The 57,671-nt window shown below is 71.2% G+C and carries 44 protein-coding genes, 5 pseudogenes and 1 riboswitch (1 of these 50 running past the window's edge); of the genes and pseudogenes, 29 read left to right on the plus strand and 20 right to left on the minus strand.

Annotated elements, in window-relative coordinates; genetic code table 11:
• The 8 genes and pseudogenes from G6R25_RS24880 to G6R25_RS01770 form a co-directional block, all read left to right on the plus strand.
• A pseudogene (locus G6R25_RS24880) lies at window positions 1-307 on the plus strand (hypothetical protein); the annotation flags it as partial.
• Window positions 308-773: 466 nt separating this feature from the next.
• On the plus strand, window positions 774-1,427 hold the full coding sequence (locus G6R25_RS01740) for an alpha/beta hydrolase (protein ID WP_163551395.1): 654 nt from the start codon (window positions 774-776) through the stop codon (window positions 1,425-1,427).
• A gap of 315 nt (window positions 1,428-1,742) precedes the next feature.
• A riboswitch (cyclic di-AMP (ydaO/yuaA leader) is annotated at window positions 1,743-1,933 on the plus strand.
• A 467-nt stretch (window positions 1,934-2,400) separates the two neighbouring features.
• Complete coding sequence (locus G6R25_RS01745) at window positions 2,401-3,153, plus strand: peptidoglycan-binding protein (RefSeq protein WP_163551396.1); 753 nt, start codon at window positions 2,401-2,403, stop codon at window positions 3,151-3,153.
• Window positions 3,154-3,424: 271 nt separating this feature from the next.
• Complete coding sequence (locus G6R25_RS01750) at window positions 3,425-4,414, plus strand: AfsR/SARP family transcriptional regulator (RefSeq protein ID WP_163551397.1); 990 nt, start codon at window positions 3,425-3,427, stop codon at window positions 4,412-4,414.
• A gap of 215 nt (window positions 4,415-4,629) precedes the next feature.
• Window positions 4,630-6,495: an asparagine synthase-related protein gene (locus tag G6R25_RS01755; RefSeq protein ID WP_163551398.1), complete on the plus strand. Its 1,866-nt coding sequence runs from the start codon at window positions 4,630-4,632 to the stop codon at window positions 6,493-6,495.
• Between the two features lie 94 nt (window positions 6,496-6,589).
• Window positions 6,590-6,922 carry a lasso peptide biosynthesis PqqD family chaperone gene (locus G6R25_RS01760; protein ID WP_163551399.1) on the plus strand — a complete coding sequence of 111 codons (333 nt, stop codon included), beginning with the start codon at window positions 6,590-6,592 and terminating at the stop codon, window positions 6,920-6,922.
• Window positions 6,916-7,353, plus strand: coding sequence for a lasso peptide biosynthesis B2 protein (locus G6R25_RS01765; protein ID WP_336500321.1), 438 nt, complete (start codon window positions 6,916-6,918; stop codon window positions 7,351-7,353). Before G6R25_RS01760 ends, G6R25_RS01765 begins: the two co-directional genes overlap by 7 nt.
• 50 nt (window positions 7,354-7,403) lie before the next feature.
• The gene (locus G6R25_RS01770) at window positions 7,404-9,269 is read left to right on the plus strand and encodes an ABC transporter ATP-binding protein (RefSeq protein ID WP_235947085.1); all 1,866 of its coding nucleotides are present in this window, start codon (window positions 7,404-7,406) and stop codon (window positions 9,267-9,269) included.
• 30 nt (window positions 9,270-9,299) lie between these two features.
• Here G6R25_RS01770 and G6R25_RS01775 read toward each other — a convergent pair whose 3' ends face one another.
• The 3 genes from G6R25_RS01775 to G6R25_RS25910 all read right to left on the minus strand — a co-directional run bounded on the left by G6R25_RS01775 (window position 9,300) and on the right by G6R25_RS25910 (window position 12,707).
• The gene (locus G6R25_RS01775) at window positions 9,300-10,733 is read right to left on the minus strand and encodes an acyl-CoA synthetase (protein WP_163551401.1); all 1,434 of its coding nucleotides are present in this window, start codon (window positions 10,731-10,733) and stop codon (window positions 9,300-9,302) included.
• Between the two features lie 732 nt (window positions 10,734-11,465).
• Complete coding sequence (locus G6R25_RS25905) at window positions 11,466-11,966, minus strand: hypothetical protein (protein ID WP_235825704.1); 501 nt, start codon at window positions 11,964-11,966, stop codon at window positions 11,466-11,468.
• 48 nt (window positions 11,967-12,014) lie between these two features.
• The gene (locus G6R25_RS25910) at window positions 12,015-12,707 is read right to left on the minus strand and encodes a helix-turn-helix domain-containing protein (protein WP_235947086.1); all 693 of its coding nucleotides are present in this window, start codon (window positions 12,705-12,707) and stop codon (window positions 12,015-12,017) included.
• A gap of 53 nt (window positions 12,708-12,760) precedes the next feature.
• Between G6R25_RS25910 and G6R25_RS25915 the strand changes: the two genes are divergently transcribed.
• The 3 genes from G6R25_RS25915 (at window position 12,761) to cbiE (ending at window position 15,438) form a co-directional block, all read left to right on the plus strand.
• Window positions 12,761-13,669 carry a hypothetical protein gene (locus G6R25_RS25915; RefSeq protein ID WP_235947088.1) on the plus strand — a complete coding sequence of 303 codons (909 nt, stop codon included), beginning with the start codon at window positions 12,761-12,763 and terminating at the stop codon, window positions 13,667-13,669.
• A complete protein-coding gene (locus G6R25_RS25920) occupies window positions 13,666-13,908 on the plus strand; it encodes a hypothetical protein (protein WP_235826206.1) in 243 nt (80 codons plus the stop codon). The genes G6R25_RS25915 and G6R25_RS25920 overlap by 4 nt, the downstream gene beginning before the upstream one ends.
• Before the next feature lie 144 nt (window positions 13,909-14,052).
• Window positions 14,053-15,438 (plus strand): precorrin-6y C5,15-methyltransferase (decarboxylating) subunit CbiE, encoded by a 1,386-nt coding sequence (gene cbiE / locus G6R25_RS01795; protein ID WP_163551402.1) that lies wholly within the window; start codon window positions 14,053-14,055, stop codon window positions 15,436-15,438.
• 24 nt (window positions 15,439-15,462) lie between these two features.
• Here cbiE and G6R25_RS01800 read toward each other — a convergent pair whose 3' ends face one another.
• Entirely contained in the window at window positions 15,463-16,287 is an 825-nt protein-coding gene (locus tag G6R25_RS01800; RefSeq protein ID WP_235947090.1) for a FadR/GntR family transcriptional regulator, read from the minus strand.
• A 318-nt stretch (window positions 16,288-16,605) separates the two neighbouring features.
• On the opposite strand from G6R25_RS01800, the gene G6R25_RS01805 reads away from it, so the two are divergent.
• The 5 genes from G6R25_RS01805 (at window position 16,606) to G6R25_RS01825 (ending at window position 20,769) form a co-directional block, all read left to right on the plus strand.
• Window positions 16,606-17,205, plus strand: a complete 600-nt coding sequence (locus tag G6R25_RS01805; RefSeq protein WP_163551403.1) for a sulfite oxidase-like oxidoreductase — start codon at window positions 16,606-16,608, stop codon at window positions 17,203-17,205.
• A gap of 48 nt (window positions 17,206-17,253) precedes the next feature.
• Entirely contained in the window at window positions 17,254-18,030 is a 777-nt protein-coding gene (locus G6R25_RS01810; RefSeq protein WP_163551404.1) for a ferredoxin reductase, read from the plus strand.
• Between the two features lie 329 nt (window positions 18,031-18,359).
• Window positions 18,360-19,235: a polysaccharide deacetylase family protein gene (locus G6R25_RS01815; protein WP_235947094.1), complete on the plus strand. Its 876-nt coding sequence runs from the start codon at window positions 18,360-18,362 to the stop codon at window positions 19,233-19,235.
• A gap of 68 nt (window positions 19,236-19,303) precedes the next feature.
• Window positions 19,304-20,020, plus strand: coding sequence for a hypothetical protein (locus G6R25_RS01820; RefSeq protein WP_163551405.1), 717 nt, complete (start codon window positions 19,304-19,306; stop codon window positions 20,018-20,020).
• Window positions 20,021-20,196: 176 nt separating this feature from the next.
• Window positions 20,197-20,769: an NUDIX hydrolase gene (locus G6R25_RS01825; protein ID WP_235947096.1), complete on the plus strand. Its 573-nt coding sequence runs from the start codon at window positions 20,197-20,199 to the stop codon at window positions 20,767-20,769.
• Between the two features lie 85 nt (window positions 20,770-20,854).
• On the opposite strand, the gene G6R25_RS01830 is transcribed toward G6R25_RS01825, so the two are convergent.
• The 3 genes from G6R25_RS01830 to G6R25_RS01840 are packed head-to-tail and all read right to left on the minus strand — an operon-like array spanning window position 20,855 to window position 23,233.
• Complete coding sequence (locus G6R25_RS01830; protein WP_163551407.1) at window positions 20,855-21,760, minus strand: 5-oxoprolinase subunit C family protein; 906 nt, start codon at window positions 21,758-21,760, stop codon at window positions 20,855-20,857.
• A complete protein-coding gene (locus G6R25_RS01835; RefSeq protein ID WP_163551408.1) occupies window positions 21,757-22,410 on the minus strand; it encodes a 5-oxoprolinase subunit B family protein in 654 nt (217 codons plus the stop codon). The genes G6R25_RS01830 and G6R25_RS01835 overlap by 4 nt, the downstream gene beginning before the upstream one ends.
• Window positions 22,411-22,420: 10 nt before the next feature.
• Window positions 22,421-23,233 (minus strand): LamB/YcsF family protein, encoded by an 813-nt coding sequence (locus tag G6R25_RS01840; RefSeq protein WP_235947098.1) that lies wholly within the window; start codon window positions 23,231-23,233, stop codon window positions 22,421-22,423.
• Between the two features lie 237 nt (window positions 23,234-23,470).
• On the opposite strand from G6R25_RS01840, the gene G6R25_RS01845 reads away from it, so the two are divergent.
• Entirely contained in the window at window positions 23,471-24,007 is a 537-nt protein-coding gene (locus G6R25_RS01845; RefSeq protein WP_163551409.1) for a DsbA family protein, read from the plus strand.
• Here the strand turns inward: G6R25_RS01845 and nhaA are convergent.
• From nhaA to G6R25_RS01870, 5 genes are all read right to left on the minus strand, one after another.
• Window positions 23,966-25,348, minus strand: coding sequence for a Na+/H+ antiporter NhaA (nhaA, locus tag G6R25_RS01850; protein WP_163551410.1), 1,383 nt, complete (start codon window positions 25,346-25,348; stop codon window positions 23,966-23,968). The two genes, G6R25_RS01845 and nhaA, sit on opposite strands and share 42 nt — an antisense overlap.
• A 55-nt stretch (window positions 25,349-25,403) precedes the next feature.
• Entirely contained in the window at window positions 25,404-27,296 is a 1,893-nt protein-coding gene (gene ftsH / locus G6R25_RS01855) for an ATP-dependent zinc metalloprotease FtsH (RefSeq protein WP_163551411.1), read from the minus strand.
• A 19-nt stretch (window positions 27,297-27,315) separates the two neighbouring features.
• Window positions 27,316-28,182, minus strand: coding sequence for a prephenate dehydratase (locus G6R25_RS01860; RefSeq protein ID WP_163551412.1), 867 nt, complete (start codon window positions 28,180-28,182; stop codon window positions 27,316-27,318).
• A gap of 21 nt (window positions 28,183-28,203) precedes the next feature.
• The gene (locus G6R25_RS01865) at window positions 28,204-30,816 is read right to left on the minus strand and encodes a bifunctional acetate--CoA ligase family protein/GNAT family N-acetyltransferase (protein WP_235947102.1); all 2,613 of its coding nucleotides are present in this window, start codon (window positions 30,814-30,816) and stop codon (window positions 28,204-28,206) included.
• Between the two features lie 698 nt (window positions 30,817-31,514).
• The gene (locus tag G6R25_RS01870; protein WP_163551394.1) at window positions 31,515-31,703 is read right to left on the minus strand and encodes a hypothetical protein; all 189 of its coding nucleotides are present in this window, start codon (window positions 31,701-31,703) and stop codon (window positions 31,515-31,517) included.
• 161 nt (window positions 31,704-31,864) lie between these two features.
• Here G6R25_RS01870 and G6R25_RS01875 point away from each other — a divergent pair, with 161 nt between their 5' ends.
• Window positions 31,865-35,533, plus strand: a complete 3,669-nt coding sequence (locus tag G6R25_RS01875; protein WP_235947104.1) for a TM0106 family RecB-like putative nuclease — start codon at window positions 31,865-31,867, stop codon at window positions 35,531-35,533.
• 296 nt (window positions 35,534-35,829) lie between these two features.
• Window positions 35,830-36,489: a GAF domain-containing protein gene (locus G6R25_RS01880; protein WP_336500335.1), complete on the plus strand. Its 660-nt coding sequence runs from the start codon at window positions 35,830-35,832 to the stop codon at window positions 36,487-36,489.
• Between the two features lie 539 nt (window positions 36,490-37,028).
• Here G6R25_RS01880 and G6R25_RS01885 read toward each other — a convergent pair.
• Complete coding sequence (locus G6R25_RS01885; RefSeq protein ID WP_235947107.1) at window positions 37,029-37,970, minus strand: lysophospholipid acyltransferase family protein; 942 nt, start codon at window positions 37,968-37,970, stop codon at window positions 37,029-37,031.
• A 382-nt stretch (window positions 37,971-38,352) separates the two neighbouring features.
• On the opposite strand from G6R25_RS01885, the gene G6R25_RS01890 reads away from it, so the two are divergent.
• The gene (locus G6R25_RS01890; protein WP_235947111.1) at window positions 38,353-41,202 is read left to right on the plus strand and encodes an MMPL family transporter; all 2,850 of its coding nucleotides are present in this window, start codon (window positions 38,353-38,355) and stop codon (window positions 41,200-41,202) included.
• Window positions 41,203-41,643: 441 nt separating this feature from the next.
• Here G6R25_RS01890 and G6R25_RS01895 read toward each other — a convergent pair whose 3' ends face one another.
• From G6R25_RS01895 to G6R25_RS31165, 3 genes and pseudogenes are all read right to left on the minus strand, one after another.
• Window positions 41,644-42,333, minus strand: coding sequence for a class I SAM-dependent methyltransferase (locus G6R25_RS01895; protein ID WP_163551414.1), 690 nt, complete (start codon window positions 42,331-42,333; stop codon window positions 41,644-41,646).
• A gap of 891 nt (window positions 42,334-43,224) precedes the next feature.
• Window positions 43,225-43,548, minus strand: a complete 324-nt coding sequence (locus G6R25_RS31160; protein WP_268903832.1) for a dienelactone hydrolase family protein — start codon at window positions 43,546-43,548, stop codon at window positions 43,225-43,227.
• A gap of 20 nt (window positions 43,549-43,568) precedes the next feature.
• Window positions 43,569-43,898, minus strand: a pseudogene (locus G6R25_RS31165) (dienelactone hydrolase family protein); the annotation flags it as partial.
• Window positions 43,899-44,448: 550 nt separating this feature from the next.
• Between G6R25_RS31165 and G6R25_RS01905 the strand changes: the two are divergent.
• A pseudogene (locus G6R25_RS01905) lies at window positions 44,449-45,672 on the plus strand (LLM class flavin-dependent oxidoreductase).
• A gap of 41 nt (window positions 45,673-45,713) precedes the next feature.
• A pseudogene (locus tag G6R25_RS01910) lies at window positions 45,714-47,059 on the plus strand (NtaA/DmoA family FMN-dependent monooxygenase).
• Window positions 47,060-47,110: 51 nt separating this feature from the next.
• On the opposite strand, the gene G6R25_RS01915 reads toward G6R25_RS01910, so the two are convergent.
• Window positions 47,111-48,001 carry a phosphotransferase family protein gene (locus G6R25_RS01915; RefSeq protein WP_235947114.1) on the minus strand — a complete coding sequence of 297 codons (891 nt, stop codon included), beginning with the start codon at window positions 47,999-48,001 and terminating at the stop codon, window positions 47,111-47,113.
• 159 nt (window positions 48,002-48,160) lie between these two features.
• Window positions 48,161-49,373, minus strand: a pseudogene (locus tag G6R25_RS01920) (acyl-CoA dehydrogenase family protein).
• 210 nt (window positions 49,374-49,583) lie between these two features.
• On the opposite strand from G6R25_RS01920, the gene G6R25_RS01925 reads away from it, so the two are divergent.
• Window positions 49,584-50,222 carry a TetR/AcrR family transcriptional regulator gene (locus tag G6R25_RS01925; protein ID WP_163551415.1) on the plus strand — a complete coding sequence of 213 codons (639 nt, stop codon included), beginning with the start codon at window positions 49,584-49,586 and terminating at the stop codon, window positions 50,220-50,222.
• Window positions 50,223-50,257: 35 nt separating this feature from the next.
• On the opposite strand, the gene G6R25_RS01930 is transcribed toward G6R25_RS01925, so the two are convergent.
• Window positions 50,258-51,976, minus strand: coding sequence for a class I adenylate-forming enzyme family protein (locus G6R25_RS01930; protein ID WP_163551416.1), 1,719 nt, complete (start codon window positions 51,974-51,976; stop codon window positions 50,258-50,260).
• 252 nt (window positions 51,977-52,228) lie between these two features.
• On the opposite strand from G6R25_RS01930, the gene G6R25_RS01935 reads away from it, so the two are divergent.
• The 5 genes from G6R25_RS01935 to G6R25_RS01950 all read left to right on the plus strand — a co-directional run bounded on the left by G6R25_RS01935 (window position 52,229) and on the right by G6R25_RS01950 (window position 55,719).
• The gene (locus G6R25_RS01935) at window positions 52,229-53,356 is read left to right on the plus strand and encodes an amidohydrolase family protein (RefSeq protein ID WP_163551424.1); all 1,128 of its coding nucleotides are present in this window, start codon (window positions 52,229-52,231) and stop codon (window positions 53,354-53,356) included.
• Window positions 53,353-54,216, plus strand: a complete 864-nt coding sequence (locus tag G6R25_RS01940; protein WP_235947115.1) for a thiolase family protein — start codon at window positions 53,353-53,355, stop codon at window positions 54,214-54,216. Before G6R25_RS01935 ends, G6R25_RS01940 begins: the two co-directional genes overlap by 4 nt.
• The gene (locus G6R25_RS31170; RefSeq protein WP_235947117.1) at window positions 54,207-54,521 is read left to right on the plus strand and encodes a thiolase C-terminal domain-containing protein; all 315 of its coding nucleotides are present in this window, start codon (window positions 54,207-54,209) and stop codon (window positions 54,519-54,521) included. Before G6R25_RS01940 ends, G6R25_RS31170 begins: the two co-directional genes overlap by 10 nt.
• Window positions 54,518-54,946, plus strand: a complete 429-nt coding sequence (locus G6R25_RS01945; protein ID WP_163551417.1) for a Zn-ribbon domain-containing OB-fold protein — start codon at window positions 54,518-54,520, stop codon at window positions 54,944-54,946. Before G6R25_RS31170 ends, G6R25_RS01945 begins: the two co-directional genes overlap by 4 nt.
• 86 nt (window positions 54,947-55,032) lie before the next feature.
• Window positions 55,033-55,719, plus strand: coding sequence for a FadR/GntR family transcriptional regulator (locus G6R25_RS01950; protein WP_235947119.1), 687 nt, complete (start codon window positions 55,033-55,035; stop codon window positions 55,717-55,719).
• 76 nt (window positions 55,720-55,795) lie between these two features.
• Here G6R25_RS01950 and G6R25_RS01955 read toward each other — a convergent pair whose 3' ends face one another.
• On the minus strand, window positions 55,796-56,797 hold the full coding sequence (locus tag G6R25_RS01955; protein WP_163551419.1) for an LLM class flavin-dependent oxidoreductase: 1,002 nt from the start codon (window positions 56,795-56,797) through the stop codon (window positions 55,796-55,798).
• Window positions 56,798-56,997: 200 nt separating this feature from the next.
• Here G6R25_RS01955 and G6R25_RS01960 point away from each other — a divergent pair, with 200 nt between their 5' ends.
• Window positions 56,998-57,671: the 5' portion of an acyl-CoA dehydrogenase family protein gene (locus G6R25_RS01960; protein WP_235947121.1), read on the plus strand. 511 nt of this gene lie beyond the right edge of the window; 674 of the gene's 1,185 nt are visible here — the first part of the coding sequence; its start codon is at window positions 56,998-57,000; its stop codon lies beyond the right edge, outside the window.

The raw sequence follows: 57,671 nt of genomic DNA on the forward strand, positions 1-57,671 counted from the left end.
GAACCTGCGGCTCATGATGAACCTGCGGCTCATGATGGACTGCGCGGCGGTCACCAGGACCTGCGCCGATCTGATGTGCCGGATGTCGCCGTTCCGCGGCGACAATGTGTACCATGTGCGCACGGGTCTGCGGCGCCTGCGCGGAGAATGTGCGAGAAGATGCCGCGCGACGACCAGCCTGCCCGTGCCTGCCGGGCCTGCATGGACAGCTGCAACGCGATGGCGGGCGCCGCTGCCTGAGCTGCATGTGGGCCCGCCGCCGGTCTGTGGTGTCCGCGCTCCGCGGCTGCCTGGCCGCTCCCGCTAGCGCCGCGTGACGTCCATGTACCTGCATCTCCGTGGCGCTCTGTCCGCCACGGAGACCGGAGTCCGCCTCGAGCACGCAACGTGGCGGACTCCGGCGACCGGCGGAAATATCCACGAAACTAGGGTTAATCGTGTTGACATGCGTTCGGGGCGCGGCCAGAATTTCGACCATGCCTCGTCCGGCTCGACGGCCGTCCGCTCTGGTCATCCGTGGCCACATCGACTTTCTGCGTGTCGCCTCCGCGGTCTGTCCGGTCCGGGTGCCTCGCTAGTCCTTCCCCGCCGAAGCGTCGTCGTCGTCCCAGGCATCTCGCACGTGCTCTGCCGCTGCACCCCATCGCTGTCGCACCCATCACCATTCGGCCGGGCTGCGCCGATCGGGCTTCCCATCGCTGGCACGTGTCCCTTTTTCTTCGTGCTGGCGCGCGTTGTCATCCGCGTCCGGACGGCTCTGATCGGAGCATGCCGTGTCCATTCCACTCTCCCCGCTCCCCTCCCATCCGCGCCCACGCGGCTACGTCGGCGGTCCCGGTTCCCGCTACTGGCCGAGCGGCGATACCACCCGGCGCGCGGGGGCCAATGTGGTCCTCCTTCCCGGCCGCGGGGAATCCGCTGAGATTTTCGAGAACCTGGCTTTCAGGCTGGCGCTCGATGGCTATCAGGTGACCTTTCTCGACCATGGTCAGGACTCGGTCCTGGCCCTTGGCGAGGCGCGCGAGCCGGGACTGCCGTTCGTTCTGCTCGGTTCGGACAGCGGCGCCCTGCGCGCACTCGTCGGCGCCGCGTCGCCCGCCGTCCGCCCGGATGCGCTCATCCTGGTGGATCTGCCGCTGCTGCACCGCCCGGTCGCCGACGAGTATCCCGGCGAGCCGATCCCGCGATCGCTCCCGGACCTCCCCATCCTGCTGCTGCACGGCGAGGACGATCCGGTGACTCCGTTTCCGCTCGTTCGGATGGCGACGCGGACCGCCCGGCGGGCGAGGCTCGCGGCCCTTCCCGGTGGCCGGGGCGTGCTGTCCGGCTCGGGGCGCCGTGCGGCCGGCGCGCACATCCTGCTCTTCCTGGAAGGCCTTCGGATGCCACGGCTGGCCTCCGCTCCACGGTTCGCCTCGCCAGCCTGACCAAGCCGCCCCCCTCAGATCGACCCCCGGCTCGCCGGGCTGCGCATGGTCCTGTCCGCGGGCTCGGTCTCTCCACCGCCGTCGACACCGGCCGTACCGGCCGTACCGGCCGTCTCCTGCCCTCGGCCGTACGAATTGGGTCGCACGGTCGATAATCGGTGATCCTTCTCGAGATTTGAAGATTCGGTCGATCTCTGAGAGTTGCGGTGTCGCAGCGCTATGCACGCAAAGTGATGGGCGTGCGCCAAAATTCGTACAGAACTAGTACTTGTCACTACGGTACGTAGTTCGCTACGGTTGCCGGGCACCAGTTACCCCGGGCCGACGCCGAATTCTGCCCACGGTCCGGGGTCCCTCCGAGACAGCTTGGGCAGAAGCGGGGGAACCATGTTCCGCCGGGCGGCCCCGTCACGGCCGCCCTCGGGGTTAAGTCGCCTCCACGGAGACGACCGGGCTTCCCGGCCCGAACCCGACAGCTAACCTCGCAGGCGTACGGGAAGGATTCTTACGTTGCCTGTGCACCGGGAACGCGCGGCCAGGGTCTCGCTGACCACCCTGCCGACCTGTGCTTTCTGCGACGCGCCCTCGCCATGACGGGCGCCGTTCTCGCCCTGACGCAGCCGCGAGAACGTGCCACCGGCCGGCGCCTGCCGGCCGACCATGTGCACGCATGACATCACCGACCCACCTGGCGGACCGCACGGGTCGCCGCCGGCGGTCGACCGCGATCCCCGGACCGTCTGCATCGGGCGGCCAGGCGTGATGCGGTCATCTCGCTGATCGGGCCGGAACTCTCACCCAATCTCGAAGCTCCTTTCGTCGATCGTCCGCGCGACCCGGACGGATGCTTTTTCGAAATCAGATAGTCTGTGCTGCCCATATCTGGCGAATGAGAACCGCTCCCCTCCGTTGAGCGGTAGCCATAACCGATTCCAAACCTGTGTTCGACGACACCGAAATGAGATGTCAAAGAATGTCTAATGGAAAGCATCGGAAGCGATCCACCCGGCACCGCGGCGCCGTCATCGCCGCCGCCGGCGTGATCGGTGCCGGAGCCAGCATGCTTGCCACCGCGAGCCCGGCGAGTGCCGCCACCGCCACCGGCACCGGCACCGTCTCGGACGTGACGATCGCCAGCGCGGCGGCGAACGCGGGTCTCGCCGGCTGCCGTGGCGTCCCGCTGTCCACCTGGGTTGCGGTCGCTCTCGGGGAGTCAGGCGGCAATACCTTCGCCCACGCCACGGTCGGTGAGGACTCGCGCGGGCTCTGGCAGATCAACATGCGTGCGCACGCCGGCTGGGTGGGCAGCCGCAACCTCTACGACCCCGCCACCAACGCCTGGGCGGCGAAGCAGGTCTGCGACAGTCAGGGCGTCACGGCCTGGAGCGCATACACCTACGGCAGGTACAGCCGGTTCCTGGGGCGAGGCCAGGCCGCGGCGGCCGCCGTCGCCGGCGGCGGCATCAGCGTCCGTAGCATCTCCTACGCCGCGCCCGCTCCGGCGCCCGCGCCCGCGCCCGCGTATCCGTCACTTGCCAGCGGTCTGGGCTACCGGCAGGACGTACGGCAGATTCAGCAGAAGCTGGCCGACCTCGGTTACCCGATCAGCGTCGACGGCCAGTTCGGTTACCAGACGAACCACATGGTCAAGGACTGCCAGCTCAAGCATGGTCTGCTGGTGGACGGCGTGGTCGGGCCCCAGACACGGGCCAGCCTCGGCATCTGACAGATCCCGAGCGGTGCGCCGCCGCCGGGTGGAGTTCCGGTCCACCCGGCGGCGGCGCCGTCTCGGGGCGCCAGACGGCCGTCGCATCGTCACAATCCATCGCATCCCGCAGGACGCCATCTCCTGAGCGACCGTCACACTCCGGCGGAGTGAGAGGACTATCGCCGGTCGAGCGGGGTATTTCCTGCACCGGCCCAGGCGGGCCGTCGGCCCCTGGGCAAAGGTGCAACGGGGCCCGATCAACGAGGACCTCCAACCGACGAGGATCATCATGATCGACGAGCTCGGAATCGTTTCGGGCCCGATCGTCCGTCCCGGCACCCGGACTCCCGGCGAAGCAGATCACGCCTTCCGGTGGCCCGGTGCGGCGGCGGCCGGGCCCGGGCCGGGTGTGGTGTTTGCCGTACTCGGCCCGCTGGAGGTCTGGCGCGGGCCGGGGGAGCGCGTCCGCATCGACCAGCGCAAGAAGCGGGCGCTTCTGCTCACACTGCTGCTGCACGCCGGGCGGTGGACCTCGGTGGAGGAGATGCGTCTGGCGCTCTGGCAGGACGACGCACCCAGGTCGGCGTTCGGCAACATCAAGACCTATCTGTCCGAGCTGCGGCACACGCTGCCCACGGCAGCAGGGGATCCGGCGGTGCCGGCATCGATCAGGGCGGTGGGCCCGCGGGCTACGGTCCTTCGCCGCCCGGCCGGCCCAGGTCGCATCGAAAGCCGTTCGGGGGAGTACAGACTGGTCGTCGCGCCCGATGAGATCGACGTGGTCCGCTTCGAGCAGGCAGCCGAACGCGGCCGCGTCGCGGCCCGCGCAGGGACGCCTACCCAGGCCGCGGAGCTGTTCGAGCAGGCGCTCGGCTGGTGGCGCGGAAACGCGTTCGACCAGCTGCCGGCCGAGGTCGGTGGCGCCGAGAGTCTCCGTCTGGAGGAGGCCCGGTGGACGGTCCGGGAGGCGCTGATCGACGCGCGAATCGCACTCGGTGAGCATGATCAGGTGCTACCGGCGCTGCGTGCGCTCACGGTGGAGTACCCGACCCGGGAGCGCCTCTGGGCGCAACTGCTGGTCGCGTTGGAGCGCAGCGGTCGCCGGGCCGAGGCGCTGTGCGAGTACCGCGACCTCTATCAGCGGTTGGTGACGGAGCTTGGGATCGAGCCCGGCGCGGAACTGCGCCGCGTGCATCAGCAGGTCCTGGACCCGGATCGCGGCTGGTCGCGGTCGTCCTCGGAGCAGACGGGCACGCCGGCACCGCTGAACCGGCAGTGAACCATCCGCGGGAATCCCCACCGAGGGACCGTGCCTCCACCTGCCCGTAAGGCGGAGCAATGCGAACTTAGGGAGCATCCATGACGGCGAGCTGTGGATCCCAGCACCTGGCGCCCGGCGGCCGGTTCGGCGGGGCGACCCGGGGCCGGCAAGGCCGTCACGGCGGTGGGGGATCCGTCCCCGGCGGGTTCCTCCGCTGAGCGGCTGGGGTCGCGGTGACAACGCCCATCACTGCCCGTCGGCTGGGCCGCGGCGACGCCCGGCGGGCGCCGTCCCGGCCGAGCTGCTGGTTCGTCGCCTTCGCGGACCGGGAACCGGTGACGCTGCCCGCCGGGATCCGCAGAGTGCTCAGACACGCCTCGGGGCGGCCGTGGATCGTCGGCGACTGGCCCGATGAAGCGGTGGTCAGCGCGGCGACCGGTCGGGCCCGGATAGCGCTGGTCGGTTGTGCCGCGACGAATCCCACTCAGCTCCTGCGGTTGCTCCTGGCGGCGCGGGACGTGCACGCTCTCGACATCGCGCGCGCCGTGGCCGGCGACTATCACGTCATCGCCGAGATCAACGGGCAGCGCAGGCTCCAGGGCAGCCCGACCGGCACACGGCGGATCTTCACCGCGGTTTCGGGGGGGCAGAACGTCGCCGCGGATCGCGCCGACGTTCTTGCTGAACTGACCGGCGGCGGACTGAACCGGACGGCGCTGGCGCTGGCGCTGCTTGCCCCCTGCCCGCCGCACCCGCTCGACGACCTCGTTGCGTGGGAGTCGGTTGAGGCCGTGCCACCCGACCACTACCTGTTCGCGGACCGTGATGGACGGGTCGAGCTGATGCGCTGGTGGCGGCAGCCGGCAGCGGCGCGTTCGCAGGCCGAGGGCGCACCGATCCTGCGCGCGGCCCTCACCGAGGCGGTGGCCGTGCGGGTGGCGGCGGGGCGCACGGTCAGTGCGGACCTGTCCGGTGGGCTGGATTCGATCTCGGTGTGCTGCCTGGCGGCCCGCGGTCCGGCAGACATCGTCGCCGTCACCGGGATCGCCCGGGGCGCCGATGGCGACGATCCGCGCCGGGTGGCCCGGGCGGTCGCCTCGCTGCCCGGCGTCGCCCGGGAAATCGTGCCCGCACGCGAGCTCCCGCTTGTCTTCGACGGCCTCGCCTGCGCCGGTGAGCCGCTCGATCATCCCTTCGCCGGCGTCGTCGACCGGGCGAGGCTGCGCGCGGGGCTCGAGCGGGTCGCCCTTTACGGTCCGCGCCTGCACCTGACGGGTTCCGGCGGCGAGGAAATCGCCGGGGGTACGCCGAACTACCTGCCTCGGCTGGCCCGCCGGCACCCCTGGACCGCGATGCGGCACCTGAGCGGCTACCACGCCCGCCAGGGCTGGCCGTGGGTCGCGAGCCTGCGGATGATGCGCCGTCGGGACTATTCCGACTGCCTGGGCGACATGGCCCGCACCCTCCATCAGGCTGCGCGTGGGGGGAACCCGACGCGGCACGGGCCACCCGATGTGACGGCTCTGGACTGGACGCTGCCGCCGATCGTCCCGGTCTGGCTGACCCGCGTCGCCCTGGGGCTCATCGCGGAAGCCCTCGGCGACGCGGCTCGCCGAGCCAGCCCCCTGGCCCCGACGCGCGACGGACACGCCGACCTGTTCGCGATCCGCACCGCCGCGTCCGCCTTCCGGCTGCTCGACCAGGTCGCGGCCCCGGTCGGCCCGCCGCTGAGCGCGCCGTTCCTCGACGACCGGGTCGTCCGCGCCGCACTCGCCGTTCGGCCGCAGGAGCGCACCTTCCCGTGGCAGGACAAGTCGCTGCTCAAGGAGGCGATGCGGCAGGTGGTGCCGGCGAACTGCGGGTGCCGGGAGACCAGCGCGGACGCCGACGCCGAGCAGGACCGGGGGCTGGCGGCGAACCGTGGCGTCCTGATGGGGCTGTGCGACGATTCGCCGCTGGCCGAGCTCGGGCTCATCGAACCGGACGCGCTGCGGGAGGCGTGTCGGCGAGGCACCGACGCGGACCGCCGGCCCGAGACCCTCCAGGCGACCTTCGCGGCCGACGCATGGCTGCGTACCCTCGCCGGTCGCCTCGACTGAGCGCGGGCGGGCCGCGGGAGGCCGGCGGGAGGCCGGCGACGGCACCCATGGCGTGGGAGATCTGCTGACGATCGACGGACCAGCAGGAGTGGACATGGTGATGTTGCGATCCGACGTGGTGCGGGCGCCGACCGAATACGGCGCCGTGCTGTTGCACACCGACGATGGGCGGTACTGGACGCTCAACCCCTCGGGTGATCTGGTGCTCCGCGTGATGCTGGACGGGGGAGACGTCGCGGCCGCCGTGCGGGAGTTGTGCGCGACGAGAGAAGTCGATCCGCAGGTCGCGCGCCGCGACGTCGAGGGCCTGCTGGCCCAGCTCGCCGATGTCGGCCTGATCGAGCCGCCGTCTGAGGCCAGCCGGTCGTCTGAGGTCGAGGCCGGGTGCCCCGGCCACCACGTCAACAGGTCGGAGGCACGGTGGTGACGGCGCTGATGGTCGTCGAACCGTCGGAGGTCCTGCTGCGCCCCGGTCGCCGGTTGGGGGCGATGGCCGCGGTCGGGGCCGCGCGGCTGCTCGCGACCCAGCCGCCTGCGCGCATCCGTCGCGTGCTCGCCCGGCTGGGCTCCGGCGCCCGGCCGGCGGAATACACCAGCGCACTCGCCGCCCGCCGGGCGGTGATGGCCGTGAGCCCCACATGTCGGGGGGAGCGGGGTTGCGTGCCCCGCTCGATCGCCACCACCCTGCTGTGCCGGATGACAGGCAGCGTGCCGACCTGGTGCGTCGGGGTGCGCACTGTCGCGCCGTTTGCCGCGCATGCGTGGGTCGAGGCCGACGGTGTGATCGTCGGGGAGTCGATGCCGCCCGGCTACCTGCGGGCGCTGCTCGTCGTCGGGCCGGGGGCCGCGCCGTGGTGAGGGGGCTGGCTGAGCTCTGGGCGTTGCTGCGTGGGTACCGACGACCCGTGATGATCGCCACGGTGCTGACCGTGATCGGCACCGGTGTCGGGGTGCTCCAGCCACTTCTCGTGATGAGAGTGATCGACACCGCGCAGGCGGGTGGCATCCCGTTGTGGCTGGTTGGGGCGCTTCTGGGCCTGTTTGTGGGCCAGGCGATCATCGACACCATCGGGCATTACCTACTGGAACGAGCCGGTCAGGGGATCCTGCTCAGCCTGCGCCGGCGGCTGATCGGCCATCTGCTTGCGCTGCGGGTGCAGATCTTCGACACCCGCCGGATCGGGGATCTCATCTCGCGGGCGAACACGGACACCACCGTGGTGCGGGAAGCGGTGGCCTACAGCTTCACCTCGGTGATCACCAACCTGATCGGGGTGGTCGGTGCCATCGCCCTGATGGTCTGGCTCAACGTCTGGCTGTTCCTGCTCGTCCTCGCGGTGGTCGCCGTGGCCGGGGTGATCGTCCTCAGCGCGCTGTCCCGCATCCGCGCGGTGTCCGAGCAGGGGCAGGCCAGCGTCGGGGGCATGACCGCGGACCTGGAACGAGCCCTGGTCGCCATCCGCACCGTGCGGGCGAACCGGGCCGAGCTCCGCGAGACCGAGCGGATCGGCGATCACGCCGCCGGCGCCTACCAGGCGGGCCTGCGGATGGCGAAGCTGGACTCGGTCATCGCTCCTGCCATGCAGCTGGCCGTGCAGGGCAGCGTCCTGGTCGTCCTGCTGGCCGGGGGTGTGCTGGTGGCCCGGGGTTCGGTCTCGCTCGGCAGCCTCGTCGCCTTCCTCCTCTATGCGACCTACCTGGTCATGCCGTTGTCTGCGCTCATCGAGTCCGCGGCGACGATCCAGCGCGGTCTCGGCGCGCTCTCGCGGGTCAACGCCGTGTTCGCGCTGCCGCGGGAGGACGACGACAGCGTGCCCCCGGCCGAACGAGCAGGCGGGGGAGAACGGCTCGCTGCGGCCGCAGCGCCGACGCCGACGGGTGACGGCGACCGATCGGCGGCGATCGAGCTGCGAGACGTGCGATTCGCCTACACCGCGACGCCTGTGCTGCGTGGAGTGTCGTTCCAGGTGCCGAGGCGGGGCCACATCGCGCTGGTCGGCGCCTCGGGAGCAGGCAAGTCGACCGTCCTCGAACTTGTCGAGCGGTTCTACGATCCGGATGAGGGCCTGATCCTCTTCGCCGGCCGCGATGTCCGTTCCCTCTCCCGCAGTAGCGCCCGGACCTGGGTGAACCTGGTCGAACAGAACACACCGGTGCTGCACGGCACGCTGCGGGACAACATCGTCTATGCGATGCCGGACGCGGGCGAGGACGAGATCGCGCAGGTGGTGGCGACGGCGGGGCTGCGGGATCTTGTCGACCGGCTGCCGGACGGGCTGCACACCCCGGTCGGCGATCACGGCGTGCTGCTCTCTGGTGGGGAGCGACAGCGGGTGGCGATCGCCCGGGCGCTGCTGCCGCGCCCCGCCGTGCTGCTGCTGGACGAGCCGACGTCCCAGCTCGACGCGGTCAACGAGCGCGCGCTCACCCTGGCGATGCGTCGGATCGCCGCCGAGCGCGCCCTGCTCGTCATCGCCCACCGCATCTCCACGGTCCGCGCCGCCGACCGCATCGTCGTGCTGGACGAGGGACGGGTGATCGCGGAGGGCACCCACGACGAGTTGATGGCGACCAGCGCGTTCTACCGGGGGCTCGCCACAGCCCCACCGACGCGGCCCCGGGCAGCGGCGCAGGAGCGACCTGCGCGAGACGAGCATCCGCCGGCGGGTCCGTTCGGACCGCCGCCGGGGGGCGGCGACGGCCCGGTGGGCCCCCTCAGCCCGTCAGGGCGCCGTCGAGGGGGACGTGCGGGGCGTCGCGCCGCCGTGGGGTGAGCTACCCCCATCGCCGGGGGAGTCAGGGAGTCAGGGGGTCAGGGCGGACTTGCGGACCTTGCCCATGGGATTGCGGGGTAGCTCGGAGACGAAGTGGATCTCCCGCGGTCGTTTGTGGACGGACAGCTCCCGGGCCACGAAGTCGGTGAGGTCGACCGCGGCCGATCGGCTGCTCCTTCCACCGCCGATTAGGTCGGGGGCGACGACGAAGGCCGCGATCCGCTGCCCGAGGTCGTCGTCGGGAAGGCCGACGACGGCCGCCTCCCGTACCTGCGGATGTGCCAGCAACGCGGCCTCCACCTCGCCCGCGCCGATGCGGTAGCCCCCGGACTTGATCAGATCTGTCGACCGTCGTCCGACGATGCGGTGGTGCCCATCCGGCGCGATCACCGCCGCGTCTCCGGTCCGGAACCAGCCGTCGGCGGTGAAGGAGGCGTCGGTGACGTCCGGGCGGCCCAGGTAGCCCCCGAACAAGGTCGGTCCCTGGATCTGCAACTCGCCGATGCTCTGCCCGTCGGCCGGCAGTGCAGCACCGGTCTCGTCGTCGACGAGCCTGGTCCGCACGCCCTTCAGCGCCGCGCCGACCCAGCCGGCGCGGCGCTCGCCGTCGGCGCGGCTGCTCGTCGTGATCAGCGTCTCGGTCATCCCGTAGCGCTCGATGGGCGCCGAGCCGGTGAGCGTGGCGAGCCGGGCAAGGATCGGCGTGGGCAGGGCCGCGCTTCCGGAGACAAGCAACCGGGCCGCGGCCAGGGCCCGCGCGCTGTCCGGATCGTCGCAGACCCGGGACCAGACCGTCGGCACGCCGAAGTACAGGCTTCCACCGGCGGCCGCATACGCGGTCGGAGTCGGCCGGACGGTGTGGACCAGTCGGCTGCCGACCCGCAGCGCGCCGAGGACACCCAGGACGAGGCCGTGCACGTGGAACAGCGGCAGCCCGTGCACGAGGGTGTCGTCCGGGGTCCAGGCCCAGGCCTCGGCGAGGGCGTCGAGGTCGGCGGCGATGGCCGCGGCCGGCACCATGACGCCCTTCGGCGCCCCGGTCGTGCCGGAGGTGTAAAGGATGAGTGCCGCCTGGTCCGAACGTCGCTGGCCGCCCGTCATCGCCTCCGGCGACGCGGTGCGGGCGGCGGGATCGACGGGCACCACCGGAACCGGAAGATCCTCCCAGTCCGGGGAGCCGAGCAGCAGCTCGGCGCGCGAGTCCCGCAGGATATGGCCGCGTTCGCGCGGACCGGAATCCGGTGGCACCGGGACCGCCGGCACCCCGGCGAGCAGGCAGCCGACGACGGAGACGACGGGGGCCATGGAGGCCTCGGCGTGCACCGCGACCGCCCCGGCCCCCGCGACGCGCCCGGCCACGGTCGCCGCGGCTCCCATCAGCTCGGCCCGGGACAGAACCACTTCGCCGACCTGCACGGCCGGAGCGTCGTAATCGACGTCCAGGGATGGGAAGAGCAGCGTCACGTCCGGATCCTCTCGCCGCATCAGCCTGCCCCCACGACGGTACGGGCTACCGCGGGTGCCGAGCCCGCGGAACCCCCGTCAACCGCCGGATCAGACCGGGCCCTGGCGGCGCTCCTCCCGCGGCGACGGATCCGGCGGCCGCTCGGCTCCCGGCCCTTCGCCCTCGGCCCATACTGTCCGGTCCACGATGCCATGCGGGCAGCGGCCGGACCCATCACGGGCAACCGGCTGCGGGCCTCGGGCTCCGGCGATGGCGGCCCCGCGAGCCCGGCGGCATTGTTTGCATCCAGTTACGCTGATCAGCGGCACCATCCGCTCCGGTTCCGGCTGGTCGGTCACTTGTTCCCGCCGATTTTGCCGGTGCCGTTGCATGAGGTGCATCTGGTCATCTGCGCGCCGGGGTACGCGCCGTCCTCGTCCCTCTCCGCGTTCGGCGCGACAGTCTCGCCTTTCCCTTGGCAGGTCGGGCAGTCCGCGGCGGTGGTGCCGGCATCGACTGGGTTGCTACCGGACCCGCCGCGCTTCGTCCCCCCGCTGCCGGACGATGCTCCACCCCGGGTGTTCCCGCGCTTGTTCCATGCCACGCTTGCTCTCGTACCGCGTCGACGGTAACCCCGGAACCGGCAGGGGAGGCAGGGGAACAGCCGGATCTGTTACCGGCCGACGTGGGTCAGACCGCGGCGGCCCGGCGGCCGAGCTCCTGCATCAGCGGCTCCTGCGAGGGCGAGCGCGTCAGACGTCCGCTCCGGCCGGAAGTGCGGGCCGCTGCGCCGCCGCCACGAGCTCGCCAAGGTCCCGTACTGCCGGCAGTGATCGCCAGCGGGTATCCAGCCGCTGCCATGTCTGGGCGGCCGGCCCGACAACCCATGATGTGCGCTGGTCACCGACCGCCTCCGACGCGCTGCGCGTCGCCGCTGCGGCCCGCTCTGGATCCGGCTCAGCGCGGCACAGGTAGCTGCGCGCAAGGGCGTTGTAGGAGCCGCCCAAGTTTGTCGTATGGCCCGCGGCGCGATGGGCATCCACCGCCCGACGCGCGAACTCCTCCGACGCCGGATCCTCCAGCGTCGCGAGGATCGCGGCCGTCTGAGCCAGCGCTTGGTCCTCATCCACTTGCACCTCGCCAGGCAACACCGGGCCCGCCCACACGTGGCTCCACATGTCGTCGAGCGCGGCTCGGGCGCCGATCTCGTCACCGCCGCTGGCCGCAGCCCGGGATTCGCACGCGGCGAGCATGGGCCTCGCATACGGGTGTGCGTTACGACGCCGCTCGGCGGCGACGGCCTACGCGCGATGAGGATTGTTCCGGAAGTACTCGAAGCTGCTGTCTACGGCGGCGACACAGCCGGACAGCAGCCGGTCTCCTGCCTCTTGAGCGTGCTGGCCGGCTAGGTCGAGATATGTGTCGCTGGCCGCCTGCTCGCCCAAGTCGTTGGCGGTCAATGCCAGATAGATCGAATACTGGCCGGCCCGCAGATCCAAGACCGTGCGCGTCCGCCCGCGTACCCGGCCATCCAGCATCTGCTCCGTCGACCGCCACCTGCGTTCCGCGCGCTCGGCCAGGACCATGGCCGGGGTGGTCGTGTATGCCACGGCGATCTCATTGATGTCAGCCTCGATCTCGCGCAGGGTCGGAGGTGCGATCGCGGCGGCTGCGGCAATGCGTCCCGAGATCTGGGCGGCAGCGGCGGCGGCCCCGAGCAGGCCGAATTCGCGGCGGTCCGTCGGACCCACCTCCTCGTCCGTGGGGGGCACCGGTAGACCGGTACGCATGGCGTGGATCCGTCGTCTCCAGCGTGAGAGCTCGCCCGCGGTGGCGCAATAGCTATCGAGGCGAGCTGCCATACGTTCAGATGGCAGCAGCTCGCCCTGCTCGACCCGGGTCAGGTCGGCCCGGTCAACGCGCGCCTCCTTGGCAAAGCCGCGTACGGATCGGCTACCGCGTAGATCCGTGATCCGCCGCGCGAACTCGGCCATCTCCAGCTTCCACGACTCCACGGCATCCCCCTGCTCGCGGGGTGTGGTGTGGCGTGTACACCAACCTGGTGCACGTGTCCGACTCGATGTGGGGCGTCTTCGCGCGGCCCGGCGTGGGCCTGGCGACCAGCTCCTACAGCAGCGTCCCGGCCGAGCATGAGCAGGTCACCGGCCGGCGCGGCTCCCACGCCCGGACCCGGGAGAACATCATCAGGACGCTGCAGCAAAACATCCCGCTGAGTGTCGGCCTCATCGACACCGGGACTGGCGACGTCAGCCGGGCGCGCGCCGAGCTGCTCGGCCTCGGCGTCACCAACATCCGCGTCGACAAGGTTCGCGCGTTCGGCCGCGCGGCCGGCGGCGATGCCAAGGAGGGGGGCTGCGAGAACTGCGGGCTCGGTCGTGCGGCGGTCCAGCCTGACGGCAGGCGCACTCCGTGCGTGATGGTCAGTGACTGCGACGGCGGCAACATCCTGGACGCCCCGTTGGCCGACCTCCTGACCGGGCAGCGGTGGCTGGACGCGGTGGGCTCAGTGCCGCGGCCCCAGGGGGTCGTGGAGGGGTGTGTGCCGAACGACGGCAGCGACTTGCCCCCCCGCGGGCGAGACGACGTGCCAGCCGGACTACGACTCGTGACTGAAGGTTGGCAGCTCCACGCCCGCGCCTTGGCCGATACGGTCACCCATCCCGGCTCCCGCTGGTACCCGGTCGTCGCCGGCACCCCGCGGCACGAACTCGTGCCCGCCTGGTGGGCGCGCGGCGGCGGGGAGTGGGTTGTGCGCCGCGGGCCGCTTGCGGACGCCTACGCCGACCGGTCGCTGGTCACCCGCGTGGGCATTGCCCACGCCGATCATGCGGCCGAGGACGATCGGCCCACGGGCCGGGTGACCTCGTCGTCCACCCTGCCCTCCCTGGTCACCGCTACCAGCGCGGGCCCGACGGCCGGCACACCGCGATCATGACCCACCCGGATGGATCGTGGGCTCGGGCCACCGCGGTCGGCACCGAACTCCCGATCGTCCACCAGGGCGGGCCGCGCCGCCTGTGGGACGTGGCCGACGCCGTGCGCGACGAGTGGCCCCGGCAGGGTTGGACCCCGTGGCTCGGCGCCCGCGCGAAGATCGAAGACGACGGTTCGATCCGGCTCGCCCGCGGTGACTGGAAGGCCACCATCCCCGCCCGTCGCCCTGACGGCGGCTGAGCCACGACAGCGGTTTCGGGCGCCGCTCGGCCCATCGTCCGCTGATCCGAGGTTGGACTACGCTGGCGCGCTGTGCCAGGTCCAGCGTCCCCTCCAGAACCCCCGTCGGTGCCACCGTCCGATCCGGCGGTCGCGGACCCGCGTGTGACACCGCGGGTGACCGTCGTCGGGGTGGGCGCGGACGGCTGGATCAGCCTGTCTTCGGCAGCGCGCGACGCCATTCGCGCGGCCGACGTGCTCTTCGGGGCACGGCGACAGCTTGATCTCATCCCGGAACGCGCCGACGGACACAGGATCGGCGCACGCAGGATGACCTGGCCTTCGCCGCTTCTGCCGGGCCTCGCCGGCCTGCTGGCCGAGCATGGCGTCACGGTGGCCGGGACGGGCGGCGCCGATGCCGCCAGCGACGCGAAGTCCGCCGGGGACGCGAAGTCCGGCAGCGACGTCTGCGTCCTCGCCAGCGGCGATCCGATGTTCCACGGGATCGGCACCACGCTCGTCCGCCTGCTGGGATCGGATCGGGTGCGGGTGCTGCCCCATCCCTCGTCGGTGTCCCTGGCCTGCGTACGGCTGGGGTGGGCCGTGGACGGGGTCGACGTCGTGAGCGCGGTGGGCCGCCCGTTGGCTCAGGTGCACGCCGCGCTCGCGCCGCATCGCCGCCTGCTGGTGCTCAGCGCCGACGGGACCACGCCCCTCGAGCTCGCCGATCTGCTGGTCGACCGCGGTTACGGCAGGAGTCCGCTGACGGTGTTGGAGCGGCTCGGCGCGGCCGACGAGGCTCGACAGCAGGCCCCGGCCCGAGACTGGGCGGCCGCGTCCGCCGTCTGGCGGGCCACTGGCACGGTGGGGCCGAGCAGCGCCCGGATCGTCTCCTCGCTTCGCCCACCGGCGGACCTGAACGTGGTCGCCGTCGAGCCGCTGCCCGCGCAGGGGGCCGCGCACCGGCCGCGCACGCCCGGGTTGCCCGACGACGCCTTCGAACACGACGGCCAGATCACCAAACGCGAGATCCGGGCGGTAACCCTGGCCAGCCTCGGCCCTGTCCCCGGCGAGCTGCTCTGGGACGTGGGGGCGGGTTCCGGCAGCATCGCCATCGAGTGGATGCGTGTCCATGCCAGCTGTCGAGCGATCGCCATCGAACCCCGGGCCGATCGAGCGGAGCGCATCCAGCGCAACGCGACGGCGTTGGGGGTACCGGCGCTACGCGTCGTCACGGGCCACGCCCCGCAGGCCCTGACGGGCCTGCCTGCGCCCGACGCGGTTTTCGTCGGCGGCGGTGCCACGGCCGTCGGGCTGCTCGAAGCCTGCTGGGCGGCGTTGGCGGGGCGCGGCCGGCTCGTTGTCAACGCGGTGACGCTCGAGTCCGAGGCGGTGCTCGCGGCCTGGTACGCGCGGCGAGGTGGGGAGCTGACCCGTCTGTCGGTCAGCCGGGCGTCACCCGTCGGCGGCTTTACCGGATGGCGTGCGGCGATGCCGGTGACCCAGTGGACGGTCTGGCCGGGTGACCACGCCGCTGACGGCGACCGTTGATCGGTTGATCAGCTGATCAACCGATCAACCGAGCAGGTCCAGGACGCAGCGGTCGGCCGGACCCCCGGGTATCGCATGGTCGGGGGCGGCCAGATGCTGCCGCCAGTGCCGGTCGGCGCCCGCCGCATCACCGATCTCGACGAGGTCGACGAGGGCGGCGTGGAGCTGGCGGGTGGCACCGGCGCTCAGCCGGTTGTCCACCGCCCGGTCGACGGCCGCCGCCGACGCGGGCGAGGCGTCGGGGCCCGCGCCGGCGATGGCATGACCATGCTGGGCGCTGGTCAGCTCGACGAGATGTTGCAGCATGCCGGTGACCACCGACAGGGACTTGTTGCCGGTGAGCTCGACGACGGCCAGGTGGAACGCCGCCTGCGCCGCCGCGAGTGCCGTGGGGTCGTCGACGACCTCGTCGGCCTCGGCAAGGATGCCGCGCAGGACCGACACGTCCACCGCATCGTGCCGTTCGGCTAGCAGCGCCGCGCACGGTGGCTCGATGATGGCGCTGGCCTGATGGACGTCGCCCAGGGTGGCACCGCGATGTTCGAGGACGAGGCCGGCGTAGCGGGCGGCGACCGTTGGACTCGGGAGGTGGACCCGTGCGCCGCCGTGAGCTCCGCGGCGCACCGAGATCAGCGCCTCCGCCTCGAGGACGCGAAAGGCTTCGCGCAGAGTGGGCCGGGAGACGCCGAACTGCGTCATCAGGGTGGGTTCGGGAGGGAGAGCATCGCCCTCGGTGAGCTCGCCGCGAATGATTCTCCGCCGCAGTTGGCTGGCGACGAGTTCGGCGGTCTTGGGGACGCGGACCCGGCGGCCCACCGGCACCGCGCTTACCGGAAGCGGAGGGGACACCCGCGAGATCCGATCGTCGATGGGCGGGGGGGACCCCGGTGGCTCGGCCGACGCCCGGCTGCCGGCCGGTGCGGACGGTGCCTGCGATGTGCCTGGGCGGGATGCCGCCGGAGCGGCTGGCCGGGCCATGAGCGGTCCTCCTGCAAAGGCGCGCGTCGGTTGCCGATCGATGATCGTTAAACATCGGTGGACTGTGCGGGCTATTTATGTTAACAGACATCTTTCGCCCGGATTGCCGGCTGGCGGGCCGCCGTGCTGGTGGTCGGCAGGAATGCGCCGGGCGGACTCGTGAGCCCGGCTGTGGTATGTCTGGTTGCTATGGGCATCGTCTCGCCGGGCTTTCACGGCCGCCGGCGGTCGGCACGTACCTACCTTCCGCCAGGTCAGTACCTGGAAAAAGGGTTCCCGGTCCTCTCCGCGGGGCCAACTCCACGGGTGACGCGCGACCAGTGGGAGTTCGTGATCACGAATGAGGACGGGCGCAGATACCGCTGGAGCTGGCAGGAGTTCATGGCTCTGCCGAGCGAGACACCTACCGTCGACATCCACTGTGTCACCCAGTGGTCCAAGCTTGGCACTGCGTGGCAGGGCGTCTCGCTGGATGTGTTGCTCGCCGAGGTCGAGACCTCCGCGGACTTTGCTCTCGCCTACTCCTACGGTGGCTACACCACCAATCTGCCGGTCGATGACCTGCTGGACGGGCGAGCCTGGGTCGTCCACCGGTTCGACGGAAGCGATCTTGATTCCGAGCATGGTGGCCCGGCCCGCCTGCTCGTGCCCCACCTGTATTTCTGGAAGTCCGCCAAGTGGGTGCGCGGCCTCCGCCTGCTGGCCGAGGACGAGCCGGGCTTCTGGGAGGCCGGCGGATATCACGAGCGCGGTGACCCCTGGCTCGAGCAGAGGTACCGCGGCGACTGAGCCATCCGGATGGCTGTCTGGATGCGATGGTGGAGGGAGGGGCGGGGCGTGGCGGAGCCGCTGCGGGAGCCGGCGGCTCGGCCGACGGCGGCCGGCCGGCTGCCCTGGCACGTCGCCCGTCTGGCCGAGGTGCGCGACGAGACGCCGAGCGCGCGGACTCTTGTGCTCGAGGTGCCGCAGTGGCCGGGTCATCTCGCCGGCCAACGGGTCGACGTACGTCTCACCGCCGAGGACGGCTACACCGCCCGCCGTAGCTACTCGCTCGCGGCCCCGGCCGATGGCGCTCGCGTCGTCCTCACGATTCAGCGCGTCGCGGACGGCGAGGTCTCGCCGTACCTGACTCAGGTTTTCGCCGTCGGCGACCCGGTGGAGATCCGCGGCCCGATCGGCGGCTGGTTCGTCTGGCGTCCGCAGGACCGGGCACCGGTGCTCCTCGTCGCCGGCGGCTCGGGCATCGTGCCGCTGATGGCCATGGTGCGTGCCCGCGCCGCCGCGGCGAGCCGGGCGCCGTTCCGGCTGGCCTACTCGGTCCGCACGCCGGGCGCCGGTTACTACTCGGCGGAGCTGCGGCTGCGCTCCCGCGCCGATCCCGGCCTCGACGTCACGCGGATCTACACCAGAGCGACGCCGCCGGACTGGTCGAGCCCGCCGCGTCGCCTCGGTCTCGCCGAGTTGTCCACGGTCGCGTGGCCCGCCGAGTTCGCGCCGACGTGCTACGTCTGCGGGCCGAACGGCTTTGTCGAGTCCGTCGCGGACATGCTCGTCGCGCTCGGCCATGATCCGTCCCGGGTCAGGACCGAACGCTTCGGCCCGGGCGGGCGCTGAGGCCGAACTCCGGCGGTCGGCACTGGTGCCGATGTGGACCGTGAGAAGCACATTCATGTCGTCGTACGACTATCTTTGCGAATCTCGCCGAAGATCTACCTGATTGTGGGGTCGGTTTTGCTTTCGGTATGCTTTCCCGTCGTATGGTCTACCGCATTCGCGCTGGCCTCGCTGAGGGCCGGCCGGTTGGCGGCGTTGGCCACTGCGGATCACGGTTGTGGCCTTCGCCGGGGCGATTTCGTGGCCCACCGGGTCAGAACGGGGGAGCGGTGACGTGAGCGGTGATGCCGGGTGCCGGGTGGGGACGTCGTGGCTTGTGGGGACGTCGGATGAGTAGTGGTGACCGTCCGCAGCCACCGGTCTCTCGTCGACGGTTGTTCGCCTGGTCCGCTTCGAGCGCGGCGGGCATCATTCTGCTCACCGTGGTCGATCCGGCGCGGGCGAATGAGGAGTCCCGTGCCGGCCAGCGGGCCGTCGACTCGGCGGCCCGGCCGCCCGGCACGGCCGGCAGTCGGTCCGGCGCCGTCCGGGGATCGGCGGGAGAGGCCGCGAGCGGCACGATCGGTACCGCGGCGGTGCCGGTTCCCACCGCGGTGCCGGTTCCCGCCGCACCCGCCCACCGGATCCACGAGCTGCGGCCGGATGCGCCGGCCAGTGCCATCGCGCTGACGATCGACGATGGTCCGCATCCGGTCTGGACTCCCCGGATACTCGAGGTCCTTCGCGTCAATCGGGTATCTGCGACGTTCTCGCTGGTGGGCGCGCAGGCGGCGGCGAACCCGGAGCTGGTGCGCCGCATCGTCGCGGAGGGGCATACCCTTTGTAACCATACGATGACCCACCCGCAGCCGTTCAGTCGCCGTACACCGGACCAGATCCGGGTCGAGATGACCCGCGCGCAGTCGGCGATCGTGGACGCGGGCGCTGAGCCGCCTCGGTTGTTCCGTGCACCGGGTGGGGACTGGTCCCCGGCCGTGCTTGCGGCCGCCTCCGGCCTGGGCATGACGTCCCTGGGTTGGGATGTGGACCCCCGGGACTGGGCGCGCCCGGGAACCGAGTCCATCCGGCAGTCCCTGGGTGGTGCCCGTCCCGGCGACATCCTGCTGTGCCACGACGGCGGCGGAAACCGCGCGCAGACCGTGGCCGCCCTGCAGCAGGTGCTGCCCATGCTGCGGGCGCGGGGGCTCTCCTTCGTTCCGCTCTGACCAGGTGGTTCATAGACATCCTGCGGGGAACTCTCTCCTACGGACAGGCCGAGGAGAGGGAGCATTCGATGGCTGACGTCGTCAACGAGGGCGCCCGCGGGCTGGGCGCCTGGCACATTCCCCGTAGCCGTGGCGCTGTCAGCGGCTTGCTGCTGATGCTCCTGGGCATCTGGGGCGCACTCATCCCCTTCGTCGGCCCGTACTTCGACTTCGCGTTCACCCCGAACAGCGCATGGACCTGGACGTCCGCGCGGTTCTGGCTGGAGGTACTGCCGGGGATCGCGGCGTTCGTCGGCGGTCTGCTACTGCTGGCAAGCACCAACAGGGGAACGGCTGCGCTCGGCGCCTGGTTGGCAATCGGTGCCGGAGCCTGGTTCATCATCGGTCCAACGCTCGCCGCACCGTGGCACCTCGGGTCGATCGGAACACCTCTCGGCGGGTCCGCCCGGCAGGCTCTCGAGTGGATCAGCTTCTACTACGGTCTGGGTGCTGTGGTCCTTTTCCTGGGCTCGACGGCCTGGGGCCGGCTGAGCGTGCGCGGAGTTCGTGATGTCGCTTCGGCGCGGCGGCACCGGGAGCGCACGGCACTGCGATCGCGCGGCGGTCGGGAGGAGACGCTGGCGCCGCCCGTGTCCGAGCCGCAGGTGTACCCGAGCGATCGTCCCTCCTCGGCGCCCGCACCCGGGGCAGGAAGGCCAACCGGGGTCGACTCGGCGGGATCAGACCTTCCGGCGGATGGACGCGCGGGTGCCTACGGACGCCACCGGCGCCGCGACAACGGTTAGGACCCGCGACCCCAGTCAGAACACGGATCATCAACGCGGCGGCGCTCAGCGTCGCCGTGCCGCCGTGCAGATGTGCAGATGTGACATGTCGACGCCAGGCCGGCGATCGTGCTGGTATGAAAATCATGGTGACGCGTGACGACATATCCGAAGTGCGGGCCAAGGTGGCGGCGGCAGTGGCCGGCTTTCAGCCGCAGCGACTGCCTACAGAGGGGCGCCGCCGTGCGGCGGTCGCGGTGGCACTCGGCGAGGACGCGCAGGGCCGGCCCAGTTTCCTGCTCACCCGCCGGGCTGCCCGCATGCGGACGCACGCGGGGCAGTGGGCGCTGCCCGGCGGCCGGGCGGACGACGGCGAGGATGCCGCGGCAACCGCACGTCGCGAGCTGGCAGAAGAGGTCGGTGTCGAGCTCCCGGCGCAGGAGGTTCTCGGCACCCTCGATGACTACGGGACCCGATCCGGCTTCGTGATGACCCCGGTGGTGTTGTGGGCGGGTTCACGATTGCAGGTCACCAACCCGGAGGTTCGAGAGGTCGCTTCAGTCCATGTCGTACCACTCGACGAGCTGGACGTGCGGCCGCGTTTCCTCACGATTCCCGAATCGGACCGGCCCGTCATCCAGCTTCCGTTGCTCGGCAGCCTCGTGCACGCCCCGACGGGCGCGATCCTCTACCAGTTCGCCGAGCTTGTGCTGAGGGGTCGGCATACCCGGGTCGCCGAGTTCGAACAGCCCGTCTTCGCCTGGCGCTGACCTGCCGTTGCTTCTCAGCGACTGATAGTGCCCAGATGGCGTGGCGCCACGTTCGCTGATCATGCCGCCTCACCTCTCGGTGAGGTCAGTCGTCGGGCCGGGCGTTCACGAGCCCGCGAGCCGGGCGGAATCGAAGGCGCTGGCCGGGTCGGCACTGCGCGGCCAGTGGAAGATCCGCGGCCGCGACGACACCCAGTACGGGATAGCCGCCGGTGACCGGGTGGTCCGCAAGAAAGATCACGGGCTGGCCACTCGGGGGAATCTGAATCCCGCCGGCGACGACTGCCTCGGACGGCAGCTCGGCGGTGATCCGCCGATGCATCGCGGGACCGCGCAGCCGGACGCCGACGCGATCGCTGTCGGCCGTGACCTCGTATACCTTCGCGCACAGGTCCGCGAGGGCCGCTGCGTCGAACCAGTCCGCCCGCGGACCGGCCAGCACCCGCAACTTCGGCTGGTCGACATAACGGGCATGCGGCGCGAGGTCGACCGTCGGCGGATCGGACATCTCTCGGCCGAGGGGGAGGCGCGCGCCTGCCACCAGCGGTTCGGGCCCGATGCCGGCGAGGGTGTCCCGGGACCTGGAGCCGAGTACGGCCGGTACGTCCACCCCGCCGCGGATGCCCAGATACGTGCGCACGCCCTGGGCCGGGACACCGACTCGCAGCAGCGCGCCCGCCTGTACGTCGACCGGGGCGTACATCCCGATCTGGTGGCCCGCGAGCTCGAGCGGGCAGGGCGCGCCGGTGACGGCGATCATTCCAGGGTGGCTGAACCGGACGATCAGACCCCCGTAGGTGACTTCGATGGCTGCCGCGCTGGGCACGTTACCCACCAGGCGGTTCGCCAGGCGCAGGCTGTGGCGGTCGACGGCACCGGACCGGGTGATGCCGAGGTGCGCGAGTCCGGGTCGGCCGAGATCCTGCACCGTGGCGAACGGCCCGGGGACCACGATCGCGATCTCATCGGCCCGTTCCCCTGGCCCCGTCACGACCGCACAGCCCCGGCGGCGTCCGCCGCGACGAAGCGCACCGCAGCGCCCGGCATGAGCAGGGCCGGTGGATCTCGCGTGAGGTCGAAGACGGTCAGGTCCGTCCGGCCGATCAGATGCCACCCGCCGGGCGACGCCCGGGGGTACACACCGGTGAACTCGTCGGCGATCGCGATGGCGCCTGCCGGCACCCGCGTGCGGGGACTGTTCCGGCGGGGAACACGCAGGCTCGGATCCAGACCGGAGATGTAGGCGAAGCCCGGCGCGAAGCCGCAGAACGCGACCCGATGTCGACCATGCAGGTGCCGTTGGATGATCTGCGCCGGGGTGAGCCCGGTGAGCCGCGCGAGGTCACCCAGGTCGGGACCGTCGTAACGGACGGGAATGATCATAGCCGGCGGCGCGACCTTCGCCGTGGCGGGCGGGTGCCGACCGGCCGACCCGGCCGACACCTCCTGCAGCAGGGCCCGGAGCCGGGCCGGACCGGTGGCTGCCGGATCGAACGCGACGAGGATGGTCCGCGCCGCCGGCACCAGGTCGATGACGCCCGGCGGGATGTTCCGCCGCAGCCGCCCATAAAGTTCTTCGACTTCTTGCAGGTTCGCGACCTCGACGAGCAGTGCTTCGCCCCCGCAGGGCAGGATGCGCATCACGGTCCTTTCAGCAGAAAGGCGACAGCGCGACACCGGCGGTACACAGGGCGTGGCGCAGCCGCCTGACCACCTCGACGGCCCCAGGGGTGTCGCCGTGGACGCACAGGGACCGGGCGAGTATGCGCACCGGTGTGCCCTGTTCGCTGAGCACAGTTCCCTCCGTGGCCATCCGTACGCCTCGGGCGACCACGGCGTCCAGATCGTCCAGCACGGCACCAGGGCGACGGCGGGGGACGAGCGTGCCCTCGGGCGTGTAGGCGCGATCCGCGAACGCCTCACCGACAGTTGTGAGGCCGGCGGCGGCGGCCTGGCGCAACCAGACCGAGCCCGGTAGACCGAGGACCGGCAGCGTCGTGTCGTAGCCGCGGACCGCCTCGACCACGGCCTGTGCCTGTTCGGCGTCGGCGACGATCGTGTTGTAGAGCGCCCCGTGCGGTTTGACGTAGCGCACCCGATCGCCGGCGACCCGGGCGAAGGCGTCGAGCGCGCCGAGCTGGTAGGTGACATCGTCACGCAGGTCATCCGGATCCATGTCGATGCGTCGACGGCCGAATCCGGCGAGGTCCCGATAGCTGACCTGAGCGCCGATGCGTACCCCGAGACGGACGGCGTGCTCGCAGGTCCGCCGCATGGTCGCCGGATCCCCGGCGTGAAAACCGCAGGCCACGTTGGCGCTTGTCACCAGGCCGAGCAGCGCCTCGTCGTCGGTGAGCCGCCAGATTCCGAAGCCCTCACCGAGGTCGGCGTTGAGATCCAGGGGACGCCCCCCGCGGCCCGGTGGATCTTCCCCGAGTCGACGGGCAGCTCCAGTGTCGGCCATGCCTCGATTGTTCACCATGTGCGGGTGGCTCGCCTTTCGGGCGACCCGCTGATGCTTTCGATCCGATCATGCTGATGGCCCGGTTCCTGGCCTGGCACCGCTTTCCGTGCGGGGGCGGTGATAATCGAACCCGTGGAGGACGCCTGTTCGCTCGGAGAAGCCGCCGGGCGCGACCGGCGGTGGTCTTCCGCCGGTCGGGTCGGGCGCGCCGTACTGGCCGGTGCCGTACCGGCCGCAGTGTCGATCGGCCCGTTCCGGCATTCCCGAGGGCCCGCGGACGCTCCGATCGTGGTTGTGGAGTACGCCGACTTCCAATGTCCCTACTGCGCGCGTGCGGCACCCGTCCTGCGCGAGTTCGCCGAGACATCCCAGGGGCAGGTTCGGCTCGTCTTCCGGCACTTCCCCGTCTTCGACATCCATCCCTATGCGCTCACCGCCGCGCTGGCCGCGGAGGCCGCCGGCGTGCAGGGTGGGTTCTGGGGGATGCACGGCCTTCTCTTCGCCCGCCAGGTCCGGCTTGCCGACAGGTTTCTGCACGCCTACGCGGCCTCACTCGGCCTCGACGGAGATCTGGTCATCGGGGACGCGGCGCAGCCCTTCGGGGACGCCGTGGAGGCTGACTATGCGCGTGGGATCGAGCAGGGGGTGCGCGGCACGCCGACGATCTTCATCAACGGCGAACCTTATTGGGGGCGTATGGAGATCGCCCCCTTGCGCAAGGCGGCGAGTCTGTCACTTCGCCGGAACCGGCGTGCGCCATGGTCGCGGGGGTAGACGAGGCACGGGTTCATCGGTCAGCGGCGAGCACAGCGGCATCCGCTCGCCGAGTATCCGCAGGATGACGGTTCCGGCGAGGGCGGCCAGGAGCGAGCCGGCGAGGATGCCGATCTTGGCCTGGTCCCGCAGGGACTCGTCGGTGAAGGCCAGTTCCGTGATGAACAACGAGATGGTGAAGCCGATCCCCGCCAGGGTGGCCGCGCCGAGCAGATGTCCATACCGCACCTGCCCCGGCAGTTGATCAAGACCCGTCCGGATTGCGATCAGGCTGGCCGCGGTGATTCCGCAGGTATTGCCGACGATCAGGGCCGCCGCTACACCCAGCGTGACCGATGATGTCGAAGCCGTGCGCAGGGCCGAGCCATCGAGGTGAACGCCTGCATTCGCCAGACCGAACACGGGAACGACGACGAACGCGCTGATGGGGTGCAGCACACGCTGCAACCGGTCGTTTGCGGGTACCGTTGCCTTCGCTGCCGCCACGGTGAGGCCGACTCGGGTGGCGTTGGAGTCCTCCTGCAGGGCCCGGACGTAGATCGGCACCTCCTCGACCTGGTCGGGACGGGGCGGGACGGCGGGAACGAGCAGACCCACGAGAACGCCCGCCAGCGTCGCATGGACACCGGAGACGTGAATCGCGCCCCAGAGTACAACCGACGCGAGGATGTACGGGGGGAGCTGCCATACGCGCAGCCAACGCAAGGCGAGGATTGCCAGCACCGTCGCGACCGCGACCGCGAGACCGACCAGATTCAAGTGATCCGTATAGAAAATTCCCACCACGGTGATTGCCCCGATATCGTCCACGATCGCGAGGGTGAGCAGGAACAGCCGCAATCGGTCCGGGCACCGGGGGCCGAACAGGGCGAGGATCCCGATGACGAACGCCGTATCGGTGGACATCGGGATGCCCCACCCGCTCGATTCCGGCCCGGATCGGTTACAGACGAAGTAGATCACCGCCGGTAGTGCCAGCCCACCGATCGCGCCGAGAGCGGGCACGGCGATCGTGCGCCGGTCGCGCAGCTCGCCCGTGGTGAACTCGCGGCTGATCTCCAGACCCACGACGGCAAAGAAGATTGCCATGGCGCCGTCGTTCACCCAGTGGTGCAACGTCATGTCGAACCCGGCGTCACCAAGGCGAAGCTCCGCCGTGGTACTCCAGAATCTGTCGTAACTGCCCGACCACGGCGAGTTCGCCCAGATGAGGGCGGCGACCGCGGCGAGCAGGAGAAGAACGGCGCCACCGGCCTCGGTCGCGAGGAACTCCCGCATCGACGGGGCGACCTGCGGCAACCGGACCCGGAGTCCGGGGCCTGGCCGGGGCGGCGCAGTCACCTTCGAGTTTTCCTACCCGGCAGGCCGGGCAGGCCGCTGCGCGAGCCGCATGCGTTCATCCCCGTGCGTCCACGGTCGGCCGACGCAGGGCGGCCTCCACCGCCGAGCCGTCGATGGTCTCCCGCTCAAGTAGCAGAGCGCTCAGCGCGTCGAGGGCATCGCGGTGGGTGGACAACAGGTCGACCGCTCGGACTTCGGCCTCGCGCAGGAGCCGGGCGACCTCGGAGTCGATCAGGCGCTGAGTCTGCTCCGAGTACGGCCGGCTCACCAGTTCCTCCCCGCCGAAGTACTGCGGATTCTGACTGCCGTAGCCGACCGGGCCGACGGCGCTGGACAGGCCGAATTCGCGCACGGCGAGCTGCGTCGCGCCCGTCAGGTCCGACGACGCGCCCGTGGAGCCGTGCCCGAACACGACCAGCTCGGCCGCGCGACCCCCCAACCGGACGGCGAGGCTGTCGAGGAGATAGCCCTCCGAGTAAAGATGCCGTTCAGCCTCGTGCAGTTGCTCGGTCACCCCAAGTGACATTCCGGCGGGCAGGATCGTCACCTTCGCCACCGGGTCCGCATGCTCGCACAGCGCCGCGACCAGGGCGTGGCCGGACTCGTGCACGGCCACGGACTGCTTCTCGTCGGGTAGCAGCGCGTTCGAACCGTCGCGGCGGCCGAGCAGGATGCGGTCCCGAGCCGCATCCAGGTCTCCGGCGGTGACGACCTGTCGGTCCTCTCGCACGGCGTGGATGGCCGCCTCGTTGAGGAGGCTCGCCAGGTCCGCTCCGGAAAATCCCGGGGTACCGCGGGCGATGCGGTTGAGGTCGGCGTCGGCAGCGAGAGACTTGCCGCGGGCGTGCACGCCAAGAATCGCCAGGCGTTCGGCCTGGGTGGGCAGCGGAACGGTCACCTGACGGTCGAAGCGGCCGGGGCGCAGCAGCGCGGCGTCGAGGGTCTCCGGCCGGTTCGTCGCGGCCAGCACCACGACACCCGAATCCTGCTCGAAACCGTCCATCTCCGCCAGCAGCTGGTTGAGGGTCTGCTCCCGTTCATCGTTGCCGCCGATGGCGTTGCCGCCCCGCCGACCGTCGATCGCGTCGATCTTGTCGATGAACACAATCGAGGGGGCGCGCTTGCGGGCCTCGGTGAACAGGTCACGAACCCGGGAGGCCCCCACGCCGACGAACATCTCGACGAACCCGGAGCCGGTGATCGACAGAAACGGCACCTCCGCCTCTCCCTCGACGGCCCTGGCCAGCAGGGTCTTCCCGGTGCCGGGTGGGCCGACCATCAGTACCCCACGTGGCCCGTGCGCGCCGACCTGGCTGTAGTGCTCGGGATTGCGGAGGAAGTCGACGACCTCGGTGATCTCCTGCTTCGCTCCTTCGTAACCGGCGACGTCGGAAAATCGGGTCGTCGGCCGTTCCGCCTCGATGATCTTTGCCTTGGATCGCCCGAACATACCGATGCCGCCGGCGCCGCCGAGCCGGCGTGCCTGCCGGCCCGACCAGACGAAGAAGCCGATCAGGAAGATCAGCGGCAGGAAGCTCAGAACGACCGACCCGAACGAGGTCCCGGTCCGCGTCCCGGTGATCTGCACACCCTTTGTCCGCAACCGACCCTCGAGATCGTCCGTGTTGAGAGCGGTCGGAATCTGGGTGGTGAAGTCCTTGCCGGTCTTCAGGGTGCCGTCGACCGCGCCGTGATCGTTCACGGAGACCGACCGGACCGCGGCCGCGTTCACCCGGTGGAGGAACTCCGAGTACTTCAGGGCCGCCGGCCGGGCAGCGAAGAGGCTCGGCCCGAACAGCAGCAGGAGGGTGATGATGCCGAGCGGCAGGAGAATCCGGCGCCAGCTCGGCATCGGCGGCGGCGCGGGTTTGGGCGGGGTATCTTTCGGCGGTCCCGGCCGCGCCTGGGTGGAAGGATGGATGGTCCCGAGGCGGACCGGTGAGATCAACTGAAACTCCTGACGGAATCTAGAGTCCGGCGCGGGCGCCGATACGTTCACGTTCCCGGTACCGGCTCGCCCGGTAGACCCCGAGAATGCGGTGGTCCGCGTAGAACGACAGTTCCTCGAACGCGCGGGCGACAGCGGCGTCCTCGGGGCTGCCCTCGATGTCGGCGAGAAACTGGGTGGCTACAAATTCTCCGCCGACCATGTAGCTTTCCAGCTTCGTCATGTTGACGCCGTTGGTGGCGAACCCGCCGAGCGCCTTGTACAGCGCGGCCGGACGGTTGTGCACCTTGAAGACGAACGTGGTCACGATCGGTCCGATTCCGGCCGCGGCACGCAGGTTCTCGCCGGAGAGGATGAGGAAGCGCGTCGTGTTGTGCTCCTCGTCCTCCAGGTCCGCGCGCAGGATCTCGAGTCCGTACGACTCGGCCGCGAGCCGGGAGGCGATCGCCGCTCGGGAGGGATCGCCCGCCTCGCTGATTTCCCGCGCGGCGCCCGCGGTGTCGGCGGCGGCGATGGCGACGAGCCCCAGCCCGTGCAATGCCTCGCGACACTGAGCGAGTGCCTGCGGGTGACTGTGCACCGTCTTCACGTCGTCGAGGGCCGCACCGGGTATCCCGAGCAGCTGATGGCGGACGGGAAGAAAGTACTCGCCGATGATGTGCACCGCCGGCCTGGGCAGCAGCTGGTGGATGTCGGCGACCCGACCGGCGATGGAGTTCTCGACCGGAATCATCGCGAGGTCCACCGCACCGTCCTCCAGCGCTTCGAAGCACTCGTCGAAGGTCTGGTAGGGGACCGCGTCGTAGTCCGGATAGACATCCCGGCAGGCGATGTGCGAGTTGGCTCCCCGCTCACCCTGGAACGCGATCCTCTGTCGTGCGGTCATGCGTACGACCGTACCGGGCCCTCAGGTGCTGGTGGTAAACGCTTGCAGGAGTGTGCGCGACTCGGTCTCGGGCGGTAGCAGGCGGATCCCCGCGTGCAGCAGCACCACGCCACGACGGCCGACGAGCACCGGGTCGAGCAGGATCTCGCCGATGGCCGGCAGCTCCTCCGCGATGCGGGCGACCCGGTGCAGGAGATCGGCCAGCGCTTCGGTGTCGGCGGCGGGCGCGCCCGACCCCCCGACCAGCAGCACGCTGCCGCGGATCTGGTGGATCAGCTCCTCGGCGTCGCGGTCCGTCAGAGGCAGGGTGCGGGCCAGCGGATCGACGAGCAGGTCCGCGACGGCGCCGCCCAGCCGCAGCGAGAGCAGCGGGCCGACGGTCGGATCCTGCCGCAACCTCACGACGGTGGACACCCCGGCCGGAGCCATCGGTTGCACGAGCATGTCGCCGGGACCGACGGCGGCACGCACCGCCTCCCACGCACCGGAGAGCTCATCCGGGTCACCCAGACCGAGCTGGACCGCTCCGACGTCGAGCCTGCTACGGAAGCGCTCGTCGGCGATCTTGAGGGCTACGGGCCAGCCGAGCGACGCCGCCGCGGCCTGCGCCTGTGGCTCGTCGGTGACGCGAGCACTGGGCCACGTCCGCAACCCCACTCCGGCCAGCAACGTGGCCACGGCCGGTTCCGGTAGCCAGGTGCCGTCCTTCGGATGGCGCACGATCTCCGCTCGGGCGCCGTCCAGGTCGATGTGATCCAGCGCCTGCACCCGGCCGTGATCCCGCGCACGCCAGGCGGCGTGGTCGGCGGCGCGGGACAGTGCCAGCGCCGCCGATTCCGGCGACGAGTAGGACGGCACCGACCCGCGGCCGGCGGAGCCGGCCGCGTCCGCCACCGCCAGCGCGGCGGGCATGCCATCCTGCCCGAGATAGGAGGCGAGCACCGGCAGGCCGCTGTCGGCCGCAACCTTCCGCACCGCGGCTCCGAGCCGGTCGACCTGGGCGTGCGGGGCGACAAGGGCGATGATCGCGTCGACGTCGCCCGAGGCCGCGACCAGGCGTAGCGCGGCGTCGAAGCGTTCGGGATCGGCCAGCGGGCCGAGATCGACCGGGTTGGTGGAGTACCGGTGGCCGAGGAGGTCGGCGAGACCCGAGCAGGTCTCGTCGGACAGCGGGGGGATCTCGAGCCCGTAGGTACGGCAGGCGTCGGTGGCGAGCGCCGCGAGCGCGCTGCTCGTTCCCACGATGCCGACGCGTCGTCCGACGGGCAGCGGCTGATGGGTCAGCAGCTGCACGGCGTCGAAGAGCTGGTTCAGGGTGTCGGCGCGGACCACTCCGGCGCTGGTGAACAGCGCGTCCACGCCGGAGTCCGCGGACTCCTGGCCGCTTTTCAACGCCACGACGGGCTTGTGCCGACCGAGTTGGCGAGCGATCCGGGCGAAGCGCCTCGGATTGCCGGAGCTCTGCAGATGAAGCATGATCACGTCGGTCCGTGGATCAGTCTGCCAGTACTCCAGGAGATCGTTCGTCGAGACGTCGGATCGGTCTCCGGCCGAGACGAAGGTGGACAGTCCCACGGCGCGCCGGGCCGCGTCGGTGAGAAACGTGCCGGCCAAGGCGCCGGACTGGGTGAACACTCCGACTCGGCCGGCCGGAGGATCCCCGACGGCGAAGGTGGCATGCAGCCGGGTGGCCGGCGCGGTGTTGATGACGCCCATCGCATTCGGGCCGATCAGGCGCATGCCGCCGTCGCGGGCGATCCGGATGGCGTCCGCAAGCAGGACGCGGCCCTTGTCCCCGCCGTCCGCGAAGCCGGCCGACACGACGATGACACCGCGAACCCGCTTCTGCGCGCAGGCCCGCAGAACGTCGGTCACCCGCTGCGCGGGCACCGCCACGACGGCCAGATCGATCTCGGCGGGCACCTCGCGCAGATCCCTGTAGGCATAGACCGAGGCGACATGGGTGGCCGCGGCGTTGACGGGATACACCGCTCCGGTGAACCCGCTGCGGAGCAGCCGGCGGAAGACCTCATGACCGACCGTTCCGGGCTCGCGGCTTGCCCCGATCACGGCGACCGCTCGGGGGTGCAGCAGCCGGTCGATGCTGCGGGATCCGTCCGGATGGTCCAGACTGCCGCCGACCCGTCCCCGGCGCGCCCGGGTACCGCTCGGGACGTCGTCCCCCGGTTGCACCGGATAGCTCACGCGGATCTGGTTGCCGTCCGCGGGCGTGAGGTCGAAACCGACCGAACGCAGAACCTCCAGAACCCGCCGGCTGCTCGCTGGCACGTCCGCGACCAGCCGGCGCACCCCGCCTGCCCCGGCGGTGTCGATGAGCGTGTCGATGAGCAGCGTGCCGAGCCCCCGCCCCTGATGCGCGTTCTCGACCAGGATCCCGAACCGCGCGCCGTCGCCGCTGCCGATCTTGCTGTACTCGACCATCCCGGCGACTTCGCCGCCGACGAGGGCACCGAGCACCGCGGATGTCCGGCTGTCGGGCGAGATGACCCGCTCGGCGATCAGCGCAGGATCCGCCGTGGCGCTGGCCAGATCCGGGTCATGCGGATTCGCCTCGCGAAGGCGCAGCTGGAAGGCGCTCAGCCGGCCGGTGTCCGCGGGGCCCAGCGGCCGCACCGTGACCGAAGCCTCCGTCGGCGAGCACGACATCCTCGACAGGTGCCGTAGCCGCGCGAGCGGATGGGAAAACCTGTGCCGACCGGTCTGGCCGGGAAGCTGCCATGGTGCGTCCTCCCGGGGCTCAACGCCCCCGTCGCCAGGCGGTGTCGTCTAGGCCACGCGCGGCGGGACCTCGCATCGCCAGGTTGGACCGTGAGGGCCGGCGGCGGTCACCCGCCCCACTATATGATCTTCTTTGCTTTCTATGGTAGTATCGGCTTCTGACGGCGGGGTCTGATCGTGCCCAGGGCGGCGTGAACGCCGAGGGAAATCGTGACGGCAACAGACGATCACGCCGGCGACGGCATTCCAGGAGATTCCGGCCGGCAAGAGTGGGTTTTTCAATCACGTCGTTCACGTTTCCGCGGTTTCGCATCGGATCCTCACGCTGGGCACCCGACGGCGCCGACGAAATTTTGGCAGGCGGAACGGCTGATGCAGTGCCCGGCGGCCCGGCGGCCCGAGGCATCGCTACTCTGCGTGGCGGCCCGCCTTCGGGGTGGGCGACGCCGGCGTCTCGATGTGACGATTGCCACATGAACGTTTGCTCCCTCTCCCACCCCCCGCGTGGACCCGGTGCACCTGATCGAGGTGGCCCGAACGGACGGGTCGCGTCGAGCTCGTTGACCAGCATGACGCCGATTACCCGGGAGCGTTCACGTCGGCGCGCTGGTGATCCGGACCCGGTCGAATCCCGGGGCGGGGACGCGGGACAATGGGCAACCGGACCGGTCGGATGATCCGGACAGGATGGTGACGTGCAGAGGTTCGACGACCACTGGGTCGTCTCCGCGGGCGATCTCGTGGACGACGTCGAGTGCGGGCACCGCGTCGGGCTCACCCACGCGCTCGCCACCGGCCTGTTGTCCGTCGTGGGCGCGCCGGGAGGGCCGCCCGAACGGGGCTGCGGATCAGCGCCCCGGACCCGACCGCGGTCCGGCACGGAGAGGCCCACGAAAGGCGTCTGCTGGCGCATCTGCGGCGGTGTTTCGGTGCCGACGGGGTGGTGGAGATCCTTCGTCCGGCGGCGACCCTCGACGCGCTCGCCGAAGCCAGCGAGCGGACACGTCGCGCGCTCGCTGCCGGTGCGCCGGTGGTCTATCAGGGCGTGCTGTTCGACGGCTCCTTCCAGGGCCGTCCGGACTTCCTGATCGCGGCGCATCTCGACCCGGAGACCGGCGCGCACAGGGGGCCCGCTGAGCCGGGTCACTATGAGCCCTACGATGTCAAGCTTGCCCGGCAGGCCCGGCCCGGGGCGGTGCTGCAGCTTGCCGCGTACGCGGCGGCGCTACCGTCGGTCGGCGTGGCAGTGCCGCGGATGATGCACCTGCTGCATCCCGCGCGTGGAGCCGGCATGACAGGCACCGGCGCCCGGCCGGAGCCGGGCTCCGCCGGGGGTGGGCGCGGCGGGCGGGATGACCGGTCGGCCGCCGTCGCCGTGGTGCGTTCGTTCCGGGTCGATGATGTCGCGCCGATGGTCCGCCATGCTCGTGGTCGCCTCGATGCCCGGCGGGCCGCGCCGGCGGCTGTTCCCGACCCGACGTGGGCGCAGCCCCGTCCGGAGTGCGCAAGCTGCGCCTTCGCCGAGCACTGCGGTGAGGGCCGGGCGGCGGCCCGCGATCTGTCCCTGGTCGCGGGGCTGCGAGCCGAACAGCGTCGGGTGCTGCGCGGCGTGGATATCACGTCTGTGGAGGAGCTCGCTGCCGCGCGCGACGAGCAACGGCCGGTGGCGATGTCCGCTGCCGCGTTCGCCGGGCTGCGCCTGCAGGCCGAACTGCAGGCGGCGCAGGATGCGACCCGCAGCGCGGACGACCCGCTGGGGACGGTGACCGCGCGGATGGTCGACTCCGCGGGCCTCGCGTCGCTGCCCGTGGCGGACCCGGCCGACATCTACTTCGACATGGAAGGCGATCCGTATGCGTTGGACGCCGCCGGCCTGGAGTACCTCTTCGGGGCCGTCACGCTGACCGAGGCTGCGGGCGGGCGGGCCGTGGGCGAGGCCCCGGCGGAGGTCTTCCGGGCGTTCTGGGCGCACGACCGGCCCGGCGAGCGGCTGGCGTTCGAGTCCTTCGTCGACTGGGCCGTGGCGCGGTTGCGCGAGCATCCCGGCGCCCACGTCTACCACTACGCCCCCTACGAGCTCAACGCACTGCGGCGGCTGGCGGCTCGGCATGGCGCCAGGGAACGGCAGATCGACGAGCTGCTTGCCGGCAACCGGTTGATCGATCTCTACGCGGTGGTCCGGCGCAGCCTGCGGATCTCCCAGCCGTCCTATTCGATCAAGTATCTCGAGCCCTTGTTCTTCCCGGACGCGCGGCAGGCGGCGGTGAAGAACGCCGCCGACAGCATCGTGGCGTACGAGTCCTTCCTGGCCCACCGGGACGCGGGGGAGCCGGCCGAGGCCGATCGGATACTTGCTGAGATCGCCGAATACAACCGGGTCGACTGCGTGTCGACCCACCGACTGCACCGCTGGCTACTCGGGTTGGGCCAGGCCGAGGGGGTCGCGCCGCGGGGGAGCGTCGCGGTGGATTCCGCCGCGGTGGGAGCCGATCTCCCCGGCGCTTCCGATCAGGCATCGCCGGCCGGTGCCGACGATGCGGATGCCCTCGTCGACGCGCTGGTCGCGGGGCTGCACCCGGAGCCGGCGTCCTGGTCGGCCGAGGATCGGGCGCGGGCCCTGCTCGCCGCCGCCGTGGGCTATCACCGGCGAGAGAACAAACCGGCCTGGTGGACCTATTTTGCGGCGTTGACCGCCGACCGGACGAGCCTCGAGTTGGCCGACGACTGTGCCGTGCCGACCGGGTGGGCCGTGATCGAGGACTGGGAGGAACCTTCCGGGCGACGTCGGCGCAGCCGCCGGCTGTTGCAGGCGCGTGTCGACCCGAACCGTCCGCATCCATTCGACCGGGGCGAGTCCGTGCGGCTGCTCTACCCGGGGCGGGCGGGCGCCGTCGGTGCGACCACCGACGCCGTCGTCGAACGGGCCGCACCGCACGTGCTGCTCCTGCGCGAGAGCGCGGCCGCGGACGCGGTCAGCCCCGCGCTGCCGACGGCCGTGCTGCCCGGCGCGCCCGTACGGCCCGAACCGAAGCCCACCGCGGTCCGCGAACTTGCCCGCCGGGCCGTCGCCGCGCTGCCCGGACGCCTACCCGCGGAATCGGCGACGGACCTGCTGCGTCGTGAGCCGCCCAGGCTGGTCGGCCGGCGCGGCGGCCTGCCGGCTCCCGCCGAGCGCGGCGACGACCAGGTCGCCGCCGTGCTGGCGGCGGTCAGCGCGCTCGACGGCTCCTACCTGGCGGTGCAGGGACCGCCCGGAGCCGGCAAAACGTATCTGGCCGGCCGGCTCATCCAACATCTGATCGCGCAGGGGAAGTCGGTGGGAATCTGCTCGACCAGCCATAAGGCGATCGAGAACGCCATGCTCGCCGCTACCGGCCAACCCCCCGCGCCCGTCGCCCACGCCGGGCCGGATGATCCCGGTGGCACCGACAACGTCGAGGGTGGCGACGGTGCACCGCCATGGCGCCCGATGGTCGCCGCAGCCAAGAAGCAGCGCTCGGGCGCACCGGCTGACCCGGCGCACCACCCACCCTGGGACACGCCGCGTGACCTGCGGGCCCTGTCAGCATGGCGGCAGGCCCATCCGGACGGTCATCTCGTCGGCGACACCGCCTGCGCCTTCGCCAACCCGGCGCTCGCGGCCGTGCCGTTCGATGTCCTGATCGTCGACGAGGCGGGCCAGTTCGCGCTTGCCGACACCCTCGCGGTGGCCGGCGCAGCCCACAACCTGGTCCTGCTCGGAGATCCGCAGCAGCTACCGCAGGTCGTGACGGGAATCCACCCCGAGGGCGCGGACGCCTCTGCGCTGTCGCACCTGCTGGGCGATGCCGAGGTGATTCCCCCCGAGCTCGGCTACTTCCTCGACCGGACCCGCCGGCTGCACCCGGCTGTGTGCGCGCCGGTGTCCGCGCTCGCCTACCGTGGCCTGCTGCGGTCCCACCCGATTGCCGCGACCCGTGCCGTCGTCGACGTGCCGGCCGGGTTGTACCTGCATGACGTGGTCCATCACGACAACGGCACCTGCTCCGAGGAGGAGGTGTCCGCGGCGAGCGCGATCGTCCGACACCTGATGGGGAGGGTGATCATCGATGGTGCGGGTTCCCGCCCGCTGGCCGGGTCGGATGTCCTCGTGGTCGCCCCATACAACCGCCAGGTCCGAGAGATCGAACATGCGCTCGAGGTAGCCGGCCTGATCGGCGTGCGGGTCGGCACGGTGGACCGGTTCCAGGGCCAGGAGGCGGCCGTGGTAATCACGTCGTTGACGACCTCCAGCGCCGCCGAGTCGCCGCGTGGGCTCGACTTTCTGCTCTCCCGTAACCGGCTCAATGTCGCGCTGTCCCGGGCCCAGGTGGCGGCGGTCCTGGTGATGTCGCCGGCGCTGCTCGACAGCTCCCCCCGCAGCGTCGCGGAGCTCCACCTGCTCGCCGGGCTGGCCTGGCTGCGGGCGATGGCACGCACCGACCTGTTCGCGCCGCCGGCTGGCCGTACCGGCGAGCCGGCGGCGGCCGCTGTGGGGGATGGCGGTCCGTCGGTCCTCGCCTCCGAGCCGGTGACGGAGGGTGTCCGCGTCTCCGGTGGGCCGTCCACGCAGCTGAGCCTGCCCTTCCCCTGAGGTCGGGTTCGGTTCGGCAAACGCAGTTACGCCCGAGAATACTCCGACTCTCGGACCACAATCGGCGTCATGCCGTTTGTGCACTTATTTGTGCTTATCGTAAAACGGATGCTACGATTCTCAACGTCTTCTACAGGTCGGGGAAGGGGACGCTCGTGACAGTGGACGTGTCGGCCCCCAGTCGCGTGCAGATAGTCCTGCCGCGGGCGATCGCCCGGCTGCGCGCTTCATCGGGAGCCCATCTCACATTCGGTGGAATAGTCACACCACATTCCGGTCGTTTGACCGTCACCAACGTGGACGGACCCGCGCCGAGCGGACTGCTCGGTCACTCCGTTCCACCCGGGACGGGAATCGGCGGGCAGGTGGTGCGGCATAGCCGCCCGGTCGTCATCAACGACCCGGCTGCAGCGAGAAGAGTTCTTCGTTCCACTGCGCCAACGATCGACAGCAGTGAGCTGGGAGCGATTCTCGCGGTGCCGGTCTGCATGGACAGCGTGGTGGTCGCCGTGCTGTACGGAGCCATGCGAACCGAGGTGCCGTTCACCGAGGCCGCTATCCATGCGGCCATCGCCACGGCTCGACTGATGGAACGCGAGCTGGGCGCAGTCGCTACGCGTACGGAGCCGCTGTCGGCGGTGGTGCCTCCAGGGCATCGCGCGTCGCCTACCAGAGCGGTGGGCGCCGTGCCTCTGCCGCGTTCGCCCGGCCAGTCACAGGAGAGTCTGCGGCTGGCCTACCGGGAGCTTCAGGAGGTCACCGAACATGTGTCCGACCCGTTGCTACGTGGCCGGATCGGGGGCGTATCGGAGCTGCTGCGCGGTCTGCTTGATCAGGAGGCGAAGGTCGGCGGCCGGTTGGCGCTGACCCCACGTGAGCTCGAGGTACTGGCGCAGGATGAGGCGACGGTCGCACGCGCCGGGTACGGGGGCCACGGCGGTGCGCCAGATCAGTGATTCCCCGGTCCAGGCCATGGGCCGGGATAACCCCCGTCTGCCCAGGCTCGCCGCCGTGCGGGACGCCGTGGGTCCCCCCAGGGGTCCGTCGGCTCCACCTGAGTAGTCCTGATGCCGGGCCTGATGGCAGGCCCGGCGGACCGGTCCGACAGACGCGTGACCTGTGGTCCCGGCATCGACGCCCGACTCGGGACTGCTCTGGCGTGCGCGGCCCGATGGTGCCCGAGCAGTCGGGACCGGACCGACCGCGGTCGGTCCCGTCCCCGGTGCACACACCTGTGGCTGAACCTGTAGGTCCCCGGCGGATCGAGCTCGCGGGGCCGGGCTGCCCGGTGTTGGTTGCCGACCGGCGGCGTCCCGACCGTCCGTCGGTCCGTTGAAGTGGCCGGATGGAACCCGTAGCGTCGGCGTCCGTCCGCGAGGTTTCACGCGGGCATGCGCGGGGCTGGTGCGGCCCGCTCCGCCGCACCGGCCCCGCTTCGTCCATCCGCCGCATCGACCAGGGAGATGCGGCGGATGGACGTCCTGTTGTCAGCCGATCATCGGATGGTCATCGGCTGACAAGTCCCAAGGAGGCCTTGAAGCGCTCGGCGTAGATGTCCGCCTGGCGCTGCTCGGACAAGTTCCTGGATGGGCTTCATGATCTGCTCGGTTGCCGCTCGCTGTGCCAGTCCGGTACGTCCGTCGGTCATGCGCGGGAAGGTCAGCGGTTGGCCGAACCGCATCTGGACGCGGCCGGCGCGGGGCAGCCGCCGGTCCATCGGCAGGACCTGGAAGGTGCCGATCAGCCCCACCGGGATGACGGGCACGCCGGTCTCCAGCGCCAGCCGCGCCACGCCGTGCTTGCCGCGATACAGCCGACCGTCCGGCGATCGGGTCCCCTCCGGAAAGATCGCCAGCAGGTCACCCCGGCTCAGTACACCCGCGCCGGCCTGCAGCGCCGCGTTCGCCTTGCGGCGGTTGCCGCGGTCCACGGCGATCTGGCCGGTCGCGGCGACGAACATCTTCCCGGCCATGCCTTTCAGGCCCGGCGTGGTGAAGTACTCGCTCTTCGCCAGGAAGGTGATCCGCCGGTCGGACGCCACCGCGAGGAACACGGCGTCGAGCGCCGAGAGATGGTTGCTGGCTATAATGGCAGGACCATCAGTCGGAATGTTCTCGAGACCTTCGACCAGTGGATGCCAGAAAGCCTGGCATATCGGGCTCAGTACCTTCTTCATGCAGACGTACGAGATTCTCGACCAGGCGTCGGCCCGATGCGCCGCCGGGGCCGCGATCGTGCTGTCGCGCTGTGCGGGCACGAGTTGCGGAACCGCGATGTCGACCTGCCCAACCAAGGTCTGAACCTGTGGCATTGCCGTACCACCTTCGAGATTGGCCCCCCGGCATTCCCTCCCATCAGTGGTACGCCGCCGGAGCCGATCCCCCTTACTCGATCCGCTCGACCATCGCTCGGGATTCCGGGCACTGAATGCCGCCACGTCGGCGGCCGCACTTTTCCCTACCCCCATACGGGGGTATTTCGGAATCGACGACCGCAGGGAGGTCTAGTTTTGAGGTAGCGACCCGGGACGTCCTCGCCGTGCTGCACGTCCGACCCTGCGGCCATCTCGGCGCCGTCGTGCGATCACCGGGCTGCCGGGAGATCCACCGTTGCGGGGGATCCTCGAAGGGAGCGTCATGCCGTCGTTCGCCGATTCGGCGCAGGAACGCGAATCCCGAACCGATCGGGTGGCGTATGCCGCGCTGCCAAGCGAACGCGATGAAGAAGACGAATGGGCGGGCCATCTACCTGCGGAAACAGGAACCGGCGGCGCCAGCCCACCACGGGTGTCGCGCCGGGTTATGGCGTCGGTGGCCTCCATGGCCGGCGTTCCGGCGCCGCCGCGTTCCCTGTTCACGATGGCGGCGGACGTGGCGGTGCTGCACCGTGGCCGACTGCTCGCGGCCGCCTGCCTGCTTGTGGTGGTGCTGCTGCCGTGGAATGCCGGAATCTACCATCAGCTTGCCACCGGCGGCTTCTACGCGCCGGGGGACGCATCGACCCAGGCTGAGCAGCTGCTCGACGCCGAGTTTCCCGACGCGCCCCCGAACGTCGCCGTCATGCTTACCTCGGACGAGGGGATCGACGGTCCGACGCCCCTGCATCTCGGCCGCGAGCTCACCAGGCAGCTGGCGGCAGAGGCCGGGGTGACCTCCGTCCTGTCGTACTGGCTGAACGGCTCCCAGGCCGGCAATCCGCTGCTGCGTGCGAAGGACGGCCACTCAGCGCTCATCGTGTTCCGGCTCACCGGATCCGAGGATCACATCCAGGATCGGCTCGGCACGCTGCACGAGCGCTACTCCCACGTGGGGCCGGGCGTGCAGGTCCGCTTCGGCGGCGCCCCCGCGGTCATGCGCGACGTGACCGAACGCAGCCGGGTTGACCTTGAACGCGGGGAGGTGACCGCCGCCCCGCTGGTCTTCCTCGTTCTGCTCTTCGCCTTCGGGACGGTGGCGGCCGCCCTTCTGCCGGTACTGGTCGGCGTGGTGTCGGTGGTGACGAGCCTGGCGCTGCTGGGGCTGGCCGCGACGCTCACCGACGTCTCCGTCTTTTCGGTGAACCTGACCACTGCGCTGGGCTTCGGCCTTGCGGTCGACTACAGCCTGTTCATTCTCCGGCGGTTCCGGGAGGAACAGGACCGTGGGTTCTTCCCGGGCGCGGCGCTACGCCGGACGCTGGAGACGGCCGGGCGCACGGTCTTCTTCTCTGGGGTGACCGTCGCGCTGTCGCTGACGGCCGCGCTCATCTTCCCGCTCTACTATCTTCGCTCGTTCGCCTTCGCCGGCATCATCGTCGTCGTGACCTCGGAGATCGCGGCGCTGCTCGTGCTCCCCGCGGCGCTGATGGCCCTGGGGGACCGGCTCGATCGTGGGAACATCCGCGCCGCGTTGTCCCGGTGGCGAGGTGCCGGTGGGCGCCAGCCGGCCGGTGCCCGCCGCGCGGGTGGACATCGCTCGCGTGAGGTCTCCGTCGCCGGGCGCGGCTGGACGGCGCTGGCCCGCCGGGTCATGCGGCGGCCGCTGCTGTATGGCGGCGCGGCCATCGCCGTCCTGCTGATCTGCGCCGCGCCGCTTCAACACCTCAATCTGGCGCTGGCCGACGACACGGTGCTGCCGGCCGCCGCGGAATCCCATATCGTGAACGACGCGATGCGCGACGATTTCATCGTCTGCCTGCCCTGCCAGATTCCCATCGTCGTGCCGGGGGTGGACGCGCGCGACCCGGCCAACGCCGCGAAACTGAGCGACTACGCGACTCGGCTGTCCGCGCTTCCGGGCATTGCCCGCATCGACACCGCGACCGGCAGCTTCATGCAGGGAAAGCGGGTCGGTGAGGTACCGAAGGCGCTGACCGGATTCGTGGGCATCCACGGCGGTGCCTGGCTGTCGGTCTGGCAGGGCGACACCTCTCCGGTGTCCGAGCAGGCGAAAGACCTGGTCCGGGAGCTGAAAGCGACCCCGGCGCCGTTCGAGGTCCGCATGGGTGGTCTCGCCCCCCATTTTCTGGACACCTCGCGCACCATCCTGCGCAGTCTCCCACCTGCCTTCGCGGTTGTGATGACCGCCACCTTCATCCTGTTGTTCCTGTTCACCGGAAGCGTGCTGCTCCCCCTCAAGGCGATGTTCCTGAACACGCTCAACCTCGCCGCGACGATCGGTCTGCTCGTCTTCGTCTTCCAGGAGGGCCACCTGCACGGCCTGGTCGGGGACTTCCAGGTCTCGGGAACGCTCGAGATGACGAGTCCGGTGCTGATGTTCTTCATCGCGTTCGGGCTGAGTATGGACTACGAGATCTTTCTGCTCGCCCGGATCCGCGAGGAATACCAGCGCACCGGTGACAACAAGGAATCCGTGGCCATCGGGCTGGGGGTGACGGGGCCGCTGATCACCAACGTGGCGCTTGCCCTTGTGGTGGTCATGATTGCCTTGTCCACCTCCGACATCAGCATGATCAAACTTGTCGGGGTGGGCCTGACCGTTGCGATCACACTCGACGTCACCGTCGTACGGGCGATCCTTGTGCCGGCGTTCATGGCCCTGGCCGGCAAGTACAACTGGTGGGCCCCGGCGCCGCTGCGACGCCTGCACGACCGCTTCGGCCTGCGCGAGGACTCCGGTGAGATGGTTGGCGTCACGGGTCCAGGCGGCGGTCCGCGGGTGGCGCCGGGGCCGCCGGGGTTGGCTGAGGCGAACGGCGTGACCGCGCCGACCGGCCGCGGGGGCCGATACGGCCTGTTGGCCTCCGGTCTGCCCAGCCCCGGCTCGACGGGGCAGACGCATCTCGGCACGGAGCCGCGGGGCGAGAGGCAACTGCCCGTCGGCAGGACCGATCGGACGAACGATGCCGCCGGTCGGGAGGACGACGACCGTCGGCTGCCGGCGCTACCGTCGTATGCGGCGTATGTGACCAACGGCGGCCCGGCCGCGGGCGGACAGTCCGCCCCAGGGCTCCGGATGACCACCAAGATCACCTATCGGCGAGGTCGCGCGGAAGCCGCCGGGTGGGAGAGACCCGCCCCCCTGGAGACCCCGACCTGGCATTACTTCCTGCGCAACAGGTGGCAGGCCGACGGCGCCGCCCCGCCGGTCGTGACCGGCACGCGCGGGTTCGTCCTCGATGGCATCGAGGTGGGCGGCCCCGCGGTGCTCGACGCCGACGCGCACCAGTGATCCGCCGCTAGCCCGCCGGCCAAGTCGTCAGGCTGCGTGTTGATCATTGAGGATGTTCCGCGCGGCGTTGAGGTCCGGTTGTGGCTGACACCGCACGCGGGAGAGGTCCACACCCGGACCTTGCCGGAACCGGGGACGGCCGACGCCACGGCCCCTCCGTTTACCGGACAGCGCTCGAACCAGTTCCGGAACGCGCGTCGGGCGTCCTGGCAGGCCTGCACGAGCACCACCGACGACACCTCACCGAGCCAAGCCCGCTCGGGGGTCTGCTTCGCCAGCGTCACCACCCGGCGCTGCACGTCGGTATCGCCGATCCGTTCCCCGGCGGCCCGTCTGGAGGTGGCGCAAGGGCTCCTGTGAGGGGGCCGGGGTCCCGCCGCAGCGGCTCCAGACCAAGCCGCCTGTCCCGGTGAAGGAGGGGCCGGGCGGCCGGTGGGCGGGTCAGGTACGCCAACCGGCGTAGACGGCGAACCGGCCGTTCTTGACGACGCAGTCGACCGGGTCGAAGCCGGCCTCGGCCAGCCAGGCGAGCTGATCGGCGAGCGGGGCGCACCGGTCGAAGGCCATCCGGCCCAGGGCGCCCTGCCATTCGGCGTCGCCCGCGCCCGCCGCCCGCGCGTACCGCTCGTGCATGTCCTCGTACCGCCGGGTGAGAGCCGGGGTCGGCCCGTCGACCTGCTCCAGGTTCACGAAGACCCCACCTGGACGCAGCACGCAGTGTGCCCGGGCGAACAGGTCCCGCTTGCCGGGGTCGTCGAGGTGATGGATGGCGAGCGCGGAGACGACCGCGTCGTAGGGCCCGGGCGGCAGCACCGAGGAGAGGTCGGCGACAGCGACGGCTTCGAGGAGTTCCGCGGACAGCCGGGTCCGCGCCTTCGCGAGCATGGGTCCGGCGCCGTCGAACAGGTGCAGCCGGACTCCGGGCACCGCGGCGGCGACGGCGGCGGCCAACAACCCGGTTCCCGCACCCAGGTCGAGCACCCTGGGCCGGGTCCCGCCGAGCCGTGCCACCAGTTCGCCGGCCGAGCCGTACAGCAGGTCGAACGAGGGGACGAGGCGGCGGCGCTCCGCGTCGTAGGTGGCGGGATCCCAGATGGGCGTCTCAGAATATGAGATTACTATCTCATTCATTGGACTACTGTACGACGCCGACGGGTATGGAGCGCCGTCGGTGTTCAGAACAGCAGGCTGAGGCCCGTTCGCCGGCCGCTCTTGGCCAGCCGGGCGTAGGCGCCGGCTCCCTCGGCGGCAGAGCGGCCGAGCAGGCGTACGACCTGCGCACCGCGGCGCCGGAGTCGACGGCGGTGGCGGTCGGTTCGGTGGCGTAGGGGGCGGGGCCGGTCGTGCGGGGCCGGTCCGAGGGTTCAGCGCACCTCGGTGAGGGTGCCATTCTCGACCGAGTAGACGAACCTGCGGACCGAGCCCTTGTGCGGGATGAACGGGCTGGCCGTGATGCGGGCGATCGACTGCCGGACGTCGTCGGCCAGGTTCGTGAACGTCTCGACGGCCCACTATCTACTGGGGGGCGTAGACGATTGATGTTGAGAAACGGTCGTGTTGTCGTACCTACCCCGCCGTCGAATCTCGGACCACGAACCTTCACCGGTAACGGCCGGTCGCGATGCGCGGGAAGCGCGTTGCGGTGCGTTTTGCCCGATCCCGGGGCTCAGACCGTGCAAAACGCACCGCAACCTGCCCCCGCCCGGACGGACGACCGCATCCGCGCGCAGCGTCATGCAGAAAGCGGCCGAGCGGCGAGCGGGACAGGCGGCGGTGGAGACGAGCATCAGGTCGATGTGCCGTCTGTGCACCAGCGGCGGCAGAGTCGGCATGTACAAACCGAAACACGGCGAACACGGCTCCGCCACCGCAGGGTTAAGTGACCCATGTCACATCTTCATTGTGGAGCTGAACAAACCCGCCGGTCATGCGGCCCGGCCGACCGGCGAGGAGCTGGCTCGTCGACCAGTGAGGAGCCGACGCGCGACCGGTGAGGAGTCGACGTGCGACCGCGCCGCAGGGTTAGTGGCCGAGATACTCCGCGAGGAATCGTTCGATCCGGACCCAGGCATCGGCGGCGGCGACCGGTTCGGGGCCGATCCCGGCGGCGTGCAGCGCCGGGCGCAGGACTCGCGGGCCGCTCGGGCTGCCGTCGGGTCGTGCGCCGAGGAACGCATGCCCGGCCGTCGGATACTCCTTGACGTCGTGCGGGATGCCGGCCCGGTCCAACGCCGCGGAAAGCCGGCCGGCGGTGCCGCGCAGGACGCGGTCCTGGCCGCCGTAGCTGGCCACCACCGGGGCATGCCGCCCACCTTTCCGTTGCACGCCGGTAAGGTGGTCAGCCACCGCCGCGCGGCCTCGATGTCGTCGAACGCCCGGCCGCGTCCAGAGGTCACCGCTCGCACCGTCGCCACCAGGCAGCGGTGGGCGCCGCCCGCGCTGAACAGGTCCGGGGCCAGGGCGAGGTACCCGAGGTCGGCGAGGCGGTCGGCGATCGCGCGCACGGTCTCGTCCAGGCCCCACGCCTCGTGCAGGACGATCACGCCGGGCCGCGGGAGTCCCTTCACTGGCGGTGCGCCGACCGCGGTCGGGACCGGGTCCCTGGTGGCCGGTCGGGCCAGGTACCCGCGGAGACCCGGGGAGATGCTGAGGATGTCGGCTAATCCTGACAAATCGACCGTACTCACGATGCCCACTCCTCGTCCGCCGGCCGCGCGGGCGACACCGTACCGCGCTTCGCGGCGTTCGCGGGGATGGTGATCCTGGGTCGGCCGTCGCGGCGGAAGCGGAACGCCTGCGAATTATCATTGTAGAACACTCTGTGCTGTACATCACAGCATCTGCTCTTGACCGAGGAAAGTCGACCTACTCAGAGTAAATAGCGTGCGCACCTCGCTGCTGTTGACGTGCCGCCGCTGCATCGATTTCGGACGCGCCGAATCCAGTCGCTGTCGTTGATGCGGAGGTAACCCCGGCATTCCCCGGTGGGCCGGGATCCGTTAACCCCGGCGGCCGGCCGTCTCTCGATCGCCGGGGCCGCCCACCAGGGTCCGCCACCGGACCCGCCGCCGATCGCAGCTCACGGCCGTCGAGTGCGTCTGCCTGCCACCCAGTCCCTCGCCTGTAATCCAGGTCCTGTCCCGGTAGCACAAGGTCAGGCCAGGTCTCGCCCTGCGCCCGCCGTTCGTCAGTCGGTTCCCATCATCTGAGGAGTGCCCGTTGCGCCTCCGTGCAGGATTGCGCCCGATGACCCCCCGCCCGCCGCTGGACCTCGCCCTCGCGCTGGACGGGGCAGGCTGGCATCCGGCAGCCTGGCGGGAGCCGCGCGCGGACCGCGGAACTGCTCGACGCCCGGTACTGGACCGATCTGGTCCAGGAGGCCGAGCGCGGCCTGCTCGACTTCGTCACGATCGAGGACTCCCTCGGCCTGCAGTCGGACCGGTTCGACGGTCCGGACGACCGGACCGACCGAGTGCGCGGCCGGCTCGACGCCGTGCTCATCGCCGCTCGTGTCGCCCCGCTCACCACACACATCGGTCTCGTCCCGTCGATCATCGCCGGGCACACCGAGCCCTTCCACATCTCCAAGGCCATCGCGACGCTGGACTATGTCAGCGCGGGGCGGGGCGGGGCGGGCTGCGGGTCAGGGCCGGCAGCGGTGGGACCGAGGCGGCCCTGTTCGGCCGGCGGCAGATTCCCGGGATTACGGTCGCGGATCTGGACCGGCCCGAGGTCGTCGCGCTGATCACCGAACTGTTCGACGAGGCGGCCGACTACGTCGAGGTCGTCCGCAGGCTCTGGGACAGCTGGGAGGACGACGCCGAGATCCGCGATGTCGCCACCGGTCGGTTCCTCGACCGGGACAAGCTGCACTACATCGACTTCGAGGGACGCTGGTTCAGCGTGCGCGGGCCCTCGATCGTGCCCCGCCCGCCCCAGGGCCAGCCGCTGGTCACGGTCCTCGGTCACGGCACGGTGCCCTATCGACTCGGGGCGCGCCAGGCCGACGTCGTCTACGTGACGCCCCGCGACGCCGACGACGCTCGCCGGATCGTCGGGGAGATCCGGGCCGAGCAGGACGCGGCCGGTCGCGGCGACGAGACCGTGCACGTGTTCGCCGATCTGGTCGTCCACCTCGCCGACTCGGCGGCCCAGGCCGCTGACAACCGTGCCCGGCTCGACGAGCGGGCCGGCGGCCCCCAGGCCAGCGACGCGCACATCGTCGCCGGGACCCCCGGGGAACTCGCCGATCTCCTGCTCGACTGGCAGTCGGTCGGGCTGTCGGGCTTCCGGCTGCGTCCCGCGGCCATCCCGCACGATCTCGAGGGCATCACCCGGGGGCTCGTCGGTGAACTCCAGTCCCGTGGGGCGTTTCGCACCGCCTACGAGGCGGCCACGCTGCGGGGCCTGCTCGGCCTGGCCCGACCCGCCAACCGCTACGCCACAGCGAACTCCACGGCCGCCGTCTAGCCCGCCGCCGGCACCCCTGCACACAACAGCGGAGGATCTCCATGAGCAGGCCGACCAAGCAGATCCATCTGGCGGCGCACTTCCCCGGGGTGAACAACACGACGGTGTGGAGCGACCCGGCCGCGGGCAGCCAGATCGAGTTCAGCTCGTTCGTCCACCTCGCCCGCGCGGCCGAGCGGGCCAAGTTCGACTTCTTCTTCCTCGCCGAGGGGCTGCGCCTGCGCGAGCAGAACGGCCGCATCCACGACCTGGACGTCGTCGGCCGGCCAGACACGTTCACCGTGCTGGCCGCGATCGCCGCGGTCACCGAACGGCTGGGGCTCGCCGGCACCATCAACTCCACGTTCAACGAGCCCTACGAAGTCGCCCGGCAGTTCGCCAGCCTCGACCACCTCTCCGCGGGGCGGGCCGCCTGGAACGTCGTCACGTCCTGGGACGCCTTCACCGGGGAGAACTTCCGCCGTGGTGGCTACCTCGCGGAGCAGGATCGCTACGAGCGGGCCCGGCGCTTCCTGCGCACGGTCTGGGAGCTGTTCGACTCCTGGCGCGGCGACGAGATCGTCGCCGACAAGGACACCGGGCAGTTCCTGCGCGAGCCGCGGCCGGGGGCGTTCGCGCATCACGACGACTTCTTCGACATCAGCGGTCAGTTCAACGTGCCGCGCAGCCCGCAGGGCCGGACGGCGAACTCCCGGCCGGCGACTCCGACGCCGGCCGGGAGTTCGCCGTCTCCTCGGCGGATGCGATCTTCAGCCGGCACAGCACGTTCGAGGACGGCCAGGCCTTCTACGCCGACATCAAGGGCCGGCTCGCGAAGTTCGGCCGTCGGCCCGACCAGCTGGTGGTCCTGCCGGCGGCGACGTTCGTCCTCGGCGACACCGACGCCGAGGCGCGCGAGCGGGCCGAGGTGATCCGCCACCAGCAGGTCAGCGGGGCGACGGCGATCCTGTTCGCCGAGCAGCTGTGGAACCGGGACCTGTCGGCCTATGACCCGGACGGGCCGGTCCCCGAGGTCGACCCGCTGCCGGGAGAGAACACGATCTCCAAGGGGCGGGCCAGCGTGCGGATGTTCGACGACCGGCTGGACACCGTGCGTCGCTGGCGTGAGCTGAGTGAGGCGAAGAAGCTCTCGCTGCGCGAGGTGGTCATCGAGGTCACCGGGCGGCAGTCCTTCATCGGCTCGGCCGCCACGGTCGCCGAGACCATCAACCGGTTCGTCCAACAGGACGCCGGCGACGGCTTCATCCTCGTCCCGCACATCGTCCCGGGCGGCCTGGACGAGTTCGCCGACCAGGTCGTGCCGCTGCTGCAGGAGCGCGGCGTCTTCCGCGCCGAGTACACCGGCACGACCCTGCGCGAGCATCTCGGCCTGGAGCTGCCCGGCTGAGCCAGCTCCGGGCGAGGGCGCCAGCCCCGGGTGAGGGTGCCGGGGGGCGGTTCAGCCGGCGAGTGCGCGCAGCCCGCCCGCGGCGAGCGCCGGCACGGCCTGGCCGACGAGGTCGAAACCCTCGCCGACGGTGTTGCCGGCGAGGTGCCGGGCGTGGATGCCCTCGGCGATCACCACCAGCTTGAAGTAGCCGAGCGCCAGGTAGAAGTCCATGTTCACGATGTCCCGGCCGGACTCGCGCGCGTAGATTTCGATCATCTCGTCCCCGCCGGGCATCCGGTCGCTCGCCGCGGCCGCCGAGCCGCCGAGCACCGGATCGAAGTCCGGGTCGCGGTAGACGACGGTGAGGCCCAGATCGGCCAGCGGGTCGCCGAGCGTCGCCATCTCCCAGTCCAGCAGGGCCCGCACGACGCCGATATCGTCCGGGTCCACCACGAAGTTGTCGATGCGGGCGTCGCCGTGCACGATCGATGCGTCGCTCTCCACCGGCACCGCGGTGTCCAGCCGGGAGTGCAGCGCGTCGAGGTCCGGCAGCGGCCGCGTCCGCACCCGCTCCCACTGCCCCCGCCAGCGGTCGACCTGGCGGCGCAGGTAGCCCTCGGGCGGGCCGAACTGCTCCAGCCCGACGGTGCGGTGGTCCACGGCGTGCAGCTGGGCGAGGGTGCGCAGCAGGTTCTCGGCGCAGCGACGCACGTCGGCGTCGGAGTAGGGGGCGAGGTCCGCCCGGCTGCGCAGGACCACCCCGTCGACCAGGGAGACCATCGCGAACGGCACCCCGAGCACGGCGGGGTCGTCGCAGTAGACGACCGCCTCGGCCACCGGGATCGCGGTGTCGTGCAGCGCGGCCACCACCCGGTACTCGCGCCGCATGTCGTGCGCCGACGGCGTCAGGTTGCCCAGCGGCGGCCGGCGCAGCGCCCAGTGTGCGACGTCGTCCCACACGTGGTAGGTCAGTCGACCGGCCGCCGCTGAGCAGAGTGGCGCGCAGCGGTCCGGACCGGCCGGCGACGGTGGCGTCGAGGTGGGCGGACAGCGCCGCGAGGTCCAGGCCCAACGGGGAGACCAGCCCCTCCTCGGTGCCGTGCGGGGGATCGAGCGCGGTCATGATGCCGACTCGAGGGCGCCGGTCGCCTTCAGCCGCTGCTTGACCGCGCGCCGGGCGAGCGCCCAACGATGGGTCTCCGACGGCCCGTCGTAGATCCGGAAGGCACGGACCTCGTTGAGGTAGCGGCCCAGCAGCAGCTCGCCGGAGACGCCGGCGGCGCCGCAGACCTGGATGGCCAGGTCGACGACCCGCCAGACCGCCTCGGCGACGAACGTCTTGGTCATCGCGGTGGACTGGGCCGCGCGCAGGCCCTGATCGAGCTCCCAGCAGGCCTGCAGGATGAGGCTGCGGGAGGCGGCGATGTCGATCTCCGAGTCGGCGATCATCTGCTGCACCATGCCGAGCTCGACGAGCTTCGAGCCGAACAGCCGGCGCTCGGCGGTCCGGTCGATCGCGATGTCCTGGGCGCGGCGCGCGATGCCGAGCCAGCGCATGCAGTGCGTCATCCGGGCCGGGTCGAGGCGTACCTGCGCGTAGGCGAAGCCCTGGTCGAGCTCGCCGAGGATCGCCGAGTCCGGCACCACGCAGTTATCGAAGATCACCTCGCAGTGGCCGCCGATCATGGCCTGGTCTAGGGTGTCGATGTGGCGGACGACCTTCACGCCGGGGTTGTCGGCGTCGACGAGGAACATGGTCGCGCCGCCGACGGTGCCGACCTTGCCGGAGGTCCGGGCGAAGCAGATCGCGTAGGCCGCGCCGTCCGCGCCGGTGGAGAACCACTTGTGGCCGTCGATGCGCCAGCCGTCGTCGACCTGGACGGCGGTCGTCGACAGCGCCGCCGGATCCGAGCCGGCCCCGGGCGCCGGCTCCGTCATCGCGAAGTACGACCGGACCTCGCCGCTCGCGAGGGGGCGCAGGTACTGCTCCTTCTGCTCATCGGTGGCGATGATCTCGAGCATGTGCATGTTGCCCTCGTCGGGCGCGGAGCAGTTCAGCGCCAGCGGCCCGAACAAGGAGTAGCCGGCGGCCTCGAACACGGGTGCCCGCGCCGTCATGCCGAGCCCGAGGCCGCCGTACTCCTGGGAGACGTGCGGGGCGAACAGCCCGGCGTCGCGGGCCGCCCCTTGCAGCCGCGCGCAGCGCCTCTCCGCCGGCTGAGACCACCCCGGCGTACCGCTCCTCCTGCGGGATCACGACGTCGCGGACGAAGGCAGCCGTACGTTCCACGAGGTCGACGACCTCCGGCGGCTGCGAAAAATCGATGGCCATCACGGTCTCCCGCCTCGGTGCGAGCGCCGGCCCCCGGCTGGACGGGTCGACTGGAAAGGCTAATGCTCAGTAGCCTTGATAGCGGAGGTAGGTGGTGGTCCGCCAGGATTGAGGGAAATTTATGCCTGCTAGCATGGTCAAAACGCGGGGGCGATCCGCCGGCCCGTGGCTACAGATCCCTAGTCGCAGCGGTTGTCGTGGGCGGGATGCATGAGCGGATCGGACAGGGCATTGCTGGCGCGGCCGCAGCTCACCCCGCGGGGACGGGCAATCCGTGCTGCCGCGCTGACGTTGTTCGCCGAGCGCGGCTACGAGGCCACGACGACGACGGAGATCGGCGCGGCGGTCGGCATCCGGGGGCCGAGCCTGTACAAGCACGTGAGTTCCAAGCAGGACCTGCTGGCCGCGATCATGCTCGAGGTGATGGACGACCTGCACGACGTCCACGCCCTCGCCGTCGCCGGCGTCGACGACGTCGCGGACCGGCTGCGCCGCGCGGTGGAGGCCCACGTTCGTTTCCACACCCGCCGTCGGCTGGAGGCCTTCGTCGGCAATCGGGAGATCCGCAGCCTCAACGAGGCCAACCGGGCGGCGGTCGTCGACCGGCGCAGCAGCTACGAGCGGCTCTTCCGGGGCATCGTCGAGGAGGGGGTCGCGGCCTCCCGGTTCCACGTGGCCTCGGTCAAGCTCGCCTCGTATGCCCTGCTCGACCTCGGAATGGGGGTCGCCGCCTGGTACCGCGAGGACGGCGACCTGAGCGAGGACGAGATCGTCTACACGTACGGCCGGTTCGCCCTCACCCTGGTCGGTGTGGCCGGTGTGGCCGGTGTGGCCGGTGTGGCCGGCTGACCTCTGCGGCGCGGGCTGCCGCTCGGCGCTGTGCATCAGTCGCCCGCGCGTTCGCCGGTCCCGGTGCGGTGGTGGGCTCCGCCGGCGTGCAGGTCCGCGCGCAGCTCGTGCTTGCGGACCTTGCCCGCCGCGGTCCGCGGGAGGTCGGTGACGATCACGAGTCGTTCCGGGGTCTTCTGCTTCGCGGCGCCGGCGGCGGCGAAGTGCGCCCGCACGTGGTCGAGGCCGAGGACCGACCACGGACGCGGCAGGACGAAGACGCAGACCCGCTCGCCGGTACGGTCGTCCGGTTCGGCGACGGCGGCCGCCTCCGCCACGGCCGGATGCGTCATGAGCAGGTCCTCGACCTCCTTCGAGGAGACGTTCTCCCCGTTGCGGACGATGATGTCCTTGATGCGATCGGTGATGGTGAGGTAGCCGTCGGCGTCGACCCGGCCGATGTCGCCGGTGCGCAGCCAGCCGTCGGCGGTGAACGCGGTCGCGTCGGGTGCCGGATCGCGGTAGCCGGCGAACAGCTCCGGGCCCCGGGTGACGATCTCGCCCTCCTCACCGAGGCCGAGGTCGTGACCGGCGGGGTCGAGGACGCGGACCTCGCTGCCCGGCATCACCCGCCCGTCCGTGGCGGCCCGCCTGCCGAGCGGGTCGGTCGCGCCGCCCGAGCTGATCGTCGGATGCTCGCTGGAACCGTAGGCACGGTAGGCGCTGACACCGGCGCGCTCGGCCCGCTCGACGAGGGCGGGGGACACGCTGGCCCCGCCGACGAGGAAGTCGCGCAGCGGGCCGAGGCCGCGAACGTCCCGCTGCGCCGCGTCCAGCAGCGCGGTCAGGTGAAACGGCACCCCCGCGGACGCGGTCACGCCGTGGGCGTGGACGAGCCCGATCGCCTCCGCCGCGTCGAATCGTTCGAGGAAGACGGTCGGCAGCCCGTCGAGGAGGGTCCGCAGCAGCACACTCAGCCCGGCTATGTGACCGGGCGGGAACAGGTCGAGGTAGCCGAAGTCGGGTTGGCCCGCTCGCAGGCTGCGCAGCGAGGCGACCTCGGCGGCGACCGAGCGGTGGGTGTGGGTGACGCCCTTGGGCGCGGCGGTCGTCCCCGAGGTGTAGACGAGCACGGCGACCTCGTCGAGCGGCCGGGCGCACGGCGCCAGCGGCGGGGCCAGTTCGAACTCGCGCCACGGCACGGTGCCGGCAGGGGAGGTGGTGCTGTCGGCGATGGTGACGACGTGGCGCAGGGCCGGCAGCGCGTCGGGCGTCCCGCGCAGCTCGGCGATCTCCGCCGCCCGCCGCGTCGGCAGGATGATCGCGCTGGCCCCCGACTGCCGCAGGATGAAGGCGACCTCGCGGATCCCGTAGATGGGGACGATCGGCAGCAGCACCGCCCCGCACAACAGCACCGCCGCGTGCGCGACCGCGCTCTCGACCCGGCTGGTCAGCTGCAGCGCGACGACGTCTGCCGGGCCGATCCCGCGGGCGGCGAGGCCGCCCGCCACCCGGGCGGCCCGCTCGTACAGCGTGGCCAGGTCCGTGGTGAACGTGCCGGCCGGACCGCGGAAGACCAGCCGGATATCCGGATGGTCCGCCGCGCCCAGGTGCAGCAGCTCGGCGAGCGAGAGCGGTGCGATCTCGGGCAGCGGCCGGACCGGCGTGAGGGACCGCGCCGGGCTGGTGGCCGACGGTGCTCCGACGGCCGTGGTTGGTTCGACGGCCGTGGTTGGTTCGACCAGGTGGGCAGGACCAGCGTTCTCCAGGTTCACCGGTGCTCCTCTGGTCCGCGCGAGCACGGCGACCGCCACATCGAAGCAAAGTATACCTAGTTCACTATGAGTGCAGGGTCGGAGCCTACTGCGATCGGTCGGGCTGGTGGTTGCGAACAGTTCTCTCAGGTATCTAAGATAACTACGTCATCCGGGTTGCCCTTGATGTCACCACGGAGTTCCGGCGACAGCACGGGATCCGAGCGGCAGGCACCCGACTTCACGGCGCGACCCATGCGGAGGCAGGACGACATGGCAAAGATCTGGGCGAACTCCGGTGACTCGCACTTCCTGGAGCCCGACGACCTGTGGCAGGCGAACCTGCCGCCCCGCCTGGCCGAACTCGTCCCGAGGGCGGTGAAGGACCCGGACGGCACGTACGAGACCGTGTACGTCGACGGCCAGTCGTTCCGCTGCAAGCTTCCGAACGTGGCGGCCCAGGAGTTCCTCGACGAGAGCAGCCGGGCCCCGGGAGCCCGGGACGCGACCCTGCGCCTGGCCGACCTCGACACCGAAGGCGTCTGGGGCGAGCTGGTGTTCCCGTCGCTGGGCCTGTGGAGCTCGTCGTTCCGTACCCCGGAGGTCCTTCGCGAGGCGTTGCGGGTCAGCAACGACTGGGCGATCGAGGCGATCATGAAGGTCTCGCCGCGCCTGGTCCCGACCGCGCAGGTCTCCACGCTGCAGGTCGACGACGCGGTCGCCGAGCTGGAGCGCACCGCCGAGCTCGGCTACCGCGCGGTGTTCCTGCCGACCACCCCGCATCCGCTGGCCGACGACTGGAACCGTGACTCCTGGGAGCCGTTCTGGGCGGCGGCGGAGGCGGCGAACATGGTGCTCGCCTTCCACGTCGGCACCGACCCGATCGACATCGGCTTCGCGCAGGTCGGCGTCGTCTACCGCGGCCCCGGCGGCGCGGTGCTGAACTACACCGAGACGACGTTCTCCGGCCAGCGGGCCGCGATGAAGCTCGTCGCCTCCGGGGCGCTCGACCGCCATCCGAACCTCAGGGTCCTCGTCGCCGAGGGCGGCGCGACCTGGGTGCCCTTCCTCGCCGACCGGATGACCGAGGGCTACCGCCAGCACCACATGGCGGTGCGGCCCAAGCTCAGCCGCAGCCCCAAGGAGATCCTCTACTCGCAGGTGTATGCCTCCTTCCAGCACGACGCCTCCGCCGTCGCCGCGCTGACCGGTATGGGCTACCGCAACGTCATGTGGGGCAGCGACTACCCGCACATGGAGGGCACGTTCGGCCACACCCAGGAGACGCTGCACGGCCTGTTCGACGGCGTGGCGGACGACGTCCGCAAGCGGATCACCGTCGACACGTTTCTCGAGCTGTTCCCGGGCGTCGGTGCGCCGAACGTGGCAGCGGCGGCGTGAGCGCATCGGGCCCGTTCGACACGGCGATCGTCGGCGTCGGCGCCACGCCGTACTACCGGCGCGGCGGCTCCGCGCCGCAGACCATCACCGAGCTCGCGGGCAAGGCCATCATCGCCGCGTGCGAGGACGCCGGCCTGTCGGTCAAGGACATCGACGGCTTCGCCTACTACTCGGGGGCTGGCGCCGGCTACGGGCAGTCGATGGACACCGCCAGGTTCATGGAGACCCTCGGCATCCCCGAGGTGACCTTCTCCGCCGCTCTCACCTCGGGCGGCGGCGGATCGGCGGGGTCGATCGGCCTGGCCCGCGCGGCGATCCTCGCCGGGGATGCCACCGTCGTCGTCACCGTGATGGCGCTGCAGCAGGTCAAGCAGCGGCTCGGCACGATCTTCGGCTCGGTCGCGCCGAGCCCGGAGAACTCGTTCCTGCAGCCGTCGGGGCTGGTCGGCCCGGGGCATCTGATGTCGGTGCTGGCGCGGCGGCACATGTACAACTACGGCACCCGCCGGGAGGCGTTCGCCGAGATCGCCCTGTCCAGCCGGGAGAACGCACTCACCCGACCCAAGGCGATCATGCGGACTCCGCTGACCCTGGACGACTACTTCAACGCGCGGATGATCGCCGATCCGCTGTGCCTGTTCGACTTCTGTCTGGAGACCGAGGGCGCCGTCGCGGTCCTCACGACCAGCGCGCAGCGCGCCAAGGACCTGCGGCGCACGGCGGGGTGCGGGAGTGGGGCCGGGCGTTCGCCTGGTACGGGATGCCCGACGAGTACTTCGCCTCCTCCGGGCACGCCCCGATCGCCCGGCGGCTCTACGCCAAGGCCGGGATCGCCCCCGACGACCTCGACGTGGCGCTGATCTACGACCACTTCACCCCCATGGTCCTCATGCAGCTCGAGGACTACGGCTTCTGTAAGAAGGGTGAGGGCGGCCCGTTCGTCGAGTCCGGAGCCAACCGGTACAAGGGCGGCTCGATCCCGGCCAACACGCACGGCGGCCAGCTCTCGGAGGCTTACATCATCGGCATGACGCACATCGTGGAGGGCGTCGAGCAGATCCGCGGCACCGCCGTCAACCAGGTGCCGGACGCGAAGCTCGCGCTCGTCACCGGCGGGCCGGCCGCCCTGCCGGTCAGCGGCCTGATCCTGGGACGGATGCCATGACCACCCTGACGACGACCCTGCCGCCCGCCGGCATCCAGATCACCACCGACTCGGCGACCGAGCCGTTCTGGCAGGCGGCGAAGGAGAATCGGCTGGTCGCGCCGAAGCGCGCGGACTGCGGGACCTTCCGGCCGTTCTGCCCGAACTGCCAGTCCCAGAACGTCGACTGGGTGACCCTGTCCGGGCGGGCGACGGTGTTCAGCTTCAGCATCGTCGCCGGCGTGCCCGGCCAGCCGGAGCTGACCCTGGCCGCCGTCGTCGTGGACCTGCCCGACGCGCCGGGCGCACGGCTGGTGAGCAACGTCGTCGACGCCGATCCGAGCGCGGTCCAGATCGGGACGCCGTTCGTCGTCGACTTCGTCGAGATCGCCGACGGCTGGAAGCTGCCGGTGTTCCGGGTCGCGGCCGACGCCGTCGGCGGGTGAGCGCGAGCGGGCCACGCGTGGGTATCTGAAAGTAGTATCTCGCGCACATCACGCTTGAGTGGGGGCGCATGGAGCGGGTGGCCGCGGTGAGCACCGCGTCGGCGGTCGCCCACGTGCTGCGCGAGGAGATCCTCGGCCGCCAGGACGGCGACCTCTACCTGGGGCAGGAGGACGAGCTGCTGGCCCGGTTCGGGGTGAGCCGGCCGTCGCTGCGCCAGGCGGTGCGGCTGCTGCAGGCCGAAGGGATCCTCACCGTCCGCCGCGGTCATCACGGCGGGTTGTATGGGCAGCGCCCGGACGCGGCTGGTGTCGCTCACATGGCGTCGGTGTTCCTGCGGACCCGGCGGGCCTCCCTCGCCGACATCAGCGCCACCTACACCCTCATCACCACGCAGTGCGCCCGACTGGCGGCGCTCAACCCGGACGAGGCCGAGCGCCGCCGGCTGCTGACCTTCGTCGAGCAGACCGCCGGCGGCAGCCAGCGCGACCACGCCCGGGCCCGGGTGCAGTGGGGGATCCTGCTCGCCGAGCTCGCGCGCAGCCCCACCCTGCAGCTGTTCGAGGATGTGCTCGGTTCGTTGTCGCGCTACCCGACCACGCAGCCCCTCCTGCTGGACCCGGACAGCATCGCGCTGGCCTGCGAGCAGTGGCGGCAGATAGCCGAGGCGGTCCGCGACGGTGACGCCGACACCGGGGCGGCACTGTCCCGCGAGCACGGCGACGCGCGGGTCCGCTACATCCGCGACCTCCCCGAGGACCTCCTCGGCTGGTGAGCCCGGCGGCCGGACGGCACGCCGGCGGGCGGGGCTGCCGCAGCCGTCCGGGCGTCGTCGAGGCGTCGTCCAGGCGTCAGGCAGCGGCGACGGCGCTCATGAGGCGCACCGTCGACTCGGCGTAGCGGGCGCGGCGCCGGTCGCTGACCATGAATGCCGGACTGGACAGGAATGCGAGGTCGGGCAGGGCCTTGCGGGCCGCCAGGCGTTGCTCGGCCTCCCGGAGGTCGCCGCACAGGGCGATCGCGTCGAGCATCTCGTCGCTGACGGCCGCGGCCATCCCCGGGATGTCCCCGGAGCGGAACGCGGTGCGGATCGCGGCCACCTCCTCGCCCCAGCCGTGCAGCTCGACGAGGGTGTCGTAGGTCTTCACCGTGAGGTAGAAGGCGATCTGGAGCCGGGCGTCGCGCCGTCCCCGCTGCGGGTCCTCCTCGTCGACGGCGGTGATGAGCCAGCCCCAGCGGCGCAGCGACTCCGGGTCCCGCCCGGCCGCGGTGGCGCCCTCGTGCAGGTTCGGGCGGACCGTCTCCGTCCACCACCGGTCGGTGAAGATGCCGTGGCCGAGGATGCCGTCGGCGGTCCGCCCGGCGGCGGTCACCATCCGCCGGTTGAACGAGCCGAGCAGGATCGGCACGTCGAGCCGGCCGAGGACGGGGGCGCGGATGTCGGCGTGGATCGGGTAGAACTCGCCCTCGTGCACCACGGGCGGCCCGTTCTCCGCGGTCAGGTAGGCGCGGATCGCCCCGACGAGGTCCTCCATCCGCCGCACCGGCTCGCTGGCCGCGGACGCGAACCAGTCGGTGTTCATCCGGTAGGTGCCGGACCCGAGGCCGAGGAAGATCCGCCCGGGGGCGCGCGCGGACAGGTGCCGCAGCGCCGAGGCGTGCACGAACGGCGAGCGGGCGAACGCGTAGGCGATGCCGGGCCCGACCAGGGCCCGGCGGGTGGCGGCGACCATCTCGCCGGTCGTCAGGTAGGAGTTCGTGTCGGCGAACTCGCCGGCGCAGAAGGCGGTTGCCCCAGCCTGTTCGGCCAGCTCCGCGACCTGCGGGCCCGGCCAGGGAAGTCCCCACTGCATGTGTCGCCACCTCCGGGTCGGGAGCCCGGCGTCCCGGCGGCGCCGCGGCCGCCGATCGGCCGGTGAGCGCCGTCGCTCCAGTTCTCGCCTTCCTCGCGAACTTAGTAAACCATGTAACCTTGCAGCGATGTTCACGCGGCGGCGTCCGTCGCCGAGGACGGGGCCCTCCCATGGACGCGGTCTGCAGGCGAGGAGGAGGCGTGGTGGCAGCCGTGGAGACCGTCGACCGGCCCCGGCAGGGCGAATTCCTCGGCCCGCTGCGGGAGTTCCTGGCCGCGCACGCGGGCGCGGCGTCCCGTGGTGGTACCGCGCGGCTCACCTGGGCCCGCGCCTTCCATGCCGACCTGACCGACGCGGGGCTCGCGGCGCCAGGGTGGCCGAAGGAGGTCGGCGGCATGGATCTCTCGCTGCCCGACCAGATCGCCTACCACCGGGAGATGACGAAGGCACGTGCCTCCAGGCACCCGTGCGGCCTGTCGTTCATCGTGGCCCCCACTCTGATCCGCCACGGCACGCCGGCGCAGAAGGACCGTTTCCTGCGCCCGCTGCTGCGCGCGGACGAGTTCTGGTGCCAGGGCTTCTCGGAGCCCGGCGCCGGCAGCGAGCTGACGGCGCTGTCGACGAGAGCCGTGCGCGACGGCGACCACTACGTCGTCACCGGCCAGAAGCTGTGGACCAGCCAGGCGCACCTCGCCGACTGGATGTTCGCGCTGGTGCGCACCGGTGAACCGGGCCCGAAGGGGATCAGCTACCTGCTGCTGTCGATGACCTCGCCGGGGTTGACGGTGCGGCCGCTGCGTGACATCAGCGGTGGCACGCACTTCGCCGAGGTGTTCCTCGACGAAGTGCGCGTGCCGGTCGAGAACCTCGTCGG

The sequence above is a fragment of the Candidatus Frankia alpina genome (assembly GCF_902806485.1).
GTDB lineage: Bacteria > Actinomycetota > Actinomycetes > Frankiales > Frankiaceae > Frankia > Frankia alpina.

Coding starts and splice junctions, on each gene's coding strand:
- G6R25_RS01745 (WP_163551396.1), top strand. CDS start 2,401: ATGTCTAATGGAAAGCATCGGAAGCGATCCACCCGGCACCGCGGCGCC.
- G6R25_RS01750 (WP_163551397.1), top strand. CDS start 3,425: ATGATCGACGAGCTCGGAATCGTTTCGGGCCCGATCGTCCGTCCCGGC.
- G6R25_RS01760 (WP_163551399.1), top strand. CDS start 6,590: ATGGTGATGTTGCGATCCGACGTGGTGCGGGCGCCGACCGAATACGGC.
- G6R25_RS01770 (WP_235947085.1), top strand. CDS start 7,404: ATGATCGCCACGGTGCTGACCGTGATCGGCACCGGTGTCGGGGTGCTC.
- G6R25_RS25905 (WP_235825704.1), bottom strand. CDS start 11,966: ATGCTCGCCGCGTGCGAATCCCGGGCTGCGGCCAGCGGCGGTGACGAG.
- G6R25_RS25910 (WP_235947086.1), bottom strand. CDS start 12,707: ATGGCCGAGTTCGCGCGGCGGATCACGGATCTACGCGGTAGCCGATCC.
- G6R25_RS25920 (WP_235826206.1), top strand. CDS start 13,666: ATGACCCACCCGGATGGATCGTGGGCTCGGGCCACCGCGGTCGGCACC.
- G6R25_RS01805 (WP_163551403.1), top strand. CDS start 16,606: ATGGGCATCGTCTCGCCGGGCTTTCACGGCCGCCGGCGGTCGGCACGT.
- G6R25_RS01815 (WP_235947094.1), top strand. CDS start 18,360: ATGAGTAGTGGTGACCGTCCGCAGCCACCGGTCTCTCGTCGACGGTTG.
- G6R25_RS01820 (WP_163551405.1), top strand. CDS start 19,304: ATGGCTGACGTCGTCAACGAGGGCGCCCGCGGGCTGGGCGCCTGGCAC.
- G6R25_RS01835 (WP_163551408.1), bottom strand. CDS start 22,410: ATGCGCATCCTGCCCTGCGGGGGCGAAGCACTGCTCGTCGAGGTCGCG.
- G6R25_RS01840 (WP_235947098.1), bottom strand. CDS start 23,233: ATGGCCGACACTGGAGCTGCCCGTCGACTCGGGGAAGATCCACCGGGC.
- G6R25_RS01860 (WP_163551412.1), bottom strand. CDS start 28,182: ATGACCGCACGACAGAGGATCGCGTTCCAGGGTGAGCGGGGAGCCAAC.
- G6R25_RS01890 (WP_235947111.1), top strand. CDS start 38,353: ATGGCCGGCGTTCCGGCGCCGCCGCGTTCCCTGTTCACGATGGCGGCG.
- G6R25_RS01895 (WP_163551414.1), bottom strand. CDS start 42,333: ATGAATGAGATAGTAATCTCATATTCTGAGACGCCCATCTGGGATCCC.
- G6R25_RS01925 (WP_163551415.1), top strand. CDS start 49,584: ATGAGCGGATCGGACAGGGCATTGCTGGCGCGGCCGCAGCTCACCCCG.
- G6R25_RS01935 (WP_163551424.1), top strand. CDS start 52,229: ATGGCAAAGATCTGGGCGAACTCCGGTGACTCGCACTTCCTGGAGCCC.
- G6R25_RS01945 (WP_163551417.1), top strand. CDS start 54,518: ATGACCACCCTGACGACGACCCTGCCGCCCGCCGGCATCCAGATCACC.
- G6R25_RS01955 (WP_163551419.1), bottom strand. CDS start 56,797: ATGCAGTGGGGACTTCCCTGGCCGGGCCCGCAGGTCGCGGAGCTGGCC.